This window comes from Wolbachia endosymbiont (group A) of Therophilus tumidulus (assembly GCF_964277345.1).
Classification (GTDB): Bacteria; Pseudomonadota; Alphaproteobacteria; order Rickettsiales; family Anaplasmataceae; genus Wolbachia; species Wolbachia pipientis.
This window is the reverse complement of the sequence record NZ_OZ195515.1, coordinates 1268776-1326446: the sequence shown is the minus strand read 5'-3', so window position 1 is coordinate 1326446 and position 57671 is coordinate 1268776. Positions and strand designations below refer to the sequence as shown.

General features: G+C 35.5%; 56 protein-coding genes, 5 tRNA genes and 2 pseudogenes (1 of these 63 running past the window's edge). 22 read left to right on the top strand and 41 right to left on the bottom strand.

All coding sequences use genetic code 11. The annotated features are described in order from the left end of the window. On the top strand, positions 1 to 577 hold the 3' portion of the coding sequence (locus ACICQD_RS07035; RefSeq protein WP_395461789.1) for a uroporphyrinogen-III synthase. Its footprint begins 131 nt before the window's first position; the window shows 577 of its 708 coding nt (coding positions 132-708); its start codon lies beyond the left edge, outside the window; it ends in the stop codon at positions 575 to 577. Then, a complete protein-coding gene (locus ACICQD_RS07030) occupies positions 577 to 1356 on the top strand; it encodes an exodeoxyribonuclease III (RefSeq protein WP_264373726.1) in 780 nt (259 codons plus the stop codon). The genes ACICQD_RS07035 and ACICQD_RS07030 overlap by 1 nt, the downstream gene beginning before the upstream one ends. A gap of 35 nt (positions 1357 to 1391) precedes the next feature. Here the strand turns inward: ACICQD_RS07030 and ACICQD_RS07025 are convergent, their stop codons facing one another. The 12 genes and pseudogenes from ACICQD_RS07025 to ACICQD_RS06970 form a co-directional block, all read right to left on the bottom strand. Next, a complete protein-coding gene (locus tag ACICQD_RS07025) occupies positions 1392 to 2549 on the bottom strand; it encodes a hypothetical protein (RefSeq protein ID WP_395461788.1) in 1158 nt (385 codons plus the stop codon). 49 nt (positions 2550 to 2598) lie between these two features. Continuing rightward, positions 2599 to 5175: a DNA polymerase I gene (gene polA / locus ACICQD_RS07020; protein ID WP_395461787.1), complete on the bottom strand. Its 2577-nt coding sequence runs from the start codon at positions 5173 to 5175 to the stop codon at positions 2599 to 2601. A gap of 214 nt (positions 5176 to 5389) precedes the next feature. Further along, positions 5390 to 5554 carry an IS3 family transposase gene (locus tag ACICQD_RS07015; protein WP_395461786.1) on the bottom strand — a complete coding sequence of 55 codons (165 nt, stop codon included), beginning with the start codon at positions 5552 to 5554 and terminating at the stop codon, positions 5390 to 5392. Beyond that, positions 5547 to 5708: a hypothetical protein gene (locus tag ACICQD_RS07010; protein ID WP_264373729.1), complete on the bottom strand. Its 162-nt coding sequence runs from the start codon at positions 5706 to 5708 to the stop codon at positions 5547 to 5549. Before ACICQD_RS07010 ends, ACICQD_RS07015 begins: the two co-directional genes overlap by 8 nt. A gap of 3 nt (positions 5709 to 5711) precedes the next feature. Then, entirely contained in the window at positions 5712 to 6059 is a 348-nt protein-coding gene (locus tag ACICQD_RS07005; protein ID WP_082246251.1) for an IS3 family transposase, read from the bottom strand. Positions 6060 to 6087: 28 nt separating this feature from the next. Then, the gene (locus tag ACICQD_RS07000; protein WP_264373730.1) at positions 6088 to 6432 is read right to left on the bottom strand and encodes a transposase; all 345 of its coding nucleotides are present in this window, start codon (positions 6430 to 6432) and stop codon (positions 6088 to 6090) included. A gap of 232 nt (positions 6433 to 6664) precedes the next feature. Beyond that, positions 6665 to 7471, bottom strand: coding sequence for an SDR family oxidoreductase (locus tag ACICQD_RS06995; protein WP_209472450.1), 807 nt, complete (start codon positions 7469 to 7471; stop codon positions 6665 to 6667). Positions 7472 to 7476: 5 nt separating this feature from the next. Beyond that, on the bottom strand, positions 7477 to 8121 hold the full coding sequence (locus ACICQD_RS06990; protein WP_015589325.1) for an alpha/beta hydrolase: 645 nt from the start codon (positions 8119 to 8121) through the stop codon (positions 7477 to 7479). Between the two features lie 337 nt (positions 8122 to 8458). Beyond that, positions 8459 to 8824: a hypothetical protein gene (locus tag ACICQD_RS06985; protein WP_264373731.1), complete on the bottom strand. Its 366-nt coding sequence runs from the start codon at positions 8822 to 8824 to the stop codon at positions 8459 to 8461. Positions 8825 to 8945: 121 nt separating this feature from the next. Next, positions 8946 to 10614, bottom strand: a pseudogene (locus tag ACICQD_RS06980) (M24 family metallopeptidase). An 8-nt stretch (positions 10615 to 10622) separates the two neighbouring features. Beyond that, positions 10623 to 12545, bottom strand: coding sequence for a tRNA uridine-5-carboxymethylaminomethyl(34) synthesis enzyme MnmG (gene mnmG / locus ACICQD_RS06975; RefSeq protein WP_395461785.1), 1923 nt, complete (start codon positions 12543 to 12545; stop codon positions 10623 to 10625). Between the two features lie 187 nt (positions 12546 to 12732). After that, positions 12733 to 12808 (bottom strand) — tRNA-His (locus ACICQD_RS06970). Positions 12809 to 12958: 150 nt separating this feature from the next. Between ACICQD_RS06970 and murJ the strand changes: the two genes are divergently transcribed. Both murJ and ACICQD_RS06960 read left to right on the top strand, forming a co-directional pair. Then, positions 12959 to 14446, top strand: coding sequence for a murein biosynthesis integral membrane protein MurJ (gene murJ, locus ACICQD_RS06965; RefSeq protein WP_010962984.1), 1488 nt, complete (start codon positions 12959 to 12961; stop codon positions 14444 to 14446). Positions 14447 to 14449: 3 nt separating this feature from the next. Beyond that, complete coding sequence (locus ACICQD_RS06960; protein WP_395461784.1) at positions 14450 to 16993, top strand: AsmA-like C-terminal region-containing protein; 2544 nt, start codon at positions 14450 to 14452, stop codon at positions 16991 to 16993. Between the two features lie 130 nt (positions 16994 to 17123). Here ACICQD_RS06960 and ACICQD_RS06955 read toward each other — a convergent pair. From ACICQD_RS06955 to ACICQD_RS06945, 3 genes are all read right to left on the bottom strand, one after another. Further along, a protein-coding gene (locus ACICQD_RS06955) for an IS5 family transposase (RefSeq protein ID WP_395461446.1) occupies positions 17124 to 17950 on the bottom strand; the annotation gives its coding sequence in 2 pieces (ribosomal slippage) (positions 17124 to 17563 and positions 17563 to 17950; 828 coding nt in all). Between the two features lie 216 nt (positions 17951 to 18166). Then, positions 18167 to 18664, bottom strand: coding sequence for a hypothetical protein (locus ACICQD_RS06950; RefSeq protein WP_010962975.1), 498 nt, complete (start codon positions 18662 to 18664; stop codon positions 18167 to 18169). 70 nt (positions 18665 to 18734) lie between these two features. Next, positions 18735 to 18819: transfer RNA gene (locus ACICQD_RS06945), tRNA-Leu, on the bottom strand. A 62-nt stretch (positions 18820 to 18881) separates the two neighbouring features. On the opposite strand from ACICQD_RS06945, the gene tldD reads away from it, so the two are divergent. From tldD to ACICQD_RS06930, 3 genes are all read left to right on the top strand, one after another. Next, complete coding sequence (gene tldD, locus ACICQD_RS06940) at positions 18882 to 20300, top strand: metalloprotease TldD (protein ID WP_010962974.1); 1419 nt, start codon at positions 18882 to 18884, stop codon at positions 20298 to 20300. Positions 20301 to 20355: 55 nt separating this feature from the next. Then, the gene (locus tag ACICQD_RS06935; protein WP_153296798.1) at positions 20356 to 20496 is read left to right on the top strand and encodes a hypothetical protein; all 141 of its coding nucleotides are present in this window, start codon (positions 20356 to 20358) and stop codon (positions 20494 to 20496) included. A gap of 90 nt (positions 20497 to 20586) precedes the next feature. Further along, complete coding sequence (locus tag ACICQD_RS06930) at positions 20587 to 21834, top strand: IscS subfamily cysteine desulfurase (RefSeq protein ID WP_010081919.1); 1248 nt, start codon at positions 20587 to 20589, stop codon at positions 21832 to 21834. Positions 21835 to 21868: 34 nt separating this feature from the next. On the opposite strand, the gene ACICQD_RS06925 is transcribed toward ACICQD_RS06930, so the two are convergent. The 5 genes from ACICQD_RS06925 to ACICQD_RS06905 all read right to left on the bottom strand — a co-directional run bounded on the left by ACICQD_RS06925 (position 21869) and on the right by ACICQD_RS06905 (position 26622). Next, positions 21869 to 22804 carry an Rpn family recombination-promoting nuclease/putative transposase gene (locus ACICQD_RS06925; protein ID WP_213863185.1) on the bottom strand — a complete coding sequence of 312 codons (936 nt, stop codon included), beginning with the start codon at positions 22802 to 22804 and terminating at the stop codon, positions 21869 to 21871. 287 nt (positions 22805 to 23091) lie between these two features. After that, positions 23092 to 24255, bottom strand: coding sequence for a 1-deoxy-D-xylulose-5-phosphate reductoisomerase (gene dxr / locus ACICQD_RS06920; RefSeq protein WP_395461783.1), 1164 nt, complete (start codon positions 24253 to 24255; stop codon positions 23092 to 23094). A 72-nt stretch (positions 24256 to 24327) separates the two neighbouring features. Further along, positions 24328 to 24825 carry a hypothetical protein gene (locus ACICQD_RS06915; protein ID WP_182367341.1) on the bottom strand — a complete coding sequence of 166 codons (498 nt, stop codon included), beginning with the start codon at positions 24823 to 24825 and terminating at the stop codon, positions 24328 to 24330. A 320-nt stretch (positions 24826 to 25145) separates the two neighbouring features. Next, the gene (locus ACICQD_RS06910; protein ID WP_006279859.1) at positions 25146 to 25847 is read right to left on the bottom strand and encodes an ABC transporter ATP-binding protein; all 702 of its coding nucleotides are present in this window, start codon (positions 25845 to 25847) and stop codon (positions 25146 to 25148) included. Beyond that, positions 25840 to 26622 carry an MlaE family ABC transporter permease gene (locus ACICQD_RS06905; RefSeq protein ID WP_395461782.1) on the bottom strand — a complete coding sequence of 261 codons (783 nt, stop codon included), beginning with the start codon at positions 26620 to 26622 and terminating at the stop codon, positions 25840 to 25842. The genes ACICQD_RS06910 and ACICQD_RS06905 overlap by 8 nt, the downstream gene beginning before the upstream one ends. Positions 26623 to 27197: 575 nt before the next feature. Between ACICQD_RS06905 and rpmF the strand changes: the two genes are divergently transcribed. The 3 genes from rpmF to ACICQD_RS06890 are packed head-to-tail and all read left to right on the top strand — an operon-like array spanning position 27198 to position 29377. Next, complete coding sequence (gene rpmF, locus ACICQD_RS06900; RefSeq protein WP_010962967.1) at positions 27198 to 27380, top strand: 50S ribosomal protein L32; 183 nt, start codon at positions 27198 to 27200, stop codon at positions 27378 to 27380. Positions 27381 to 27390: 10 nt separating this feature from the next. Next, positions 27391 to 28428 (top strand): phosphate acyltransferase PlsX, encoded by a 1038-nt coding sequence (plsX, locus tag ACICQD_RS06895; protein WP_395461834.1) that lies wholly within the window; start codon positions 27391 to 27393, stop codon positions 28426 to 28428. After that, positions 28421 to 29377 (top strand): beta-ketoacyl-ACP synthase III, encoded by a 957-nt coding sequence (locus ACICQD_RS06890; protein ID WP_353282031.1) that lies wholly within the window; start codon positions 28421 to 28423, stop codon positions 29375 to 29377. The genes plsX and ACICQD_RS06890 overlap by 8 nt, the downstream gene beginning before the upstream one ends. Here the strand turns inward: ACICQD_RS06890 and ACICQD_RS06885 are convergent. From ACICQD_RS06885 to mnmE, 4 genes are all read right to left on the bottom strand, one after another. Continuing rightward, positions 29345 to 29521, bottom strand: a complete 177-nt coding sequence (locus tag ACICQD_RS06885) for a hypothetical protein (protein WP_341821894.1) — start codon at positions 29519 to 29521, stop codon at positions 29345 to 29347. The genes ACICQD_RS06890 and ACICQD_RS06885 overlap by 33 nt on opposite strands. Before the next feature lie 613 nt (positions 29522 to 30134). Beyond that, positions 30135 to 31151, bottom strand: coding sequence for an NAD(P)/FAD-dependent oxidoreductase (locus ACICQD_RS06880; RefSeq protein ID WP_395461781.1), 1017 nt, complete (start codon positions 31149 to 31151; stop codon positions 30135 to 30137). 177 nt (positions 31152 to 31328) lie between these two features. After that, a tRNA-Ser gene (locus tag ACICQD_RS06875) sits at positions 31329 to 31416 on the bottom strand. A 47-nt stretch (positions 31417 to 31463) separates the two neighbouring features. Then, positions 31464 to 32990 (bottom strand): tRNA uridine-5-carboxymethylaminomethyl(34) synthesis GTPase MnmE, encoded by a 1527-nt coding sequence (gene mnmE, locus ACICQD_RS06870; protein WP_395461780.1) that lies wholly within the window; start codon positions 32988 to 32990, stop codon positions 31464 to 31466. Between the two features lie 131 nt (positions 32991 to 33121). Between mnmE and nuoI the strand changes: the two genes are divergently transcribed. The 5 genes from nuoI to infC are packed head-to-tail and all read left to right on the top strand — an operon-like array spanning position 33122 to position 36364. After that, positions 33122 to 33604 (top strand): NADH-quinone oxidoreductase subunit NuoI, encoded by a 483-nt coding sequence (gene nuoI / locus ACICQD_RS06865; RefSeq protein WP_038199316.1) that lies wholly within the window; start codon positions 33122 to 33124, stop codon positions 33602 to 33604. Further along, a complete protein-coding gene (locus ACICQD_RS06860; RefSeq protein ID WP_264374069.1) occupies positions 33604 to 33726 on the top strand; it encodes a hypothetical protein in 123 nt (40 codons plus the stop codon). The genes nuoI and ACICQD_RS06860 overlap by 1 nt, the downstream gene beginning before the upstream one ends. After that, positions 33720 to 33935, top strand: a complete 216-nt coding sequence (locus ACICQD_RS06855) for a hypothetical protein (protein WP_155969049.1) — start codon at positions 33720 to 33722, stop codon at positions 33933 to 33935. Before ACICQD_RS06860 ends, ACICQD_RS06855 begins: the two co-directional genes overlap by 7 nt. Continuing rightward, entirely contained in the window at positions 33932 to 35833 is a 1902-nt protein-coding gene (gene thrS / locus ACICQD_RS06850) for a threonine--tRNA ligase (RefSeq protein WP_264374070.1), read from the top strand. Before ACICQD_RS06855 ends, thrS begins: the two co-directional genes overlap by 4 nt. Before the next feature lie 12 nt (positions 35834 to 35845). Beyond that, positions 35846 to 36364, top strand: coding sequence for a translation initiation factor IF-3 (infC, locus tag ACICQD_RS06845; RefSeq protein WP_006279610.1), 519 nt, complete (start codon positions 35846 to 35848; stop codon positions 36362 to 36364). Between the two features lie 28 nt (positions 36365 to 36392). On the opposite strand, the gene nuoF is transcribed toward infC, so the two are convergent. Together nuoF and ACICQD_RS06835 are read right to left on the bottom strand one after the other, a co-directional pair. Continuing rightward, positions 36393 to 37646 carry an NADH-quinone oxidoreductase subunit NuoF gene (nuoF, locus tag ACICQD_RS06840; protein ID WP_010962959.1) on the bottom strand — a complete coding sequence of 418 codons (1254 nt, stop codon included), beginning with the start codon at positions 37644 to 37646 and terminating at the stop codon, positions 36393 to 36395. Between the two features lie 19 nt (positions 37647 to 37665). Beyond that, positions 37666 to 37738, bottom strand: a tRNA-Lys gene (locus tag ACICQD_RS06835). A 341-nt stretch (positions 37739 to 38079) separates the two neighbouring features. Between ACICQD_RS06835 and ACICQD_RS06830 the strand changes: the two genes are divergently transcribed. From ACICQD_RS06830 to ACICQD_RS06815, 4 genes are all read left to right on the top strand, one after another. Continuing rightward, positions 38080 to 38155: transfer RNA gene (locus ACICQD_RS06830), tRNA-Ala, on the top strand. A gap of 212 nt (positions 38156 to 38367) precedes the next feature. Further along, positions 38368 to 39894, top strand: coding sequence for a magnesium transporter MgtE N-terminal domain-containing protein (locus ACICQD_RS06825; protein WP_395461779.1), 1527 nt, complete (start codon positions 38368 to 38370; stop codon positions 39892 to 39894). Positions 39895 to 39956: 62 nt separating this feature from the next. After that, a complete protein-coding gene (locus ACICQD_RS06820) occupies positions 39957 to 40271 on the top strand; it encodes a hypothetical protein (RefSeq protein WP_065094379.1) in 315 nt (104 codons plus the stop codon). Between the two features lie 123 nt (positions 40272 to 40394). Then, entirely contained in the window at positions 40395 to 40829 is a 435-nt protein-coding gene (locus ACICQD_RS06815) for a hypothetical protein (protein WP_209472434.1), read from the top strand. Between the two features lie 70 nt (positions 40830 to 40899). On the opposite strand, the gene ccmE is transcribed toward ACICQD_RS06815, so the two are convergent. The 8 genes from ccmE to ACICQD_RS06775 are packed head-to-tail and all read right to left on the bottom strand — an operon-like array spanning position 40900 to position 47853. Beyond that, positions 40900 to 41292, bottom strand: coding sequence for a cytochrome c maturation protein CcmE (ccmE, locus tag ACICQD_RS06810; RefSeq protein WP_174515681.1), 393 nt, complete (start codon positions 41290 to 41292; stop codon positions 40900 to 40902). Further along, positions 41276 to 41413: a hypothetical protein gene (locus tag ACICQD_RS06805; protein WP_209472432.1), complete on the bottom strand. Its 138-nt coding sequence runs from the start codon at positions 41411 to 41413 to the stop codon at positions 41276 to 41278. Before ACICQD_RS06805 ends, ccmE begins: the two co-directional genes overlap by 17 nt. Continuing rightward, positions 41410 to 42282 (bottom strand): biotin--[acetyl-CoA-carboxylase] ligase, encoded by an 873-nt coding sequence (locus tag ACICQD_RS06800; RefSeq protein ID WP_209472430.1) that lies wholly within the window; start codon positions 42280 to 42282, stop codon positions 41410 to 41412. The genes ACICQD_RS06805 and ACICQD_RS06800 overlap by 4 nt, the downstream gene beginning before the upstream one ends. Positions 42283 to 42286: 4 nt before the next feature. Next, a complete protein-coding gene (locus tag ACICQD_RS06795; protein WP_209472428.1) occupies positions 42287 to 43672 on the bottom strand; it encodes an NADH-quinone oxidoreductase subunit N in 1386 nt (461 codons plus the stop codon). Further along, positions 43669 to 45111 (bottom strand): NuoM family protein, encoded by a 1443-nt coding sequence (locus ACICQD_RS06790; RefSeq protein ID WP_010962955.1) that lies wholly within the window; start codon positions 45109 to 45111, stop codon positions 43669 to 43671. Before ACICQD_RS06790 ends, ACICQD_RS06795 begins: the two co-directional genes overlap by 4 nt. A 3-nt stretch (positions 45112 to 45114) precedes the next feature. Then, complete coding sequence (gene nuoL / locus ACICQD_RS06785) at positions 45115 to 46962, bottom strand: NADH-quinone oxidoreductase subunit L (protein ID WP_022626390.1); 1848 nt, start codon at positions 46960 to 46962, stop codon at positions 45115 to 45117. A 4-nt stretch (positions 46963 to 46966) separates the two neighbouring features. Further along, a complete protein-coding gene (gene nuoK / locus ACICQD_RS06780) occupies positions 46967 to 47275 on the bottom strand; it encodes an NADH-quinone oxidoreductase subunit NuoK (RefSeq protein ID WP_010962953.1) in 309 nt (102 codons plus the stop codon). Continuing rightward, a complete protein-coding gene (locus ACICQD_RS06775; protein ID WP_010962952.1) occupies positions 47266 to 47853 on the bottom strand; it encodes an NADH-quinone oxidoreductase subunit J in 588 nt (195 codons plus the stop codon). The genes nuoK and ACICQD_RS06775 overlap by 10 nt, the downstream gene beginning before the upstream one ends. Positions 47854 to 48065: 212 nt before the next feature. Here ACICQD_RS06775 and ACICQD_RS06770 point away from each other — a divergent pair, with 212 nt between their 5' ends. Both ACICQD_RS06770 and ACICQD_RS06765 read left to right on the top strand, forming a co-directional pair. Continuing rightward, positions 48066 to 48494 carry a hypothetical protein gene (locus ACICQD_RS06770; RefSeq protein WP_010082321.1) on the top strand — a complete coding sequence of 143 codons (429 nt, stop codon included), beginning with the start codon at positions 48066 to 48068 and terminating at the stop codon, positions 48492 to 48494. Between the two features lie 127 nt (positions 48495 to 48621). Then, positions 48622 to 50538, top strand: coding sequence for an ATP-dependent helicase (locus ACICQD_RS06765; protein ID WP_264338041.1), 1917 nt, complete (start codon positions 48622 to 48624; stop codon positions 50536 to 50538). Between the two features lie 154 nt (positions 50539 to 50692). On the opposite strand, the gene ACICQD_RS06760 is transcribed toward ACICQD_RS06765, so the two are convergent. The 5 genes from ACICQD_RS06760 to ACICQD_RS06740 form a co-directional block, all read right to left on the bottom strand. Then, positions 50693 to 50905: a hypothetical protein gene (locus ACICQD_RS06760; RefSeq protein WP_065094389.1), complete on the bottom strand. Its 213-nt coding sequence runs from the start codon at positions 50903 to 50905 to the stop codon at positions 50693 to 50695. Between the two features lie 162 nt (positions 50906 to 51067). Further along, positions 51068 to 51289: a hypothetical protein gene (locus ACICQD_RS06755; protein ID WP_022626388.1), complete on the bottom strand. Its 222-nt coding sequence runs from the start codon at positions 51287 to 51289 to the stop codon at positions 51068 to 51070. A gap of 193 nt (positions 51290 to 51482) precedes the next feature. Next, on the bottom strand, positions 51483 to 51686 hold the full coding sequence (locus ACICQD_RS06750) for an IS5 family transposase (protein ID WP_007549940.1): 204 nt from the start codon (positions 51684 to 51686) through the stop codon (positions 51483 to 51485). A gap of 91 nt (positions 51687 to 51777) precedes the next feature. Further along, on the bottom strand, positions 51778 to 52944 hold the full coding sequence (locus tag ACICQD_RS06745) for an aspartate kinase (protein WP_155969028.1): 1167 nt from the start codon (positions 52942 to 52944) through the stop codon (positions 51778 to 51780). A gap of 404 nt (positions 52945 to 53348) precedes the next feature. Further along, complete coding sequence (locus tag ACICQD_RS06740; RefSeq protein ID WP_395461778.1) at positions 53349 to 54794, bottom strand: hypothetical protein; 1446 nt, start codon at positions 54792 to 54794, stop codon at positions 53349 to 53351. A 135-nt stretch (positions 54795 to 54929) separates the two neighbouring features. On the opposite strand from ACICQD_RS06740, the gene ACICQD_RS06735 reads away from it, so the two are divergent. Beyond that, positions 54930 to 56204: an APC family permease gene (locus tag ACICQD_RS06735; protein WP_010082345.1), complete on the top strand. Its 1275-nt coding sequence runs from the start codon at positions 54930 to 54932 to the stop codon at positions 56202 to 56204. Between the two features lie 213 nt (positions 56205 to 56417). Here ACICQD_RS06735 and ACICQD_RS06730 read toward each other — a convergent pair whose 3' ends face one another. Together ACICQD_RS06730 and ACICQD_RS06725 are read right to left on the bottom strand one after the other, a co-directional pair. Then, positions 56418 to 56807, bottom strand: coding sequence for a transposase (locus ACICQD_RS06730; RefSeq protein WP_305037058.1), 390 nt, complete (start codon positions 56805 to 56807; stop codon positions 56418 to 56420). A 186-nt stretch (positions 56808 to 56993) separates the two neighbouring features. After that, positions 56994 to 57378, bottom strand: a pseudogene (locus tag ACICQD_RS06725) (IS110 family transposase); the annotation flags it as partial. Between the last annotated feature and the right edge of the window lie 293 nt (positions 57379 to 57671).

Below are 57671 nucleotides of genomic sequence, written 5' to 3'. Positions count from 1 at the left end.
GTACGAATTTGACGTTGTGATATCTACAAGTAAAAACAGTGTAAAGGCTCTTAGTCAAATATGCAAAGAGGATGACTTTCCGATTATTACAGTTGGTAATTCAACCATGCAGGCTGCAAAAAATTTGGGATTTTCTGATATAATCTCAGCAGACAGCAACGTTGATGGTCTGATATCATTCATAAAAGCTCACTATTCAAGTGCAATAAAGTTCTTATATATAAGAGGACAAGAAGTATCATGTGACCTAAAAAAGAGATTATCTGAAGAAGATTTTAACGTAAGAGAAGTTGTACTCTATAAAACAATCATTAAAAGGAGTCTAACTAATAGGTGTAAAAATTTACTGTTGGATGGTAAAATTGGTAGTGTTGCTTTTTTTTCCTCACAGACAGCAAGGGTATTTTGTTCATTAGTTCTAAAAAGTGGGTTATCTCATGTGATGAATAATGCAGTTGCATATACCATGAGTAAAAACATTGCTGATAGTTTAAAGTTAATCAAATGGAAAAAAATTATAACATCGAGGTTGCCTACTGGGGAGAGTTTAATTGATATAATTAATAAGGATTGTTGATGCTAAAGATTGCAACTTGGAATGTAAACTCCATACGTAAAAGAGTTAACCAACTTTGTAGTTTTATAGTTGATAGTCAGATAGATATAATTTTGCTGCAAGAGATAAAATGTATGGAAGAGCAATTTCCTTATGCAGAGATAGAGAAGCTGGGATATGAATGTGCTGTCTATGGACAAGTTGCAAGAAATGGCGTTTGTGTTTTATCTAAATATCCGATACTGGAGAAGTTTAAGATTGATATCGTAGAAGGTTATCAAGAAGCGCGTTATATAGAGTGCATAATAAAGCACAATAATCAGAAGGTAAGGGTGGGAAGTGTATACGTTCCAAACGGTCAAAGCCCGGACTCTCAAGCATTTGAATATAAACTCAAGTTTTTTGATAATCTATACGAAAGGATGAGCACTTTGTTAAAGAATGAAGAGTTAACTATTATAGCTGGCGATTATAATGTTGCACCGGATGAAATTGATGTCTTTGATTCAAACTTATTGAATGGCCAAGTGTGCTTTCATATAAGAGAACGTGAGAAGTTAAGAGCGATCTTGAATCTTGGGTTTAAAGATGCGTTTAGAATATCTCACCCAAATTTGCAACAATTCACTTGGTGGCATTATCAAGGCAATTCACTCAGAAATAATCAAGGAATGCGCATAGATTATATGCTGTTATCACCACAAGCTGTAGATAAATTGGAAACATGCTACATAGATGATAGATTGCGTAAGCTAGAAAATCCGTCTGACCATACTCCTGTTGTATATGCTATAGAATAATAGTAGACCTCTTACACAACTCACTTTTGGCAAACCTAGGTAATCCCTGCTTGTTTGTTGCTTGTGTTTTCTTCCTTTCGTTCGTTTTCCTTTCTTGTCCAAGGTTGATCTTGCTGTTTGCTTTCTTCGTTTCCCCTGTTGTTTTCCTGGGAAATTTGCTCAGGAACAGGTTGTTTTTCACTCTTTTCTTTTCCTTGGGAAATTTGTTCAGAAACAGAGGTACCTTTCTCAACTTCTGTAACTGGGGTTTTTAAAATATCATCAATGCCCTCGAGAATTTTTCCATTCAGTTTTGCTCTCTTTTCTGTATCATCTTTATCTTGTGAGCTAGGGTCATACAAAGTACCTTTTTTGTTATTTGAAAAAAGACTTTTGATTGTACTTACTTCAGTCCATACAAGGAGACCACCACTAACTGCTAATGCAATTGGGCCAGTGCCAAATATTAATGCTGAAAAAGCAAAAAGAGTAATAGGAAATAAAGATTTACGTAAGAACGTTTTTACCATCTCTTCATCACTAAGTGGTGGTTCATCTTCCTCTTTTTTGTCTTTACCTAAGAATGGTATTTTTTCTTTCACCCCATCCATAAAGGAGCCAGAAATATTTTTCGGGTCTATTTTGATCCCTCCAATTAGCAGCAGCGGCATTTCCAATACGAACTTTATGGATGAATCTTTAGCTTCTGTACCCCTTATATCAGCTACACACTTGGTTATTATTTGTCGTATTTTATCATCATTTAATTTCTCTTCTCTAGCTAAGCCTTGCTCCCTAATTTCTTTAAACACAGAAAGTAAAAACTGAGAAAAATTCTCTTCACTGAGTGGTTCTACATCTTCTAGCTTGACATTGTTGAATATCTTTCCACTATTCTCAAATACAAAAGTAAAAATTTTCTTTTCATTTTCATCCTGTAATCGAGGTAACCGTTCCTTTAATGACTTCAGATCACTCTGTAATTTTTGTTTTTCTTTCAATTTCTGTTTCTTCTTTTCTATTTCCTGTTCCTTCTTTTCTATTTCCTGTTTCGTTTGCTCTTCTAGTTTTTCTGGATTTTTAAAAATATCTAGGAAAGTACGATAGATTAACTGATGTTTCTCTTTTTCAAATTTAAAAACTTTCTCATCTTTGTTAGTTACCTGAGTAGGTAACTTTGGAGGTTTTGAACTTTTTACTTGTGGGCCTATCATGGCTGACCTATTTGCATTTGCTATGTTCTATTCTAACATATTTTTCGTATTAGTTCAAATGATTTATACTCCTAGAATTCACGATGTTTAAGTCATAATTAAGGGAATTTAGACCCCAGTTGTCGCCAACTTTTATTTCTACTTCAAGTGGTACAGAAATTTCTATTGCATTTTCCATTATATCTTTCATAAGTTTTGCTGTTTCTTGTACCTTTTCGTCTTCTACTTCAACCAGTAGTTCATCGTGAACCTGGAGGATTATTTTACCTACTTTTAATTGGTCAAAAAGCTGAATTGTCGCACGTTTTATTATATCAGCAGCGGTTCCTTGCAGTGGTGCGTTTATTGCTGCCCTTTCTGCAAATTGTCTTATATAAGGAATTGTATTGTTTATGTCTCTTACAAAGCATCTCCTGCCAAACAAAGTTTCTACATAACCATGCAATCTTGCGATAGACACTGTTTTTTCCATATAGGCCTTTATTTCTGGGTAACAGGAAAAATAGTAATTAATGTATTCAGCAGCTTCCGCAATGGTAATTCCAAGCCGCTTTGCAAGACCAAATGGGCTAATGCCATATATAATTCCAAAATTGATGGATTTTGCTTTGCGTCTTAATTGCTCATCTATTTCTTGCACTCCAAAAACTTGCCTTGCGGTGATCTCATGAATATCTTGTCCGTTTGCAAAAGCTTCTTTAAATGCTGCAACGTTTGCAACGTGTGCCAGGAGTCTTAATTCTATTTGCGAATAGTCAGCAGAAATTATCTTATGCCCTTTTGGCGCAATAAATGCTTGTCTGATAAGATTTCCCTCTTCGCTTCTGATAGGAATATTCTGTAAATTAGGATTGCTGGAGCTCAGCCTTCCAGTTGCAGTTGCAGTCGTTGAAAAGCTTGTGTGTATTCTACCATCAAGTGGATCAACTTGCTTTATTAATGCATCAGTGTAGGTGCCTTTTAATTTACTTAAATGTCGCCAATTTAGAATTTTACTTGCGATTTCTACCCCTTCTTCTTCGAGTGCCTCTAGAACTTCATAATTGGTGCTATACGATCCAGATTTTTTTGACTTTTTCTTTTTATTAAGCCCCATTTTGTTGAATAAAACATCACTTAATTGTTTTGGCGAAGCAATATTAAATCTTTCTCCTGCCAAATTATATATCTCATCTTCAAGCACGGCAATTACCTGCTGAAATTTATCGGACAGCTCCTGTAATTTTTGTATGTTCAGTAATATCCCATTTTTCTCCATATCAAATATTACTTTCATAAGTGGCTTATCGAAGCGCTCGTAAATTGTGAGCAATTTTTCCTGAAATAACCTTTGCTTTAGCTTTTCATGAATTGCTATTAAAGTTTTTGCCGAGAAAATTTCTGCATTTTCACTCAAATTATGCGCAACTATGTTTGGAATACTGTGATCATGCTTTCCTGTATCCAAGCTATACGACATTATCATCAAATCATCAACTGAATCTAACATCTTCTCTATTGCAGGGAAGATTTTCCTGATTTCTTTAATGTTATGTATTATTTTAAGCACTCCATTTGAGAGCAAAGTTAAGTTAATTATAATGAGTGCATCTTGTATGCTGTCTTGCTCTATATAAAAAATATTACTTTCGCTATAAGATAGACTTAATACATTGTTTTCAAGGTGGTAATGAATTGCAATTTTGCCTTCATATCTACAATGCTCCAAAAATTTCTCTAACTCTTCACTACTATATTCTATTTTCTCTTTTGTGCTAGACCCATTATAGGAAAAAAGCTTTTCCACTTTCCCTATTAAGGAATTGAATTCATACTTCTTTAAAAAGGATAATAGTTTTTCCATATTTGGAGAATGGACTTCATATTTTGCAATATCATGTTGAAGGTCTACTTTTTCGCATAGTGATAAAAGTTCTCTTGAAATTAGAGCTTTTTCCTTATGTTCGGTGAGAATATTACGAATCCTCGTTTGCTCGATATTATCAATGTTCTCTATAATATTATTCAATGAATCAAATTCATCCAGTAATTTAGCTGCAGTCTTCGGACCTATTCCCGGAACGCCTGGAATGTTGTCAGATGCATCACCAGTTAGAGAAAATAAATCAAGAAGCTTGTTTGAATTTACACCAAATTTTTCTACTATTTGTTTTTCATCTATGTATATATTTTTAATAGGATCAAATATTAGAATATTGTAATTCAAAAGCTGGAACAAATCTTTATCTGATGAAACGACTACCACTTTAAAGTCTTGGTGGTTGGCGTATTTTGCAGCTAGTGTTGCAATTATATCATCTGCTTCATAACCTTCAATCTCTTCATAGCTGAGGTTAAAAGCTTCTACCGCTTCCCTCAGTATGGTGAACTGTGGAGTTAGATCCTCAGGAGGCGTTACTCTGTTCGCTTTGTACTCAGGATATAAATTGTGCCTAAAATTCTTTTTCCCTGCATCAAGTGCTATAGTTAAGTAGTCCGAATGGGCAATGTACTTAAGAACCATATTCAGAAAGCCATATACACCACCTATTGGCATTCCTGTTGTGGTAATTAAGTGAGGTAGTACATAGTAAGCTCTGAAAAGAAAACCATAGCCATCGATGATTGTGAAAGTTTTTTCTTTCATTGTAGATATTTATGCGTGCTTTTGATGGTCCACTATTTAGCTGAGAAAATCAAGTTTTTGTTTTTCTGCTTTTGAGCGTTGTAAGAGATTTTACCGAAAATAGCATTCATGATGGGGATGTACACATATGACCTTACCCAGAAAAAGTGGAGAGAAAGTGTGGAATGTTTTTTACAAAAAGAATGATGCATCAAATTGTTCTGGAATGCAATAGTTAATAGTGACGTTGTTTGTTATAAAAAATTTCTATGTATTTAAATATTGCAGTTCTAGTTTGTTGAGCAGAGTGTTGTGAAGTATCAATAAGTATTTCTCTTTTCAATGAGCTAAAGAAGCTTTCTGCAACAGAATTGTCGTAACAACAGCCTTTATTACTCATCTATATTCTTTACAGCTAAGAGATATTGATAACCTTGCAAAGTATATTGTGAACCTTGGTCACTGTGCAGCAGTAGATTTTTAACAGGTTTACGCCTATTAATGGCCATTAATAAAGAGTTCATAACCAATTGTTTATTTATTGCACTACTCATTAACTACCATACGTGAGAATTATTGCTGCCAAATATAGCCATCCCTCCTTGGTTTTGATGTAAGTAATCCCATACTTTATTTGGTTGATCAACAATAAAGTTTTGATCTAGTATATTGGGAGCTACAGCTCTATTATCTGTTTGTTGTTTTTTAATTTTAAACTTTCTTCTCAGTATAGCCCTGATGTCATTTTTCTGCATAATACTTTGCACCGTTTTCAAATTGCAACTTTTACCCAAAGCCTTTAATTCAGCATGAATTTTAGGAGCTCCATATCTACATTTAGAAACTTGATATATTTTTTGAATAGCTTCGAGTAGCTCTTTATTTGCTGATTCTCTACTGCTTATTTTTCTTGTGGTCCACTTATAGTAGCCACTAGCAGAAAATCCTACATAATTCCTGTACTTTATAGTGTTTACTATGCTCTTTTATGAAAAAATATTTTACTCTTTTTGACTGGCCAGGGCTTTTTTTTAAATGTCTCTTTCCCTTGTTACTCTTGCTTTGTAAATCAAACCTCTCTTTGTCATAAGGTGCTACATCTGGAAATGCATTTGCCGCCGACTTTTTTTCGTTGTGTTTCTTTATCCATTTTCCTAATAAACCACCCTTTATTCCTAAATCTCTTGCTATTTTTGTAATTGTTTGACCTGCCTTTCTTTGTTCATTTGCCAGTTTAACAGCTTCCAATTTGAATTCTGCCGTATATTCTCTTACCATTTCTAATCCTCCAAAATTTTATTTTACCCGAAAAAACTCTTTTCTTTCTCTCCACTTTTTCTGGGTAAGGTCACTATTTCTTAAGTAATTTACACTTCAGAGTTTATCTGCTTTAAAGTTTACTCTATTCTGTTTCAGCATTTGTCATAAATCCTTAATTATTTCTGACTTTTTAGTTCAGTTTTTAACCATTCTTTCCTTAACTTAATGGCAGTGACAATAAGCCTATCTATCATTCTGATGTGATTTCAGTTTTTTTTACATGCAAACTCTCTAATCCCACCTTGTAGTTAGGATAAATTAGAGAGACATTAAGATCTTTTTTAATTTTAACATTACTTACTCTTTTTGATCCTAAATAAAAACTCTGTGCATAATCTGGTAACTCAATTGGCTCTGGAGGGCTAACATTGAGAAGTTTGGCTGCATACATTATCACTTCAGATTGTGTAGTGGGTAAATCGTCTGCACAATTGTATATTTCACCAGGTTTTATGTTTTGCATGGAAGAAAATAAAATATTCGATATATCTTCAACGTGAATACGAGAAAAAAAATGCCCTTCTTTTTTCACATTTCTTGCTTTGCTAAGCTGCAAGTCAATTAACACGTTCCTACCAGGACCGTATATTCCAGCTAAACGAAAAATATGTACAGGCAATCTGCTATTCAGCCACTTCCTTTCAGATCTAAGGCGCTTTTCTCCTCTGATTTCTATAGGTTTTGTTTCAGATTCCTCATTCACCCAATTACCAGAGTGATCACCATAGACGCTAGTTGCAGACAAATAACCAAACCATTTAACATTTTGCAGGCAATCACCGTATCTCTCCACAACATCATCACCATCTGGAGGAATAGAAATTAAAACGTGCGTTGCGCTTTTAAGCAGATCTTGGCTAACCTTCTCATAATTAAAGAGGATTACATTTTGTATATCTTTACTTCTTGATGTGCCACTGACTTTCCAACCTAAGTTCAGTAATTTTTTCGATAAAAATTTAGCTACATATCCATAACCAAAGCAAAACAAGTGCATGAAAATTAATTTTTAAAATTCTTCTTGATAAATTCTACTCCTAATTTTATTCCCTCTTCATTAATAATATGCCCTAATGCATGAATTGGGTGTCCTTCAACATTTACTCCATTTTCTTTCAGAGCTTTAACCGCTAAGTCGAGGGACGAAAAAGGTACCACGTCGTCAGCATCACCATGGATAACACATATGTTAGGTTTTGACTTGATCTCTGGTGCAGTTTTTGAAGGTGAAAGAAATCTACCAGAGTATGCAACAACTGATGCACAGGATTGAGAGCGGGTGAGAGCTGTATGTATTGCAAGCATTGCTCCTTGAGAAAATCCAACTAAAGAAAGTTGCGTATCTTTTAAATTAAGCTCCTTTAATTTTGTATCAATGAAATGATTTACAATTGATGTAGCATTTTTTACTCCATTATATAGCGCTTCCTCACTACGATCTTCCAAGCTGAACCACTGATAACCATCACCTATTTCTCTTTCAAACGGAGCATTGGGTACTGCAAAATATGAACCCAGTAAAAACTTGCTCATAACTTTAGCAAGGTGAATGAAATTATCGCCACTTGAGCCCCAACCATGTAAAAAAATAATCAAATTTTTCTTATTTCCGCCTGCACAAATTTCTGGGCCTTTAAGTTCAATCATTTCTTTTCCTTTTGCATTTATATTTTTATTTAACACTAATTTTCAAATTTGTAAAAACCCATGTGCAATTATGTACACTAGCTCATAACTGTATGAACATTGCAATTTGCAGGCAATTCGCGTGGCAGATGAAAGTAGCTGACACTGGAATCCAGTTCTTATTACCTGGTGTAAAGTTAAGTTTCCTGGATTCCAGTGTCAAGCACTGGGATGACACCTCTGGGCACTGCCGTCATAAAGGAACCAGTGTCAGCTACTTTCATGGCATCAATAATTGACCTCGACTTACCGTCCAACTAGAAAGTTGTATATAGAATGACAGAAATCCAGATGTTATTTACTTACTTTCGATCTTTTCTATCAATTTTTTAACTAAGCCTCTTAGCTTTTTACTGGATTCATCAAGCTCTTGAATCTGCGAGCTGTGCTCTTTCATTAGTTCCTTATAGTTACCTCTTATGTAGTCAATCATTTCCTTCATCTGAGCAATCATCTTGTTAACATCCATACTGCCCAAATCAGGTATCATGCCAGGCATAGCCCCTTCTAACATACCACCAGCCATAAGCTGCTGAGACATTTGCATAAGTGGTTTTAAAGTCTGATTAAGCAATTCAGGATCCTTGGCTAATTTTTCTATTTGCTCTTTGCAAGTATCCATATACTGCTTCATAAATTCATCTTCTTGCCCTTTGTCTATCATAATTATAACCTACCTAAAAATACGTGTTCTTTATTATATATTATTTTAAAATTAAAAACAATACAAAATACCTGTCACAATTGCATTAATACTTTTTAAATAATAAAAAATGCTCCTTTGCTTATAAAGGGTCACATACCTTCTTTAACCATTCCTTATCTTTTACGCTATTTTCTAAGTTTTTATAGACAAATTGATGGTAGCCATTTATCCATTCAATTTCATCCTTAGTAAGCATTTGCACATTTATTAGTCTTCTATCATATGGAATAGAGGTCAGTTGTTTAAAGTTTAAGAAGCCGTTTTCTTGCCTGTCAACATATATCAGATTTTCAATTCTTATTCCATACTCTCCCGGAATGTAATAGCCAGGTTCGTTGGAAAGTATCATCCCTGGCGTGAGTTTCACTTTATTACTTTTTGATATTGCTTGTGGTCCTTCGTGTACTGATAGGTAACTTCCTACTCCATGCCCTGTACCATGCATATAGTCCATTCCAAATTTCCATAAATGCGTACGTGCTAATATATCCAATTCTCCACCAGTAGTGCCAGGAGGAAAGATGACACTTGCTATAGCAATGTGAGCTTTGAGTACTATTGTATAGTGGGTTATTTGTTCATCAGTTGGATTGCCAATTGCTACAGTTCTTGTCACATCAGTTGTGCCGTCAAGGTACTGGCCACCAGAGTCAATCAAATACAGTCCATCTTTCTGAATTACTTTATTCGTCTTACTGCTTGCACGATAGTGAATTATTGCCCCATTCTCATTAAATGCTGAAATTATTGGAAAACTTAGTTGCTTAAACAAATTCTGCTCTTTTCTGTATTCTAAAATCTTTTCTTCAGCTTCAAGTTCTGTACCAACATTATTTTCAAGCCAATATAGAAAATTTGTAACTGCCACTCCATCTCTGATATGCGCATTTATAGCCCCAGCTATTTCAGTTTGGTTTTTTGCTGCTTTATAAATTAGACAAGGATCTTCTCTCTCAGCTACCTGTTTATCTTTTATTACAGCCATGATACTCATTGGAGTTGTGCTTGGATCCATGACTATTGAATTTAGCTTGTGCAGCGAATTTTCTAGCTCACTAATATCAAAAATATTTATATGATTGCCTAAATTTGCTTCTATAGTTGAATGTTCTTTATCTTGAATAAACAAACCAACATTACCGCTTTTATACAATATAGCACGGCCCAATATACATGGAGTATATTTAGCATTTTCATTTCTTAAATTTAATAACCACGAAATTGAATTTGGATCAGTTAAAAGCACTGCTTCAGCTTCTTTATCTATACTTTTAGCGACTTTTTCACATTTGTCCTTACTACTTTCACCAGCATATTCAATAGAATGTAAAACCACTGCTTGTTTTCGACAGTCACTTTTTTTTTCCAGCTAAACAGGGTATTAATTTACAGATATTCTCATACTTTCTTATATCTTCTATGGTAAAATATTGCAAATAATAACCTAGTGAGGCAGTCGATGTTAAGTTTGCTTTTATCCATTCGCGTGGATCCTCTTCTTGTATATTATATACTTGAAAATTGCCCCGATCGAGCTGATTGCGAGCTTGTGTGATATAGCGTCCATCCGTAAAAAATGGGCACTTGTTGTCTTTTGTAACGATAAGTAGCCCATTTGTTCCTGTAAAGCCACACAGCTTTGTTAGCTCCTCTGAATACTCATTTAAATATTCATCTTTAGTATGCAACATAAATGCATCAACGTTTATCTCGTGCATAAAAGAACGAAATTCTTCGATTTTTGACATAGAACACCTCATACAAAATTAGCAGCCACTTTCGTTTTCCTGTTTCTCAAATACACTAATATGCTCACTATCGCTGCAGGAGTGATGCCTTGTATTTGCTTTGCAATGCCAATCGTCGCTGGTTTTATCGTCTGCAACTTTTCTATTACTTCACTTGACAGGCCTTTAACTTGTGAATAGTTAAAATCAATTGGAATTTGAGTGTTAATTTCCTCTCGTAAAAACTTCATATCCGCTTCTTGTCTTATTAGATAAGGTTTGTATTTTGCTTCAATTTCAACCGCTTCGCATATTTCATTCTTAGTTATGCTACCCATTGCGGTGCCATCCCAGCGCGTGATGCTGCTTAACTCCGGCCATATTTCTTGTAATTTATTCCAGTCGATGTTTGGATAGCTAAGTAAATCTAGTGCCGTTTTTCTTATCCCATCATAAGATATTTTGATACCATAAGACCTAAGCTGCTCAGGAGTAATCGTCAGACTCCCTAACTTCTCTTCAAGCTGCTTAATGGATTCAAGTTTATTCTGTAAAACAGAGTATCTCTCATGCGAAACAAGGGAAATATCATAACCTTTTTGTGTTAATCTTCTATCTGCATTGTCTGACCTGATAGCTAGCCTATATTCTGCACGTGAGGTAAATAATCTATAAGGTTCGATCACCCCTTTGGTGACTAGATCATCTATCATTACGCCGATATATGAGTCTGTGCGATGAAGAACAAAGCTTTCTTTTTTTTCAGATGCAGAGAGTGCTGCATTAATTCCGGCAATAATTCCTTGCCCTGCTGCTTCTTCATATCCAGTAGTGCCATTAATTTGGCCAGCAAAATATAGGCCTTTAATTTTCTTAGTTTCAAGAGTATGGCTTAGTTCTCGTGGATCAATATAGTCATACTCAACTGCATATCCAGGTCTTAGTATTTCTGCATTTTCAAGTCCCTTGATACTCTTTATCATTTCACACTGCACTTCAATAGGCAATGAATTTGAAATTCCGTTCGGGTATATAGTATCATCATTCAAGCCCTCTGGTTCTAAAAATATTTGATGACTACTTTTTTCTGCGAATTTTTTAACCTTAGTTTCAATGGATGGGCAGTATCTTGGTGCAACAATGTCATCTAAATATGAAGAAGCTGATCTGTGAAGATTTTCTCTGATTATTTTATGCGTGTTTTCATTAGTATGGGTAATAAAGCATGATACCTGAGGTTGGTTAATTTTTTCTGTGAGATAAGAAAATGGCACAGGTGGATTATCACCCACTTGTTCTTGCAATATTGACCAGTTTATAGTGCCACGATCAAGCCTCGGTGGAGTTCCAGTACGCAATCTACCTAATTTAAAATTATATTTCTTCAACGTATTTGCAAGTTCTACGGCAGGCTTATCTCCCATTCTCCCTGAAGGAGTTACCTGCTCTCCTATATGAATCACACCCCGCAGAAAAGTCCCTGTAGTTAGAACGACTTTACTTGTCAGTATATGCTCCCCTGAGCTTGTTATTACAGCTTTAATGCACAATTCTCCATTGTTATTACTCTCTATAAGAAAATCGTCAACCGACTCTTCTTTTACCGTCAAATTATTATAATTTAGAATAATTTCCTGTATTGCTTGCTTGTATAATTTTCGGTCTGCCTGTGCACGCGGGCCCCATACTGCTGCACCTCTGCTGCTATTTAAAATGACTGAGTGTATACTTGCTTGATCGATTGCTCTTCCCATTATTCCATCAAGAGCGTCAACTTCCCTGACTACAACGCCCTTTGCAACTCCTCCGATTGCTGGATTGCAGGACATTTCCCCTATAGTTGAAATTTTATGAGTTATAAGCAGCGTGTTTGCACCAAGGCGAGCAGCAGCAGCAGCAGCTTCGCACCCTGCATGACCACCACCTACTACTACTACATCATATTTATGCATGCCTTCTTGAGTAATTCTTACTCTACTAATATTCTAACTATTAGCGGTTAATGTCAAATTTTACAGTAATTAACTATTTCAATCATCAGTGGCCAATGTATAGCTAACTCACGTCATACCGTCACGGTATCTCTAGATCCCGCTAACAAGCAGCGGGATGACGGTTTTTCAAATTATCGGGTTTTAGTGGGGCGAGCGACCAGGATCGAACTGGCGACATTCAGTACCACAAACTGACGCTCTACCAACTGAGCTACGCCCGCCAAGATATAAAATTTCTAACATAAGAGCGCAAATAGTCAATTGATTATTTAACTCTCTTTTTGCAGAGGGTTTTAAGTTTAGCCAATAAATATTTTCATTGATACTTTTACCATTATAGTTAATTGTATTGACACTAATGAAATAGTGGTATGTTTAAAAGTATTTTCACATTTAGTTTTTTTACGGCTATTTCAAGGATCTCAGGGTTAATAAGAGATGTATTGATTGCTACGGTTATTGGTGCGAACTCTCTTGCAGACATATTTTTTTCTTCGTTTCGTTTTGCCAATCTATTTCGAGCATTTTTTGCAGAAGGAGCGTTCACTACCTCATTCATACCATTATATTCGACAGAATCATATGATAATAAAAAGGCATTTAATTTTGCAAGTAGTGTAATATCCATTACGTTTATTATCTTAGTAATTTTTTGCCTTATCATGCAAACTTTCTCCCCTTATATGATTCAAATTTTTGCTCCTGGATTTGACCAAAGTAAGTTTACCCTTACTGTTACTTTATCAAGAATTATGATGCCCTACATAATCTTTGTTTCAATTGCATCACTTATTGGTGGAATGCTGCAAGTAAAGCAGCATTTTGCTTCAACAGCTATTGCACCAATCGTTTTGAATCTCTGTTTAATCATCAGTTTGTTTGTGCCTTACGTAAAAACTCCAGCGCACAACCTTTCTATAGCTGTCCTTATAGGAGGAATTTTCCAGCTACTTTTGATACTATTTAGTGCATACAAGTTAAAGGCAGCTTTTTCTTTTAGCCTTGAATTAAGCAATGAAGTAAGGTTATTTTTTAAGCGTGTGATACCTGCAATTATCAACAATTGTGTAACTCAAATAAGCTTATGGATTGATACAATCATGGCGAGTTTTATACCAAATGCGGTGTCCTATATATATTATGCCGATAGACTAAATCAACTACCGCAGGGAATAATCGGTACTGCAATTGGTACAGTGCTTCTTCCTTTAATTTCAAAACAGGTGGATAATACTGAAAATATAGTCAAAATACAGAACAAGGCTCTCAACATAGGATTAATGTTAATTATGCCAACAACTGCTGCCTTTATCATTATTCCCGACATAATTTTACTTACGCTTTTTTCTTACGGCCGGTTTGATCATTATGCAGTGCAGCAAACTGTTCCCACTTTAATAGCATTTTCTCTTTCTTTACCTGCATTTATTATAAATAAAGTATTGCTACCTACATTTTTTGCTAAAGGCAATCTGAAAATACCAACCATATTTTCGCTAATGTGTCTTGGAATTAATGTAGTGCTAAACCTTTTGTTAATGAACGAGTATCAGCATACGGGGATTGCTATTGCTACTTCCGTTTCCACTTGGATAAACTCTATTCTATTAATTAGTTATTTAACAATAAATAAAATGTATAAGGTTAGCCAAGCGTTATTGTTAAATGTCATGAAAATTTTTGTAGCAACGGCAGTCATGTCAATAGCCCTTTATATTTTTAATTCTTTGTTGGCAGGATTATTTTTTGATAAAATGTTGGCTCGTATTGTTTATTTAACGACTTTAATAGCTTTGAGTGTTATTGTTTATTTTGGTATTCTCTATTTAATATTTAAGGGAAACTTTAAGCATGTGTAAATTATGAGACTTTCTTTATATGCTATATTATCAATCTCACTGCTATTAATTCTCATGCATGTTGCTGCAACTTTTAAGGATTGGAGTGGCTACAGGAAATATATCATAAAAGAGTTAGAGAAGACGTATGATGCTAAAGTGCATATTGGGGGAAAAATTAAAGTTTCGTTGATTACCCCAAAGCTCACTATTTATAATGTATACGTACAATACAACGAAAATAAAGAGCAAAAGTTGTCAGATTTAATTAGTGTAAGAAAAATTGAAATAAGGCCATCGTTCCTATCGTTGTTTTTATTTTCGTTGCAACCAAAGTCAATCACATTGTTTGGCATGAAAAGCAACAAAGAAAATTTACTTAATATTATAAATACAAACGCCAGTGGTAACACAGTCGATATAGTAATAAAAGACAGCCAAGTAAGTTTCAAGAATGATTTCGCTGATATTGTTAACATAAAGGAAGTTGCTGTAAAAAAAAATAAGCAGTTTTTTGGTAAAGTAAAGGTAGGTGATAATAATTACGATTTTTCAGGAAAGGTTAATATCACAAAAAGGAATGTACACATTAGTGTTGAATCAAATTTTGTAAATTTGCTATTTACAGGTAATAGAAATCAAGAAGAACTCCAGGGTAATTTAACATTAACAATTAATAACAGTTCCGGTTCTGTGAGTGATTTAGCAAAAATCATTAATCTTAGCTTTCTCTCTTGTGTTATTCCTAGCGAAAATATCAAGATATCATCCAATATAAGTCTTAATGAAAGTGAGTTTACGGCAACTGACTTAAAAATTGATTCCAAAAGCATGCAAGCCAGCGGTACAATACAAAATGATAGAAAAGGCAATCACACTAATTTCAATATTAGCTTCAGTAAAGTTGATTTAGATTCCATACAAAATGATTCACAAAGAACAATGAATATGAAGGATCTTCTGGAATGTTTTAGAGCAGTTGTGCCAAAGAACTTGAGCTTAAATTTTAATATGGAAGCTTCTAACATTCAATATCAAAACAAAATATTGGACAATTTCCGTGCTGTACTAAAATCCACTGATGGCAAAGTAAAAGTTAATACGCTTCTTAAATTTCCTGGAATCAATAATATATCTTACTTATCAGGAGAGATCTCAAACAATAATGTCCTATCTGAATTCAACGGTGATTTATTAGTCGAAGGAAATGATTTTGAGTCATTCATTTCATGTTTTTTCCCTTCTATAAAGATGAAAGAAAACCAGAAAAATCAATTTACACTAAGTTCTAAACTGCACCTTGCACCAAGAATATTATCTATCTCAGACATTAGACTGCTAAATAATAAGGAATCCTTGCAAGGGTCAATTAGAGTAAGCCACACAAAAAAACACAATGCGATCAATGGTGAATTTAGCATGCATAATCTTGATGCAGATAAATATGATCATTCATTATTTAGCAGTTTACCTAAAATGCAATGGCTGAAAATTTTTCAGTATGATGCAAATATAAAGGCCAGTGTTAATAACCTTACATTGAATGATACGAAAATTAAAAATTTGGATTTTTTGCTAAAAATGGAAAAAGGTAAGCTAGTTGCAGATAAAATAAAACTATCTGGAGAAGATTTCGATATTACCGGTAATGCAAAAATATTAGCAGATCAAAAATACGCCAAACCTTTATTAGATGTTAACCTTACGGGCAGTAAATTTAATGGAAATATCTTTAAATTACCGAATTTAGTAGAAGTGAAAAGAAGTTCAAGAAATGAGATAGATCAAATTCAATGGTCAACAAAGCAGCTTGATTTTTTGGATGATAAAGAAGGCTTTGATGCAAATGTGCAAATCAATACTGCAGAATTTAAAACCGAGCAGAATGTTTTAAAAGATTTTAATTTGGATGCGGTAATGAGAAACAACACTATCACTATCAGGCAGGCAAGTTACGTATTAGAACACGGGCAAGTGTTTTTTCAGGGTTATTTAAGATCAGACTCAATAAATACAAGGTTTTCTATTGTAAATTTGGACACTAAAAAGATTGGTAAGGTTATAGGAATTGACAATGTAAATGGTCAGGTAAGCTTAAATGGTGAAATCAAAACTCAAGGAAAAAGTTTTCATGATTGGGCTAGTAACTTATCAGGAGATGTAAACTTACAAGCGCAAGGAATAGAAGTTACTAATGTAGATTTCAATTCATTTATCACTAATTTGTTAAGCAGTAAGAATAAATCTGAAATTTCCACACTTGCTTATGTTGATATATATAACGGTAAAACATTTTTTGAAAATATTAGCGGAAAAGCAAGTATTAAGAGTGGTATATGTTCAACTAGTTTACAGTTCGGGATTGATCAAGCATCAGGGTCGATCTCTTCTAATTTAACCTTATCTAACTTCGCTTTAGCTTCTATATTCAGGTTCTTTTTCATTCCACCAGGCTATAGTAATCCAATCTATATCGATATGCATTTGGATGGCCCTATTTGGCGTCCTAAGATGAGTTTTGATGTAGACCAAATCTTCACCGCTTTAGTCAGCAAGAGAAATGGTTGATTTACTTAGGCGTACGGTTTAGGGGACAATGAACTCATCTGAACGGATACAAACTTAACCTAACTCATCACCACCCGGCAGCGGTGGCAAGCCAAAAGCTTCTCTTTTTTCATTAGACCTCTTTCGAAACTCATATAGACAGCTCAAAATTGTGAATTCCTGCTATTAAATTGAATCTCAAGCCAAAACGTTTTCTCCGATTGCGGTATCTGTCTGCAATAATTTTGAATCTTTTTAACAGACCAATTACATTCTCAACTACTACTCTTTTGCTTGCTAGCTCCCGATTTTCTACCTTTTTTTCCTTAATTAAGGGACTCTTTTTCATCCTTCTGTGTGGCAACTCGACATTTTTGTGAATTTTCTGAAAACCTCTATAGCCAGCATCGGCTAAAACTTTTATACCTTCTGATACATGCACTTTTGACTCCTTGAAAAGCCGAAAGTCATGCTTTCTCCCGTTTGAAAATGACGTACAAATAATTTTCTTGCTCTTCTTTTCTGCAATTATTTGTGTTTTTAGCGTATGTTTTTTCTTCTTTCCTGAATAAAATCTTTTCTGCTTTTTTTTGGTCTCTCTACAGGTGTTTCCGTTGCATCAATCACCAAAATCTCATATTTCACGTCGCTTTTTAGGAGTTCTTTTCGTCCTGGCAATGCGAAATCTTGGTGTTGTATTAGAGTATCCTCTACCCATTTTACAGTTTTATATGCCGTACTTTCACTTACTCCATAACTTTGACTTATGTGAAAATATGTACGGTATTCTCGTAAGTATTCTAATACCATGAGCAGCATATTCTCCTCGTTTAGCTTATTTTTCCTTCCTCCTTTGGCTTTCTTTTTTTTATTTTCTTCACATAAAATCCCTACCATTTTGTTAAATGTTGATCTCTTTACTCCTGTTAGTCGACGAAACTCCCCTTTATCGAGCTCTTTCACTATTTCATACTTCATTTCTCCTTACCTCAAAATTACTATTTTTACTGCTTTATCCTAGTTTCGAAAGAAGTCTATTGATGTGGAAGTAGGAGTACTAAGCGCTCCTACCCCAATAAGCCCACAATTTCTGCTTACACTTTTTTGACGCTAATTACATAGAACTCTTTTGAATGGCTTCCTTCAGTGGAATTATATAGCTAATATTCCTGTATAAGTTAAATAAGTTAATACTTAAGCTTGTACTCTTGCAGTATTTGAAGAGAGATTCTCAAGGACGTTTTTTGTCTGTGGTTCACTAATCATAGTTTGAACGATATTAGCTGCCATAATAACACAGCCTAGAATAAAAAAAGGCGTAGAAACAAAATAAATAACAGAAGACTCAAAAAGCGACATAGATGCAATACCTCCTATTAGAAATGAAGCACTGGATGCTATATCAAGATAGATCTTTGTTAACTTTTTTTGTCCTGGAGTGTTTTTTATGCCAGATTTCTTATTAAGATTCTGTTGTCGGGAATGATCATTTAGTGACCATATATTTAAAGCAAACGAAAGTGCACTGAATATAGTGCCGGCAATACTAAAATACAGACTTAAGACAGGAATATTCAAGACCAATGCCGCTATGTATCCAATGAAAGAGATAGTAGATAGTGTAGTAACTAAGCGTTTCGAGTAAGTTCGTACCTTCTTTCTGTAGGCTAACTTATCTTTTTCACCATACATAGCATAAATATTACCTAATATGTTATATTATAACATTAATTAATTCAATAAGCAATATGGAAGCTAAGAGTGCCCGAGAGAAGACTTGAACTTCCACAACTTAAAAAGTTACTAGCACCTGAAGCTAGCGCGTCTACCAATTCCGCCACCCGGGCTTTTTATAGTTTACTATGTTAAAGTTAAATAATATACTTAAACAATTTTTAGTTCAAAGGTAATGCCAAATCTAGATCAAATATTTTTTGCTCAAAACAATGTTAATATTAATAACGTATATAAAATAGTCAATAACGCTTTGAGCAATAGCGATGGTGGTGAGCTGTTTCTAGAATTTTGCCAGTCGGAGTCCCTGGTTTTTGAGGATAACATATTAAAACACATGGACTTGAATACTAGAAGGGGATTTGGTTTAAGGTCTTTTTGTGAAGATAGTACATCTTTCGTTTGTTCTTCTGAGATCAGCGAAAAAGAAATTAGTAATGCTGCTTCTATGGTAAAAAGCTCAGTGTCTTTAAACAAGACAAATTCAATAAATTTAAACGAAGAGACAAAAAGCCTATATTCGAGGATTAACCCTATAAATGAAATGGATCTGAATTCAAAGATTAAGCTACTCAATGAGGTTAATGAGTATGTAAGGTCCAAAAATAACTGCGTGAAGCAAGTAAAAATAACTCTAAGTGGAGAATGGCAAGTTGTACAAATAATAAAGGGTGATCACAGATTAAGCGATATCAGGCCTCTGGTACGTTTTAATGTGCTAGTCATTGTAGAAAAAGATGGCCGTACCGAAAGAGGTTCTGCAGGGCATGGTGGAAGGGACTCTTATAGTAAGTTTATTTCTGAGAAAAAGTGGAAAGAAGTTGCAAACCAAGCGTTAGAACAAGCACTGGTAAATCTTGAAGCAATTCCAACTCCAGCCGGAGAAATGACAGTCGTTTTAGGTCCAGGCTGGCCAGGAATATTGTTACACGAAGCCGTGGGTCATGGACTTGAGGGCGACTTCAATCGCAAAAAAGTCTCAGCATTTTCAAATTCTGTGGGTAAACAAGTAGCAGCTAGTGACATCACAGTAGTTGATGACGGAACTCTGCCCAATTTGCGCGGCTCTATCAGCGTAGACGATGAAGGCACTCCACCCAGTTATAATATATTGATAGAGGATGGGATCCTAAAAGGATACATGCAGGATCATATGAACGCTAAACTCATGGGTGTAAGCCCAACTGGTAATGGTAGAAGAGAAAGTTATAAAGAAGTTATTATGCCGCGCATGACAAACACCTATATGTTGCCCGGAAAGTATACACCGAAGGAAATAATATCTAGCGTAAAGAAAGGTCTATATGCAGTAAATTTCGGTGGTGGGCAGGTTGATATAACGTCAGGAAAATTTGTTTTTTCATCTTCGGAAGCTTACCTAATAGAAAATGGCAAAATTACACAGCCAGTAAAAGGAGCAACACTAATTGGTGACGGTCCAACAGTGTTGAAAAAAGTATCTATGGTTGGTAATGACTTAAAGTTAGATCCTGGTGTTGGCACATGCTCGAAAGATGGACAAAATGTGCCCGTTGGAGTTGGTCAGCCGACACTCAAAGTCGACGCAATAACTGTTGGTGGAACTGAGATATAGATAAGGGCTAAAACGGATTCCAGCGCACGGCGCACAGCTGTACAAACATTATGATTTGGAAGCAATTGCCACCAATAGGGTGTCATCCCAGTGTCTGGGCACTGCCTTTGTGTTTGAGGCAAAACTGGCTATAACATTTAACACACTGCTTTCGCAAATAAATGTTCGTACAGTTATGTGTCAGCTACTTGGATGACACTTTTGTACTTGATGCAAGATTATATCTTGAAAAAATTAAGTTTTAATGCTATAAAATAATTGTAAATTTTGTCTCCGTGGTAGCTTTATGAATGTTGAAAGTAAAAAAATACACGATGCTAAAATAAAATTACCAATATTTCTTGATTATCAATCTACTACTAAAGTAGATCCCCGTGTTTTAGAGGTGATGATACCTTACTTTGGTGAGTTCAGCAATGCACACTCTCGCAGCCATTCATTTGGTTGGACTGCTGAAGAAGCAGTGGAAAAAGCAAGGAAACACATCGCTGATCTGGTGAACGCAGATAGCAAAGAAATTATCTTTACCTCAGGTGCAACTGAGTCAAATAATACGGCAATCAAGGGCGTTGCTCACTTTTATAAAAATAAAGGAAATCATATAATCACTGTCTGCACGGAGCATAAGTGTGTTCTGGATTCTTGTCGGCATCTGGAAAATGAAGGCTTTAAAGTTACATATTTGCCTGTTAAGCAAAACGGAATTATAGATTTATCAAAGCTTGAGGAAGCAATTACTGATAAAACAATTTTGATTTCAGTAATGATGGTAAATAATGAAATCGGAGTAATTCAGCCTGTAAAGGAGATTGGTAAAATATGCAGAAAGCATAATATATTTTTCCATACAGATGCAGCTCAAAGCTTTGGAAAAGTTCCAATTGATGTTAATGAGATGTGCATTGATCTTATGAGTCTCTCTAGCCACAAAATTTATGGACCTATGGGAATAGGCGCATTATATGTACGTAGAAAGAATCCTCGTGTTAGGCTGATACCACTAATTAGTGGTGGTGGACAGGAAAGAGGCATGCGTTCTGGAACAGTTCCAACACCTCTTGCAGTTGGTTTTGGTGAAGCGGCACGTATTGCTAGAGAAGAAATGAAAAAAGAAACAACTAGAGTGGAAGAATTAAGGGATATTTTGTATAACAAGATAAAAGAAGCGTTTCCTGATATCGTTTTAAATGGTGATTATGAAAATAGAATTCCTGGCAACCTAAACTTGAGCTTTCCCTATGTTGAGGGTGAGTCTCTCATCATGGCAATCAAGGATTTAGCAGTAAGTTCTGGTTCTGCGTGCACGTCTGCGTCTCTTGAGCCTTCCTATGTAGTACGGTCGCTAAATAATGGCCATGACCTTGAGCATTCATCAATTAGATTTGGCCTAGGCCGATTTACAACTAGAGAAGAAGTTTTGTATGCAGCAGATCTTGTTGCTAAAAATGTTGGCCGACTGAGAGAAATGAGCCCACTTTGGGAGATGGTACAAGAAGGAGTAGATTTGAACACCGTGAAATGGGACTCTCATTAAATGTATCCGTTCCAACTGCAAATGCACTTTGAAATTACTCTGTACCGTTCACACTTAATTCTTCAATCTCACTAATAGAAAGGCCAGTAAATTTGACAATAGTGTTGACATCAACATTGTTAGCCAGCATTGCTTTTGCGACTTCGATTTTTCCTTCGATTTTTCCTTCAATTTTCCCTTCCTCTTTACCGATTTTGATGCCTCTTTCTTCGCCAATTTGGATGCCTTTTTCAGTAGCAAGGTCAAGTCTGTATTCAAGAATGGCTTCTTCTTTCCGTAGATCCATTATTCTTTCTTCATAAGCTACTAAATCTTTTTCATTCCAGCTAAACCTGTCTAATTCATCGTAGGCTAACTTTATTATTGGTGCTTTTTCTGCTATTTTCCTTAAGTCTTCTTCCGTAGTTTCATCTGCATATTTGAAGAAAAATAACCAACGATCCACTATGCTTTCTAGCTGTTCTTCCTTATTCTTAGGAAATTTAGGTAGTTCAATAAATACAAATTGAAAATCTTTTAAGTCATGCTCATTGGTTTTCTCATCTCTTATAGTGTGGCTGGATATATAATCAAGCTTATCAGGAAATAAATTACAATTAGAGATAGCAATAAAGAAAACCTTCTTTAAATCAATGTACTTACCAGATTTATCAGCTTGCCTTGAGTAAGCCTTAGCAGCATATAGTTGAGCTCGTTTTTCGAAGCCTTTATCGCGAGTGAGCTGCATTTCAATCACATACCTAGCCCCACTAGAGTCCCTGCAAAGAACATCAACTATACTTTGCTTATCAGAGGCAATTTCAGGATCCATTATAGTACTGAGGAATTCCACTTCTTGTATAGTATTTATCTCGGTAAACCCTAAAATATCATTCAAAAAATGTATGAGAATATTCTTATTTTTTTCAGTGCCAAATATTTTTTTGAAGGTTAAATCCAGCTTAGGGTCGAGAAACTTAGATAAAGCCATAGCCAAAGTGCTTAAAAATATTAATAATTATACACTATTATTAACAATTATTCAACCATATTTTTGAAGATAGCTATGCCGCCGCGAACCGTCATACCGCCGCGGTATCTCTAGATCCCGCTAACAAGCAGCGGGATGACGAATTACTTAACCGTCATACCACCGCGAACCGTCATACCGCGATTCATTCGCGGTATCTCGGCATAGATTCCGCTAACTAGTAGCGGAATGACGATTGTGTATCGTGTTTTGCTAAAAATCACAGAATGCAGTCTGGTTACATTACTCTAGCTATACGCAACAACTTTACTTTCAACAATTTTGTGAGCAATAATACGACTTTCATAATCAATATTTATTATATCAGATAGTGAATTAATATCAGTATAACTACCAAAACTTTCCATTGTTGATTCCACTACCTCTACTATTTTTAAAAAGCCGATTCGTGACTTCAAAAATTCATTAACAGCTATTTCATTTGCAGCATTGAGCACAATACTGTTTGTTTGTGGAGCAGAAGAGTTTAACACTGCCATGCTAAGCTTTAGCGCAGGAAAACGCTTATGGTCTGGTTCTTGAAAGGTCAATTTTCCTTGCTTTGTTAAATCTAATTTACGATTTAAAGCTGATCTTTCCGGCCAAGATAGAGCATATGAAATAGGAATTGCCATGTCAGTTTCTGCAAGCACAGCAAAGTTGAACCCATCCTTATAAGTTACAATTCCATGTACTATTGACTCAGGATGCACTACTGCTTCAATTTTATCCGGGCTGATATTAAACAAGTTATGTGCTTCTATTATCTCTAGTGCCTTATTCATCATTGTTGCGCTATCAACCGAGATTTTCTTTCCCATATTCCAAGTGGGGTGACTAAGCGCCTTATCTACCATAACATTTCTTAATTGCTCAAGGCTATAATTTAAGAATGGTCCACCAGAAGCAGTAAGTATGATCTTTTCTACGCATTTGTCGTCATTTTGCAAAATTTGAAAAATTGCATTGTGCTCAGAGTCAATAGGGATTATTTGTACATTTTTTTCTTTAGCTTTTTTGAGTAATAACTTTCCACCGCAAACAATGCTTTCTTTGTTTGCCAATGCAATGACTTTGGTACCGCTTTCTATAACTTCCATAACTGGCCCAAGGCCTGCAATGCCAACTATTGCAACAACTGAGAGATCAACAGGTATAGCAGCAACATTTGTAGCACCAATTGCTATTTTTACATCTGTACCAAGTAAACTTTCTTTCAAATCTTTGTAAAGCCTTTCATCGGAGATAGCAACATATTTTGCATTTAGCAGTTTTGCTTGGTGTGCCAGTAGAGCAAAGTTCGAATGGGCACTTAGTGCTTCCACTTGGTATTCTTCTTTTCTCTTTGAGAGCAAATCTACAGTCTTTTTTCCAACACTTCCTGTTGATCCTAAAACTGAAACCTTTTTCACTAAGACAAACTCATAACAACAGCAACTTTTCTTATTAGGCCTTCTTCCAACTATTCAATAGTTTTTAAGTGTTTAACCAAGTTCATGTCCGTGGTCATCGCCAACAGATGGTGAAGGACCAGGTGAAAAAGATTGACCATGGTGATCACCTGCATCATGCATGTCTTGCAAACCATCAGCATTATGAGCCATTTCATTATTGGCATGAGGGTAATCATCTGAGTGAGGTCCCTCATCACCATGAGCCATATCCATTCCTTCTGATGGCATATCTTCCCCACCTCCACCTGAAAAATATTCTGCAAGGCCTTCAAGAAATTTTATGCCAAACATATTACCTGACTTTCCAAACAATGTTACTAGACTACTGCCACTCACCAAACCTTCAAACACGTTACTATAAGCAGCAATTGCTCCTTCATGAAAGTTGAACAACCATTTCATTCCATCGACAACTGTTGAAACAGAGTCACTATGACCAAGACCAAAACCACTTTTCTCACCAGCAGCCTCTTGGTGTTGCTGCTGCGCTTGCCATTCTGCAATGTTTGGACCTTGAGCTTCACTCATAAATTTTTACTCTCAACCTTAAGCTATTATTTTATCACAAATATTGCAAAATATCAATAGAGCTTTTGAATATAGCTAATACAAACAATTTCTGTCATCCTATATATAGCTAAACTGACTTACGACAATTTGAAAAACGACAAATTCGTCATTCCGCTACTAGTTAGCGGAATCTATGCCGAGATACCGCGAATGAATCGCGGTATGACGTGTTAGCTATAGGATCCAGTTTGAAAAAAATCTGAATTCCAATGTTCACTACCTTTTACAAAGTTAAAACTTAAAAATATGACTGTTAGCAATAGTGTATATATCTTTAGCTATATATAATGAATGAATTTTTTTATATATTCGTTATTAGTATTTTGTATTTCCTGAACAGTTCCATGGGAAATGATCTCCCCTTCATATAATACTGCTATTTTATCAGCTATTTTAAATGCGCTATGAATATCATGTGTAATCGTGATAATTGTAGGGTTAAGATCTCTAGATAATTTTATTATTATCTCGTTTACTATATCTGACATAATTGGGTCCAATCCTGAAGTTGGTTCATCCAAAATAATGATTTCTGGATTGTGTGCAATCGCCCTTGCAAGTGCCACTCTTTTTTTCATTCCACCTGATAGCTCTATTGGAAACATATCTGCTATGCTTTCCTCCAGTCCAACATCATTTAACTTCTCGATTGCTAGCTGTTTTGCCTCTTTTTTGCTGATATTAAAGCGCTTTTTATAATTAAAAGATATATTTTCCCACACTGTAACGTAGTCAAATAAAGCGGAATTTTGAAATAAAACCCCAAATTTATTTTTGCTTTTACTATTTATTTTAACAGACCCTGAGTCTGGAGCAAGCAAGCCGATAATTGTTTTTGTTAATACAGATTTGCCGCTTCCTGAGCCACCAAGTATGACTAATGATTCCCCTTTTAATATATCAAAATTTAGATCTTTTAGTACTGTCCTATCATCAAAAGATAAGCTTAAGTTCAATATTGATATTATGGGGTTACGCATGTATCAAAGTAATCATGTAGTTTGCTAAAATGATCAGTATGGACGATAAAACAACAGTTGATGTTGTAGCAACACCTACTCCTCGTGCACCTTCTTTGCAATGGTAACCGTAATAGCAGCTTGAGACAGAAATTATGGCGCCAAATACAGTTGCTTTTATTAGCCCAGTTATAAAATCATACGTATTAAAGAACTGAGCTGTGTGTTTAATGTATATATTTAAATTGTGGTTAAATTCGAAGACTGCAGTGATACATCCTCCAAATATTCCTATTAAATCTGCACATACTGTAAGTATGGGAAATACTATGATTGACGCTAAAATCCTTGGTGCAATTAAATATTTAAAAGGGTTGATGTTCAAGGTTGTAAGTGCATCTATTTGCTCGGTGATGCGCATTGTACCAATTTCTGCTGCAACTGATGATCCAACCTTTCCTACCATTATTAAGCTGATCAAAACTGGTCCTAACTCTTTAATGATAGTGATCGTAACAAGTTTGGGTATTATCTGTTCTTGGTTAATTAATGGGTCACTCAAGCTACTTTGTAAAACTATTGCCGCTCCTATAAAAACTCCAGTGAGCCCAACAATTGGCAGAGAGAAAAAGCCTATCTCTGTAATTTGTCTTGCTATGTTGCTAAAATAATATGGTGGCACAAGGCAGTGGTATAGAGATTGAATAAAAAATATGAATGCACTACCAAGCCTTAACAAAAAATTGATAAAGTACCTACCAATTATTCTAACACTATTTATATCAAAAAAGCTCACTTTGTATTCATTTTAGCTAGAGGTTAGTCTTACTGATTTTATTAAAATTTTTATTAACTTTATCGCAAAGTATAGCTGAGATATGTTTTAAGTTCAACATACTTGATGTTTTAATTTAAAGCTCATATAGCTAACCCAAGAAAGGTTTCCCTACGTCATACCGCCACGGTATCCACAACTGTACGAACGTTGTAGTTTGGGAGCAATTCCCACCAGTGGGCCAGTGCCCAGACACTGGGATCCAGCTTCTATGCAACTTAATTAAAAACGTTTGTTTTAGCGTAAGACAACTACCTTTAGCTCATCAGCTCAGTTATAAGCAAAATTTCTGGATTCCAGACTGGAATGACATCATCTGTTGTGCAATTTACCTTCAAAAATGAATGTTCGTACAGCTATGCGCGGTATAGATTCCGCTAACGAGTAGCGGAATGACGGTTTTTCAAATTGTAGAGCCACTTTAGCTATAGAACTCAATTACATAAGCAAACCTTACTTATTTTACTATCCCTGTTTACTTCTTGTAAAAAACATGTTACTAATGTATTGTATTTTGTAGTAGAATGGAGGAAATTTTGGCAGTTCCAAAAAGAAAAAAGTCAAAGTCAAGGCGTAATATGCATCGTTCTCATCATGCTATTGAGCCTAAGAATGTTGTGGTATGTTCAACAACTGGGGAATTCATGTTGCCTCATAACGTAGCAGTTGATGGCAGTTACAAAGGAAAACGGGTTTTCATCAAGCAACAGGCAGAGTGACTATTATGATATGTTACCTACGGTCAATAATAATATAGTTATTGCACTTGACGCTATGGGGGGCGATTTTGCGCCTCTTTCCGTAATTCAGGGTGCTGGTTTTTTTTTAGACAACCTTGTTGACCCAGGCATTAAAGTTTTTTTTCATATTTATGGAGATAAGGAAGAAGTATCTCCTTTGCTTTCAAAATACAAAAAAGTAAGTAACAATTCTGAGTTTACTCATTGTTCTGACAATGTCCTTGCAAATGATAAGCCATCTTTTGCACTGAGACATCGTAAAGACTCAAGTATGAAAGCTGCAATTGTTGCAGTGAAAGAAGGTAAAGCTTTCGGAGTGGTATCTTCAGGCAACACCGGAGCATTGATGGCAATTTCCAGATTTATTTTAGGAACATTACCAAATATTTATCGTCCTGCTATTGCCTCTATCTGTCCAACTAAGACAAAAAGCTTTGCTTTGCTTGACCTTGGTGCAAATGTTGATTGTAATGCCGACTCATTATTTCAATTTGCGTTAATGGGTAGTATATTTGCAAAAATAGCATTAAAAATTGACAATCCTGAAGTTGCTTTGCTAAATATCGGCACAGAAGAAGTTAAAGGTAATGACTCAGTGCGCGGCGCTTTTGAGTTGCTTAAAAACGCTCCAGGCATTAATTTCAAAGGGTATATAGAGGCAAGTGAATTTTTAGAGGGTAATATAGATGTGATTGTTGCTGATGGTTTTGTTGGCAATGTAATGCTCAAAACGGCTGAGGCAACCGCTAGTACCTTTATCAATCTAATAAAGCAGGAAGTATTCAACTCGTGGATAGCGAAAATGCTTGTTGGTATATTGTTAAAATCCAAACTAAATAAAGCATTAACGCGTTTTAATCCCCAAATTAGAAGTGGAGCTATGTTTTTAGGGCTGAATGGTATCATCATTAAAAGTCATGGAAATTCTGATGCTATTTCTTTTGCCCATGCCATAAAATTTGCAGTAAATGCAATTAGTGAAAATTTAAATCAAAAGATAATTAACGGGGTAAGTCATATTGAATAAAAGTTTCATATTAAGCACTGGATCTTACCTACCAAGAAAAATGTTGAGTAACAACGAAATTGCATCGATAGTTGAGACGAGCGATGAATGGATAAGGCAGAGAACAGGAATAGTTCAAAGGCATATAGCAGATGAAGGAGAGTTAACATCAGACTTAGCTGTAAATGCAGCAAGAAATGCTATAGAAAAAGCTAAAATTTCAGTAGATGAAATTGATTTAATCATAGTTGCCACAACAACGCCTGATAAAACTTTTCCTAGCTGTGCAACGATTGTACAAAGTAAGTTAAAATGTAAAAACGCATTTGCTTTTGATGTACAAGCAGCATGCTCTGGTTTTATATATGCAGTTACAGTTGCTGATTCGCTCATAAAATCTAACAATAGAATTAAATATGCGCTCGTTATTGGTGCTGAAATAATGTCTAGGATTGTTGACTGGGAAGATAGGTCAACTTGTGTACTCTTTGGTGATGGTGCTGGTGCAGTGATAATAAAATCAGAAATGGGTAGCAGCGGCATCATATCAACAAACTTATACTCTGACGGCAATGTGGACATACTATGTACGAACGGAGGGATATCCTCAACTGGTGATTCTGGAAAAATATACATGAATGGAAGAGAAGTGTTTAAACATGCAGTGGATAAGTTAACAGCCTTAATAGAGGAAACTCTGAAATGCAATAATTTGAAAATTACTGATATTGACTGGCTAATTCCCCATCAAGCAAACATTCGTATTATTGAAGCAGTAGTAAAGAAGTTAGATTTCCCTATAGAGAAAGTGATTAATACCGTTGATCAACATGCAAATACTTCAGCGGCATCAATCCCACTAGCACTTGATTATGCAATACAAAAATCAAAAATAAAATTAGGAAACCTGGCACTGCTGATTTCAATAGGTGCAGGCCTAACCTGGGGTTCTGTGTTGCTGCGTTATTAGACTTCCTGCATTACCTCCTGTCACCCAAGTACCCTCTCTTGTCATTCCAGTACCTCTTTCTCCTGTCATCCCAGTGCCCCCTTTTGTCATCCCAGTAGCCCCTTCGGTGTCATTCCAGTCTGGAATCCAGTTCTTATTGTACATTCACCTGGTGTAAAGTTAAGTTTCCTGGATCCCAGTGTCAGCTACTCGGATGACAAAAAAAGGAGCACTGGAATGACAGCAGTCCTACGTCATACCGCGATTCATTCGCGGTATCTCTAGATCCCGCTAACAAGCAGCGGGATGACGGTTGTCGTTTAGCCACAAATATTTAAGAAATTTACCAAATGAAAAAAAAGGCAAAAGAAGCCCTGGGGTTATTATCCGCTTTAAAATATTGGCGTTTTTTATGTTTTAAACGCTTGACAAGCGAGATTAAGCTGCTTTTAATTGCAACTAACTTACGCTGCAAACGTTTAAGAAATTTACTAAGCAGAAAAAAAGACAAAGAATCCCCGAGTTAGCTAGTCTTTTACTATCTCTGTCGAGTATTGGCATTTTTTGATGTCTTGTAACGCTTTGTAAGCGCGTTCAGCTTATTTAGATAAAAATCTAGATGTAGATGAAGTTTTGTAAAGACATACAGTATCTATATACTGCAAAAAATTGAACATAAGACGCCGATACATTAAGTAATCCTTACCTTTTAATCTGCAGATTGGCGAAAGCAAATACAATAGCTTCAGTTTCATGATAAGGGAGCTGGCGAGGTTTGTCAAGGAAGTTTTTCTTTCCCGTGAATTCCCTTTGAAGTTGAATATTGAAAATTGACTGGAGAGTTGTGGATTACTTTGTATATGTCATAACAAGCCATGGCGCTCTCAGCAAAACCATTTAGTATTAATTTTAGTTTGCCTGAATAAATAGCTATATCTCCGATTGCATATATCCTATCTCTACTGGTTTTAAGTGTAGCTGGGTCGACAACTATGCGGCTATGTTCTAACTGTATACCCCAATTGTTTATTGGACCAAGATTCATTGACAATCCAAAAAATGGCAGCAAAAAATCAGCGGATATTTCTTTTTCTTCCTTAGAGGCAATGTTTTTTACTATCACTGCGCTCAACTGCCCATTACTTCCTGCTAGTTCGTGTAATTGATATGGCACTACCAGTTCTATTTTTCCATCAATTTCAAGTGATTCTAATTTATTTCTAGTTTCAGGAGTGCAGCGAAATTCCTTTCTCCTATGTATCACATAAATTTTCTTTGCAACTTTAGAAAGTTCTACAGTCCAATCAGCCGCAGAATCACCCCCCCCTGCAATGACTATAGTTTTATCCTGAAAATCAGAAATTTTATTTACACTGTAAAATACAGATTTATTTTCATATTCTAATATACCACTTAAGGGTGGACGGTTAGGTTCAAACATTCCATTACCTGCAGCAACAATAACAGCCTTACATTTTACCTCTGTACCTATGCTCGTTATGATAGTAAAGTTTTCACCTTCGTTATTTGAAATCTTTTCTACTTTTTGACTTAAATGGTAAATAGGCTTAAATGGCGAAGCTTGCTCCATTAGCTGCTCAATTAATTTTTGGGCAGTAATTACAGGATAACCAGGTATATCGTATATTGGCTTTTCTGGGTAAAGAGCTGTGCATTGTCCTCCTGCTTGATCCAAAACATCTATTATATGACATCTCATATCAAGCATTCCCGCTTGAAAAGCAGTGAATATTCCAACAGGTCCTGCACCTATTATTACTATATCGGTTTTCATATTCAGATGGTGATCTATTTATAGATATTAGCTTTCTTTGCTAACAAGGTCAATTTACAAAGGGATGTATTTTTAAAAGATGTGGCTAGATTAGACAAGATTTCCAGCGTTACGAACCACATAGTCCAAATAAGCTCTAAAAATCAGCTAACATAGTGGGATGCTAAAAGTAGCGTGCGGACGGAATGGGATTCGAACCCATGGTACGCTCATCACGTACGTCAGTTTTCAAGACTGGTGCCTTAAACCGCTCGGCCATCCGTCCATTTCTTTTCTATCACAACATTTGATTTTAAGCAATCTATAAAAGCTTTACTTGCCCACGCAAAAGTTGCTAAACACACTACTCAATATTTCCTCAACATCAATAATTCCAATCACCGCACCAAGTTCAAATGCAGCAAGCCTCAAATCTTCAGATATCAACTCAATTGGATTATCGATATTAAAACGTTGTAAATGTTCCAGTGCTTTCTTCATGTGATTCCTATGTCTTTGCCGAGTGATTACAGGAGTGTCTCTATCATGCCCAAATTTTTCCTCTGCCTTCTCTTTTATGAGAGAGATCAATTTGTTTGTACCTATTTCCTTTAGAATAGAAATGGGTAAAAGATCTATGCCATTAATTTTTATATTGTGATTATTGATAACATCGTCAGCTTTGCTCAATACATAAATGGTGTCATTTTGGTCTGATGTCATGCAAGTAGCTGACACTGGAATCCAGCTATGAATATTGTTTTCAGCACATGTTTCTAGAATCCATTGTCTATTGCATAATTTGCAAGTATTTTTATATCTGGATCCCAGTGTCAAGCACTGGGATGACACCGTTTGTTGATTACAATATTTGCATAGTTGTGTGTCAACGACAGATGGTATATTGCCTGTGGCTTGATAATTGACATCGTGTCGTTGTTCAAAAGGAAATAGCTCTATTCTTAAATCAGCTTCAAAAGACCTCTTTTTCGCTCGACTTATACCTTCTAATTCTATTGGATCTGAACTTTCACGAATTCCAGCAGTATCAGAGAGAATGATTGGGTATCCGCCAATGTCAATATGAGCTTCAAGTATATCTCTTGTTGTGCCTGCATATTCAGAAACAATAGCAATATCACGCTTGGCTAAGAAATTAAACAGAGTTGATTTACCGACATTTGGTTCACCAGTTATTACAATATGTAAACCCTCACGCAACCTTTCGCCCCGTCTATTATCATTTAAATGCTCTTGTATCAATCGCACGAGAGATTGCACTTCATTATTAATTTTTTCCAATTCACTTTTTTCTGCCCAAATGTCCTCTGGAAAGTCTATATATGCTTCGATTTTGGATTGTATCGTTATTAATCTTTGCCTCCAATTGCTGTATAGTCTCTCCAATTCTCCTGATATCTGCTTAATCGCTTGTTTAGCTTGCATTTTCGTCTCAGCATCAATTAAGTCTGCAATCCCTTCTATTTGCGTTAAGTCAAATTTACCATTTAGAAAAGCCCTAAGTGAGAATTCTCCAGGCCTGGCCATAACGAAAATTTTTGATAATTCCTCCAAGATGATTTTTATGACGGCCTTGCTTCCATGCACTTGTAGCTCTATAACATCCTCGCCAGTGAAACTGTTTGGAGCAGGGAAATAGATGATTATTCCATTATCTATCAATTGACTGGAATCATCATATAGATCAACTAAAGTAGCAAATCTTGGTTTAATTTCTTTCTTAATATGAAAATGATTTAAAGCTTTAAGCGCGTAGTTGCCTGAAATTCTGATTACTGCAACTCCTGACTTACCAAATACGGTCGATAAAGCGAAAATAGTTTCATTTGTGTTTGTCATTATTTATATAAACTACTTAGCAATATTACACTTAAGAAACCAAAATACCTAAAAAGTCACCCAGGTGAAAATATTTATTTTGAAAACTGATAATATGATTTATAATGACTGACACAAGTTTTAAATATTTTATGCTCAAGAAATTAGCTTGGTACTGGTCTTTTGTAGAGTTAATTAAAGGGTTTGTTATTACATTAAAATATATGTTTAAGCCAAAGGTTACTTTGAGGTATCCTATGGAGAAGGGCCCTTTAAGTCCAAGGTTTCGTGGTGAGCATGCGTTGCGTAGGTATCCAAACGGTGAAGAACGATGCATAGCTTGTAAATTATGTGAAGTTATCTGCCCTGCTCAAGCAATAGTTATTGAAGCAGAGGAAAGAGAAGACGGTAGTCGCCGCACCACGCGCTATGATATTGATATGACAAAATGCATATACTGCGGACTTTGCCAAGAGGCATGTCCAGTTGATGCAATTGTTGAAGGTCCTAACTTTGAATTTGCTACTGAAACAAGAGAGGAGCTAATGTACAATAAAGAAAAGTTATTGCGTAATGGTGAAGTTTGGGAAGACGCAATTGCACTCAGGTTAAAAAAGAATAGGCCTTATTATTAATGTTCAGAGCTTATAACCCTGTTATCCATTATGATTTAGGGGCAGTGCCCACTAGGGGTGGTGTCATCCCAGTAGCTGATACACAACTGTACAAACATTTGTTTGCGAGGGCAGTATGTTAAATGTTATAGCCTGTTTTGCCTCAAACACAAAGGTGTCATCCCAGTGCTTGACACTGGGGTCCAGGTATAAAAATATTTGCAAATTGTGCAATGGACAACAGATTTTAGGAGCATACGTTAAACTAATTTCCATTATAAAAATAAGATGGATCCCAGTGTCACGCACTGGGATGACAAAGAGAGGGTTAGACAAAAGGGTCGATAAATGATTAGGATTACTTTTTCAGCCGAACAAAAAGTAAAAGAATACAGTGGTAAAGTTACTGGCTTTGATATATTACAACCGGATGTTTTGAAAGAAGCAATTGCCTTTAAGGTAAATGGTGAGTTGCATGATCTCTCACGTGAAATTGAAGCTGATGCAGAGATAGAGGTGATACAACTGAGTGACGAAGCGGGTTTAGATATAATAAGGCATGATGCTGCTCACATAATGGCACAGGCAGTGAAAGAGCTATTTCCTAATACTCAGATTACTATCGGCCCAACAATTCAGGACGGTTTTTACTATGATTTTGCTACAGGTCGTACCTTCACTACGGACGATCTTACCGCAATAGAAAAGAAAATGAAAGAGATTGTAAAAAGTAACCACAGATTTGTTCGAGAAGTTTGGACTCGCAAGCAGTCAGTTGATTTCTTTAGTGGTATAGGCGAAAAATATAAGGTTGATATTATCTCATCCATACCAGAGGGTGAAAACCTAACTGTTTATAGGCAAGGTGATTTTGTTGACCTATGCCGTGGTCCGCACTCACCATCAACCGGTAGAGTTAAAGCGTTTAAACTTATGAAAGTAGCGGGTGCATACTGGCGAGGTGATGCAAAGGGCCCAATGTTGCAGCGAATATATGGCACAGCATGGAGAAATAAGGATGAATTAAACGCTTATCTTGAGTGTCTCAAAGAAGCAGAGAAACGTGATCACCGCAAAATTGCCAAGGATATGGATTTATTTCACATCCAAGAGGAAGCTGTTGGGCAGGTTTTTTGGCATGAACAAGGATATATTCTATATAATGTTCTTGAGTCTTACATCAGAAAGAAGCTAATAAATAATGGCTATTTTGAGGTAAAAACTCCTATTTTAGTAAGTAAAGAGCTGTGGGAAAGATCTGGACATTGGGATAAGTTTCGTGAAAATATGTTTATTGTTGACGAATCTGAGAATAAAAAGTTAGCAATAAAACCCATGAATTGTCCTTGTCATGTGCAGATTTTTAATTCTCACACCAGGAGCTACCGTGATTTACCAATACGTATGGCAGAGTTTGGCACATGCCATAGAAATGAAAGCTCAGGCTCATTGCACGGACTGATGCGAGTGCGTGGTTTTACGCAAGACGATGCACACATTTTTTGTATGGAAGAACAAGTGAATTCTGAGACTATAAAGTTTTGTGACCTTTTAAAAGAAGTATATTCAGAGCTTGGATTTAATGAAATTTCTGTGAAATTTTCAGACCGTCCAGATATTAGAGCAGGTAATGATGAAGTGTGGGATAGAGCTGAAAAAGCGCTGCTTGAAGCCGTTAAAGAAGCGGGCTTGAGTTATAAACTTAACCCTGGTGAAGGTGCATTTTATGGTCCAAAGTTAGAGTTCGTTTTGAAAGACGCAATAGGCAGAAATTGGCAATGTGGAACATTACAAGTTGATTTCATTTTACCAGAACGTCTGGGAGCTTTTTATATAGGGGCAGATGGGCACAAGCATCACCCTGTCATGTTACATAGGGCAATTCTTGGGACTTTTGAGCGTTTTATCGGAATTTTGATAGAAAATTATGCAGGAAAATTTCCAGTTTGGCTTGCTCCAACGCAACTTGCTATTCTGACCATTACAAATGAAGCTGACGGTTACGCCACAGAAATTAGCAATATTTTAAAAGAACAAGGTGTGAGAGTCAAGACTGATTTGACCAATGAAAAAATTAGTTATAAGATACGTTTGCATAGTTCAAACAAGGTTCCTATATTGTGGATTGTAGGCAAAAATGAAGTTACAAGTAAAACTGTGTCAGTAAGAAATTTAGGATCGGAAAGACAGGAGTCTTTTTCTTTGGAAAAGGCTAATGAATCGCTGTTAAAAAGTATTAATTTGAATTAAGGGAGTTAAAGTTTGCAAGTTAAAAAGAACAATAAAAACAGAATTAATGGATTTATCACAGCTAAGGAGGTACGCTTAGTTGATCATAGTGGTGAAATGGTCGGAATCGTGCCAATAGAACGAGCTTTGGAATTTGCACAGGGTGTTGGTTTAGACTTGGTGGAAATTGCACCTGATTCAACCCCTCCAGTATGTAAAATTCTGGATTATAGCAAGCAAAAGTATGATATAAAAAAGAAAGCAAGTGAAGCAAAAAAGAAACAAAAAACATTAACTATAAAAGAAATTAAACTGGGTCCCAATATTGGTGATCACGATTACGGAACAAAATTGCGTCAAGCAAGAGACTTACTTGCCCACGGACATAAAATTAAAGTCACAATGAGATTTAGAGGGAGAGAGCTTATAAACACTGAAGTTGGACTGGAAAAATTAGAACGGCTAATTCGAGACACTGAAGATATCGCAAAGGTAGAATTGGCACCTAAAAGAGAAGGGAATCAATATTTTTTAGCTCTGGTTGCTAAGTAGCAAAACGGCTTAAGAAGTATAAGTAAAGTTAAATTATCGCTCTCTCTTTGATAACATGGCGAAAATGTCTTATTAATCCTTGAATCGGCCAAGCTGCAGCATCGCCAAGTGCGCAAATTGTATGTCCTTCTATTTGAGTTGTAAGGTCAAGCAGCTTATCTATTTCATCAGGCTTAATATCTCCTGCCACCATCCTCTTCATAATCCTCCACATCCATCCAGTACCTTCACGGCATGGTGTGCATTGTCCACAGGACTCATGCATATAAAAGTGTGATAACCTCTCTATTGCAGCTATTATATCAGTTGATTTATTCATCACTATTACAGCAGCAGTACCAAGCCCTGATTGTGCAGTTCTTAATGAATCAAAATCCATTTCAATAGTATCACATATAGATTTTGGAATTAATGGCACTGAAGACCCACCAGGTATTACAGCAAGTAAATTATCCCAACCTCCTCGCACTCCACCTGCGTATTTTTCAATTAATTCACGTAATGGAATTCCGAGCTCTTCTTCAACATTACACGGGTTGTTTACGTGCCCTGAAATACAAAAGACCTTGGTACCAGTATTATTTGGTTTACCAAGAGATGCAAACCATTCTCCTCCGCGATTCAGAATATCTGGAACCATGGCTATAGTTTCAACGTTGTTTATTGTGGTTGGGCAGCCAAAAAGTCCAACACCTGCGGGAAATGGAGGCTTCATGCGAGGAAAGCCCTTTTTTCCTTCAATTGATTCGAGTTGAGCTGTTTCTTCCCCACATATGTAAGCTCCTGCGCCCCTATGGATAAACACATCAAGATCATAACCTGATTTGCAGGCATTTTTTCCAATTAAACCTTCTTTATAGGCTTCCTCAAGTGCTTTTTTTAGAACTAAATATTCATTATAAAATTCACCCCTGATATAAATATATGCAACTGATGCGCTGATCGCTTTGCCGGCCAGGAGAATTCCCTCAAGTAACTTATGTGGCTCATATCGCAATATATCTCTATCTTTACATGTACCAGGTTCTGACTCATCTGCATTGACTACTAAATATGCTTTTGGGAGATTTTTGGGCATAAAGCTCCACTTAAGGCCGGTGGAAAATCCTGCACCCCCTCGACCTCTCAAACCAGATTTCTTTACTTCATCAATGATCTTTTCTGATCCTAAATCCAGTAATTCCTTTGTTTTTTGCCAGCTACCACGTTTTTTTGCACCCTCAAGTAGTGGAGTTCCTTTACCATTTAGGTTGGTGAATATTTTGTCTTGTTCTTTTAGCATGTTTTTCAAAATTTGTGAGTGATCCCGACGCGATTCGAACGCGTGACCCACTGATTAAAAGTCAGTTGCTCTACCGGCTGAGCTACGGGATCATTTCATTTTTCAGCTATACTAAACATCAATACAGTTTTTATCCGTTTTAATCAAACTAAAATTTTCATGTGTGGTTAAATAAATTATATAATATACTGCGTTAGTGATAATTTAGTTAAAAAATCTATGAATAATTTAAAAAAATTTCCAAAGGAAAACTTCTTGTTAATTTTCAGTTCACAGATTTATTTGGATGGTGTGACGTATAACGCTAAGGAGACAAAAAAATAGAGAAGTGTGTACACCCTGCAGAATTTGTACACTATTTAGCAATAGCCTAATAGATAAATATTTCTTGCATTTCAGCCTGAGTGATTTATGCTTTAAGCAAGAATTACCTGGGGGTATAGCTCAGCTGGTAGAGCATCTGTTTTGCACGCAGAAGGTCAGCGGTTCGATCCCGCTTGCCTCCACCAGTCTATACAGCTCTAGCCGCCACAAAACCTGTCAAAGCAGCTTATTTTAATCTATGAGGATTTTATACTATTTCCCTGAAAATCTCTATTTCTTTTCGTAACTTTTCTCTACACAAGTAATGTTGGTTATTACAATTGTAATATATACTAACTTAACAATAAATTAATCAATAAATGTTAGAATACTAACAATTAATTTATTGGTAACGCCTATGAGTGGAAAAAAGCATGTTTTTAAGATGATACCTGGAAAAGAGGTGTTTAGAAAAACCCCGACTACAAGGATAAAGTGGCCTGAAGGTAATGATCCTACAATGCCTATTAAAAAAGTTGAGCTTGTATCGCTGGATGATAAAAACGATGTAGTACTAGGCTTATTGCCTATAAAACTTTGCAGCAGTTCTTGCCTAGACAGTTACATATGTCTGGAGGAAGAAAATGAAGGAAATCTGGTAGCCAAAGATTATAAAAGTGATTCTAACTTAGATTATGTAAAAAGTAACCATACATTTGTATATTACGGTAATGAGTTGGCTAAGTTATCATATACAAGAGAGCTTGTGCAGCCTTTCAAAACTATGTGTAGCAGTTCTATTAAATCAAAAAAATTGGAATACAAATATGTAACATGGGAAGATTCAGATACTGGCAACAATAAATATTATTTTTCAGACGAGGCAGGAAATATAATCGATTCACCTGACAATGAGGTATTACAAGACATTATGTTATACTACGGTGAGAGACATATAAGAGATGTGCTACTGTTGCTATCAAACGCGTTTACTAAAGTTTTTATTCAGGGCCTAACAGACGACCAACTAAAAACTCTTGCCAATACTCTTAGTAACGAGCAACTGCAAAAAATAATTCCTGAACTGAGCTCAAGCCAGTTGCAGGCCTTAGCAGAGAACTTAACAGATGAACAACTCCAAGCTTTAGTGGATTATCTAACCAATCACCAGCTAAAAACCCTCGCTCAGGAACTAAATCCAGAAAAGTTACAAATAATTGTTCCTATTTTAAATGATACTCAGCTTGAAGCTCTAGTGAGAAAATTAAATTCAGAGCAAGTAAAAGAAATTTTACCTCACTTAAAAGTGGATCAGTTCAAAGCACTTATTAAAACTTTAAATGACGAGCAATTTACAGTGCTTGCAAAAGACTTGGCTGAGCACCACTTGACAATACTCTCCAAAGAATTAGAAGGTGATCAGTTGAAAGCTTTAGTAAATAGTCTGCAAGAAGACCAACTGAAAGACTTAGTTAATAAGCTTGATCATGATAAACTTGGCATAATTGCTCAGGATTTAACTGATTCTAATAGGATTCAGATTATCATTAAGTCTTTAGCTGACAACCCAGAAAAACTTCAAGCTTTTGCTCGCAATATGTCTAATGAGCAGTTTAAAGAACTTTTGGATAACGTAGGTGCAGAAGAGCTTAAAGACATCATTCACAAACTGCCTTATGAGAAAGTGACAGCTGTGATTGGTGATCTCAGCAATCAAGATCAGTCTAAAGCTATTATTGATGCATTAAAAGAGAAGTTTGATGAACAAAACAAGAAACAAGAGGAAATGAAAGAAAAACTTGAAGAACTTAAGGAATTGCTGGAAGGTGATGATATAGTTAACCCCAATCAATTTAGATATCAACATTCTTCTGTAGTAAATGAAGAGTATTACCTTAACAGTAATGATGCTTATACTGTTCAGGATTACTCCATATCTGTTTAGCAGATTACAGAAGATAATGAATAACATTATTTTTAATATTATTATTTAAGGAGTTAATAGATATGAGTAATTTAACAGAAGATAAAAAATTTAATGTGGAGTTAATTGAGACACCATTAAAAGAGATATCAGGAACTAAAGGGATGGTACAAACTTCGACATTTGTAGGATCAGTCAATTCCATAATAAAACATATCAATAATGTAGTAAGCCAAACCACACAGCACTTATCTACAATAAAGAAGGAAATTGGTGATAAAGATTCAGGTTTAATTGAGAAAATCGATAAATTGAGAGATGAAGTAGATTCATTCACGGATTCTGACATAACAAATCCCAACACCTTTTTTTCTCCAGAGTTAAATCCACTAGGATAGAAAATAGCTAATAATTAGCAAAAATAAGAAAAAGTAATAGCCCACTGGGCTATTACTTTTTTCACATACCATTTCAATGTAGCTGAATTAATTTTAAAATTATAATTTTTTATAGGAGTTAATATGAGTAATTACAGTGTAAAAGAAAGCGAAAGCAACTTTGAATTAATAAGCGAAATAGGCGGAGATAACCCTAGAGTAATAGACGACATAGAGGTCAAAATTAAGCCTAAATCTTTTGAGAGCGATAAAGAAAAGAATGCATCGGTCAATTACGTTCACAAAATTCTAGATAAACTAATCGCAGATTTAAACGACACATTTGTTCCTAAATTGAATAATGAGCTGAAGGATCGTCAAGATGAAGTGGATCTATTGTATAAAGATTTAGATAGGCTTGAGATGATAGCTATAGAGGCTGAGAAGGATTATAAAATTTTGGAAGGAAACCTTAACAACCTAAAAGAAGAGGTTGAAAAATTAAAAACAGGAACAATTGGTGGTGATAATATGATGAATGGGAAGCACCAACTCACTCTGATATATTGTAGTAGTTAGGAAAGTCACAGCTTGCTAGCAGGCTGTTACTCTCTCTACATACTATTTCAATATAGCCAGATTAAGGAATCTATTTTAAAACTTTCGGCATATAGTTCTCATCATGTTTTGCAAACACCGTATCTGCAAGAAAGGTATTATTATCAGACATTTTACCTTGCACAACAACACCACTTTTTTCTGAAAACATCGGTGGAAGTATTCCCTGGTATTTTACCACAACGCTTTTGTTAAAATCTGTCATTTGAAAAACTACTTCACTTTCGCTCCGTATCACACTATCTTCAACAACCATTCCACCAACACGGATTGGCTTTTGACTATTTGGTAAAACTATTGCCTCACTTACTGTATAGAAAAATGAGATATTTTCTTTGAGCGTTGTTAAAATAAAAAAGACTATGCAGCTTAAAAAGCAGAAAATTCCTGAAGTTATAAGTAATCGCTTATGTTTCTTCTTCATTATTATCTTTCAGGCTTTCTAGAATTTTTTTACTTTTAGTATAGCAAGAAATGGTAAAAATTAGCTCTCCAACAATCAGCGTGAAACTAATAAGGTAAGCAAAAATTACATATGTATTCATAATGCACTGCCAATAAATAACTCACCTGCATCAAAATAAATTAAGCTTCCATCCTTTTGCTGCAACACCAATTTACCACTTTTATCTATATCAGCAAAAATTCCTTCATACAATTTGTCAGCTAACTTTACACTGATTTGCTCATTCATTTTGAATGCTTTTTTTAACCACATTTCTCTTATAGCATAAAACCCATCAAATAGCCATTGCTTTCTTAGCTTATTAAAATTTATTATTAATTCCTTTAACAGATCTATGTTAGACACAGACTCACCGTAATTGCTAATGCACGTTGTTCCTGGAAGTGGTGCATGACTGACATTAATTCCAATTCCTATAATGAGCCAATTCGAATTGGATCTTTTTTCAAGCAATATTCCACTTATTTTCTTGCCATCAATAAGGGCATCATTTGGCCACTTATACTGGAGATTTAGACCATTTATAAATGACAGTATAGTATTTCCAACAGCAAGAGCAGTAACAAAAGTCAATTCTGTTAATTTGCTAACATCCGCAATTTTATTCACCAAACCCTTCTCTGTCATCCCAATGCCCTCTGATGTCATCCCAGTGCTTGACACTGGGATCCATTCTTCTTTTTTTCTAGATTCCAGCGTCACGCGCTGGAATGACACCGAAAGCTGGCTTTCATTCAGATAATCGTTAAAGAGGTTTATCACCAAACTCGCATAAAAATTACCCTCTGGAGAAACCCAACTTTTTCCGGTGCGCCCCCTGCCTTCTGTTTGTTTATCGGCAATAATAACGGTTTCATTTGATATTCCTTTATCAATTAAATCCAACGCTTCTTTATTAGTGCTTGAAACTTCTTTGTAATGATGAATATGAAAGCCCTCAGGGATCACCTTGTCAGCCCTTTAGTTCAATGAGTGAGTAAAGATCTTCTACATACAAGAAAAGAACGAGGTTGATCAGTGAAGCCACTGAAGTGATAATGAATAGACCCTTAGAATAAGCAACCTTATTACCACTAGCTTTATCAAAATACATAACTTTCATGATATTTAAATAATAGTAGCATGATATCACACTCGCTATTACAAGGATCAAGGACAGGCTGATAAAGCCAGAATTTATTAAACTTTTGAATATAAAAAATTTAGCGAAAAACCCAGCAAGTGGAGGTATTCCCGACATTGAGAGTAACAGCACAGAAAGATGAAATGCTACAATTGGGCGTTTCTTCCCTATACCAGATAAATTTGCAATATCACAATCGTCATCGTCAATTTGTACGAGATATGAGAATAGCCCTATGCTTGTGATGATATATATCACCAGATACATTAAGGCACTATCTGTTCCTGCTTGTGTAAAAATAGAAAGTGAAGCAAATATAAAACCAATGTGACCAATTGAACTGTAAGCAAGCAGCCTTTTTAAGTTTTGCTGACGTAAGGCCCCAAAAGCTGAGATAAGCACAGACAATGCTGAAACGTATAAGAAAATAGGCTGAACATAACTTTTTACATTTACTAACTCTTCATTCATCAATCGAATTAAAAATGTTACAAGTGCAGCTTTTGGGGCCGTAGAAAAAAACGCAGTTACTATGGTAGGTGCACCTTGATAGACATCTGGAGCCCACATATGAAAAGGAGCAATAGCAAGCTTGAAACACAAACCAATTAGGACAAAGACTAACCCAAAAACTATTCCATAAGTTATCTGATGGTTTTGCAAGAATGAACCGAGCTCAGAGAAATTGACTTGTCCTGTATATCCATAAAGCAGCGACATTCCATATAGCATAATGCAGGAAGATAATGCACTGAGTGTAAAATATTTCACTCCTGCTTCACATGAATAAATCGAATCTTTATTAAAGCTCGCAAGAACATACAAAGATATACTCATCAACTCAAAAGCTAAATAAAAAGAAATCAGACTATTTGCTGAAACCAAAGTTATCATGCCAAATAGCGCAAAAAGAATCAGCATTGAAAATTCATACTTATAGTCATATTTTGATAAATTCAGCATCAAAAGTATTAAAATTCCTGTGCTGAGAATTAACCCTTGGGCTGACCTGATGTATAAATTGAGTTTTAACAACGAATTAAAGAGAAAAATTTCATTGTTTTCTGCCGAAAGAATTAAAATAATCAAAGTTACCACTGTGCAGCCAAGTGCTAATAAGTTGATAGTTCTGCGGTTAAATATAATCCCAAGCAGCAGCAACACTAACGAGGAGATAATAGAGAACGTTTCCGGCAATATCTGTATATAATTCATAGCGCATTATATTTGACTAACAAATTTGCCATACATGGCTTCAAATAATTCAGTGCAAGGGTTGGGTAAAATCCAAGCAAAATAACAAACACTGCAAGCAGAATTAAGACAGAAAATTCTATGCTATCCAAACGGTTATTTAATAATTTAGAATAGCTAACCCCCCATATTATTTGCTTACATAAATTCAGCATATAAACTGCGCTTAAAATAGTGCCAAGTGCGATAAATCCTGTAAAAAACCCTATGCTCTTAAACATTCCAACCATAGCCAAAAACTCACCTGCGAACCCAGATGTTCCAGGTAGCCCTATTGAAGCCATTGAAAATAAAATGAACATAAAACCAAATTTTGGCATTGTGTTTACTATGCCAAAATATTTTGCAATCTCCAAAGTTCCAGTTCGAGTATATAGCATTCCAACACATAAAAATAAAGCAGCAGAAATAAGGCCATGACTAATCATTTGAAATATGCTACCCAGTACTCCTTCCTCACAAAATGAAAAGAGGCCAGCAGTAACGATCCCCATATGTGCTATTGAAGAATAAGCTATTAACTTCTTTATATCATCTTGAGCAAACGCAACTAGAGAAGCATATATCACCGCAATAATGCTCAGCACAACAACGAAATTTGAAAAATACAAACTTGCCTGAGGAAGCATTGGAATAGAAAACCTTAAAAATCCATATCCCCCCATTTTAATAAGCAAGCCAGCTAAAATCACAGATCCAGAAGTTGGTGATTGCACATGTGCATCAGGAAGCCAAGTGTGAAATGGAAACATCGGTACTTTTATTGCAAAAGAAATAAAAAATGCAATCCACAGCAATGACTGCACTTCAAGATCAAGGCTTGGCACTAATGTAGCTAATTTTTGTATATTAAACGTTCCAAAAATGTTATAGATGTAAACCAATCCAAGTAGAAATAATAATGAGCCAGTTAATGTATAAAGAAACAACTTAAACGTTGCATATACCCTGTGTTTTCCTCCCCAGATGCCAATAATAAAGAACATTGGTATTAAAACAGCTTCAAAAAACACATAAAAGCTTATAGCATTCAGTGAAACGAAAAAACCGACTACAAAACTCTCAAGCAGTAGAAACAATGCCATATAGGCTTTTAGGGTCGTATAACTCATTTTGCAGTTGTAGAGTATACAAATTACAAACAAGAAAGTTGTAAGCAGAAGGAAAAGCAACGATATACCATCTATCCCTATTCCAACATTTCTAATTGGGTAGCTGACAAACTGAAAGTCCGCATTGTTATAATCAAATTCTATACAAGCTACAATGCTAAGCAAAAATGGAAGTACAGCAAAAAATAGAGCAAGGAATCTTAAGTGTATAGATTGATGATTAATCCTGATTAAGGATAAAATCAACGCTCCTATCAGTGGAAGCAAGAATATACTAAGTAACAACACCTTCTATTTAATTCCAATAATATATAAAGCACCGATTATTAGAGTAACAAACATAATAAATGCATAATCAAATATATAACCAGTTTGTAACTTTATAGAACTTTTTGAACATTCATTAACCAACCTTACAACACCATTTGGTCCAAATGAATCAATAGCCTTAACATCAAACTTCCATAGAAGCCTAGATATAAACCTTATCGGTGCAATTATAACAAACTCATACACCTCATCAAAGTACCATTTATTCTGCAAAAACTTAAGTAAAAATTTACTCTTAATTTGCCTAATTACTTGATATTGGTAAATTAGGTACGCAAGTGCTATTCCACTTAGGCTTGCTAAGGTTGGCAGTAGTTTTATAAAGAAATTATGAACTCCATGCTCATCAATCATCACTAAACTTGATTTCCAAAACGCATTACTAGTTATGTTCAAAATATTTGCTCCCCATATTCCAGAAAATACTGATCCAAAAGCGAGTATCAGTAATGGTATAAGCATAATCTTTGGTGCCTCATGTATATTAATTTTACTTTGTTTTTGGCTGTGGAACACAAGAAGCAATAACCTCCAAGAGTAAAACGCTGTGAAGAATGCAACAACTAAGCTTATTACAAAAGCAAAGCTATCCGTGCTATAAGCATGTTCAATTATCAAATCCTTTGAATAAAAACCTGCAAATGGGAATATCCCAGAAAGCGCAAGAGATCCAATCCACATGAGAGCGTAAGTGCAAGGGATTTTCTTCCAGCAATTTCCCATTTTCTGAATGTTTTGCTCATGATGCATTGCATGAATCACATTGCCAGCACCAAGAAATAGTAGAGCTTTAAAAAAAGCGTGTGTCATTAAATGAAAAATAGCAACATTGTAAGCAGAAAGCCCACATGCCATGAACATATAACCAAGTTGACTGCAGGTTGAATAAGCAATTATTTTCTTTATATCGTTCTGAGTAATTGCAACGGTGGCTGCAAAAAAAGCAGTGAGTGCTCCAACGATAACTATTAATTCTCGTGCCACATTTGATAACTCAAACAATGGAGAACACTTTGCTACTAAAAATATACCTGCTGTTACCATCGTTGCTGCGTGAATAAGTGCAGAAACAGGAGTTGGCCCTTCCATTGCATCTGGCAACCAAACATGTAAACCAAGCTGTGCAGATTTACCCATACAGCCAATAAAAAGTAATATGCATATTATATGAGTTACTTTGAATTCACAGCAGAATGCCCTAATGTTCTGCGTGCCAAGAAGATCAGTTGTGTCAAAAACTTCAGTAAAATTCAAAGAGTGAAATGTATAATAAATAAGAAAGATTCCAATCAATAGTGCAAAGTCTCCTACCCTATTCACAACAAATGCTTTAATTGCTGCATTATTTGCAGAATATTTTTGGAACCAAAATCCTATGAGTAAATAAGAACATAGGCCAACCCCTTCCCAGCCAAAAAAAAGCTGCACGAAATTATCGCTTACAACCAGCACAATCATGCAAAACGTAAATAGCGATAGGTAAGAAAAAAACCTCGACTTCCCCTTATCATGCTCCATATAACCGATAGAGTAGAGATGTACTACCAGTGAAACGGTGGTAATAACAATAAGCATTAAGGATGAGAGAGCATCCACACTAATTGCCCAATTTACTTTTAAGATGCTCAATGAAAACAAAGGAAATAAACTCAAGTGATAATTTTCAGAGAAGGTGAGAAAAACATACCAAGATAAAACTGCAGATATTCCAATCCCTGCCGTTGTAACTAACTGACTTTTTCTAAAAAGTGCTGCAAATAGCGAACCAAAAAGTGGCAAAAATACTATTAATTTCAGTATATCCATCATACTTTCATTCTTTCATTAAATTTGCTTGTTCAACATCTATATTGCCACGGCTTCTATAATATACAACCAATATTGCAAGCCCAACTCCTGACTCTGCTGCCGCAACAGTCAACACAAACATCACAAAAATTTGCCCAACTATATCATTCATAAAGGCAGAAAAAGCAACTAGATTGATGTTAATCGCCAACAATAATATTTCTATTGATAACAATATATTGATTATGCTCTTACGGTTGATGAAAATACCGCACACCCCAACAGTGAACAAAATAGCAGCAACTATCAAAAAATGATTTAATCCTATTTCCATTCCACTCCTTTTCCAAATTTAGCCTTAACCAATTTTACAGATGAAGATTGCGTCAATTGCTTTAATACATTCTGTTTTTTAACTCCTTTTTTCTTGTCCTGCAAAGTAAGAGCAATTGCACCGACAATTGCAACAAGTAGCAAAATTCCAGAAAGATGAAAAGCGTACATGTAGTCAGTGTAGAGCAAATTACCGATAGCTTTCACGTTATTGGCATTATAGTTTATAACATTACTTATATTCAGCGTTGAGCTGCGGATTACAAAACTGATAATCAAAAAAAACACACCACACAATATAGCACCAAGAGTGAAATGCTTCGCAAAACCCTGGCGCAATCTTATGTAGTCAATATCGAGCATCATAACTACAAAGAGGAACAACACTGCAACTGCACCGATGTATACTATCAGTACCATCATAGCGATGAATTCAGCTCCAAGGAGAATGAAAAGCACTGCAGAGTTAACGAAGGTGAAAATTAAAAATAATACTGCATGCACAGGATTTCTTACACTAATTACGCATACAGCAGATAAAATGCTAAGAATTGCAAAAAAATAAAAGAAAAAAGGCATTGATACTTTAACTGCAACAATAGTTACTAATTTAAAGTGACTATCGTTGTAAAGTCAATATTATATTAAACGTTTGAAAACATTGTACTACAAAGCTCCAGCTCCATTTTAAATTATTATACAGAGCGCTTTCTAAGTGCTTAATCAATACACTAAGTCCTTAATTTATCAATATATAATATGTGTATGTTAGTAATTAATGGCGGCTCAAAATGTACAACATATTTGGTTATTTTAAAAGCAACAATAGTTCTAACGCACAAAGTAGCAGACTAGATGGAGAAAGTTATCAATACACCACAAGAGACTATATGACAATTTACTTTAATAACACACTAGCAAGTTTCAGTAGATCATTGAGAGAATTTAAAGAAAAAGCGTATGGATTTATGTATGATATCGGAACTTGGTTGAAAGAAACATATGAAAATCTCACTGAACGACCTGCAACGCATAATCGCTATACCCCAAAAGAAAAACCCCTTGTTGAAGTTGAAGAAATAGAAATGAAGGAACTAAACCGTACATATAAGCCATTCCAAACTCCACTTATCCACCCAACAAGCAGAAGTTCTGGTGCCAATACCTCAAATCAAGTTGTTGTTACTCGACATACACCTGAAACTACTAAAACAAAATAGATGTAAAACCTACGTTTAAATATGTAGTACTTGAGTGAAGCATTCTTTAACTGTTCTATTCAATAAAACCTTTACAATATTTCAATCATAGGTTTAACTTTACGAAGTTATAATCTATAGGGCTACGATGAACGATTATCTCTCACTGCTAAATCCAGAACAACAATCAGCTGTAACTAACATAGATGGACCAGTTTTGATACTGGCAGGAGCCGGGACGGGAAAAACAAGAACGATTACTTCAAGAATAGCACACATAATTAGAAACGGTCACGCTTATTCTGATGAGATATTAGCAGTTACATTTACAAATAAAGCAGCAAATGAGATGGTATCAAGGGTACTTGAGCTAACGGGCACAAACATACCATGGCTTGGCACTTTCCATGCAATTGCAGCAAAAATCTTGCGCCTGCACGCAGAAATTGTGGGCTTAAACCCCAATTTTACAATCATTGGTGTGGATGACCAATTACAGGTAATAAAAAATATTATCAATGAAATAAATCCTGATTACCTATCAGAAAAATGTAAGACCATTATGAATATTATTCAGCAATGGAAAGAGAAGTGCTTATTGCCATCTGAAGTGGAAGATATTCAATCATTTAGGCCAGTATATGTAACTGCACTCAAAGTCTATCACCAGTATCAGGAAAGGTTGAAATTCCTTAATTCTGTCGATTTTGGTGACTTATTGCTATATAACATACAGCTCTTTAATCAAAAGACCGAAGTTCTGTCCTACTACCAAAACAAGTTTAAATATGTTATGGTAGATGAATATCAAGATACAAATGCGATACAATATCTTTGGCTAAAATACCTTGCAAAAGAGCACTCAAATATTTGCTGTGTAGGAGATGATGACCAGTCGATATATAGTTGGCGTGGTGCAGAAGTTGAAAATATTTTGAAGTTTTCTGATGATTTTAAAAATGCAAAAACCGTTAAACTAGAGTGTAACTACAGGTCAACATCCCACATACTTGCAACTGCGTCATATGTTATCAATCACAATAAGACTCGCTTAGAAAAAAAATTGTGGACAACAAACATTGAAGGGGAAAAGGTAAATCTAATAAAATTATGGGATGGGAAAGCTGAAGCAAGGTTCATAAGCGAACAGATATTGAAACTCAATAAATACAGATTTAGTGACATTGCAGTGCTGGTAAGGGCCACTTTTCAAACTAGAGTTCTCGAAGAGTATTTTATAAAATATTCAATTCCCTACAAGATTATAAGTGGCGTAAAATTCTACGAACGTCAGGAAGTCAGGGATATAATTGCATATTTAAGACTTGTTACAAACAATAACGATGACTTAGCTTTCGAAAGGATAGTAAATCGGCCAAAAAGAAGCATAGGAGCTACAACTCTAAAGAAAATATACACGACTGCTCAGGATAACAAAATTTCTTTTTTTGAGGCAGCAAAAATATTAGTTAATAGTAATCAGGTAACCGAAAGAATTAAACTCTCACTCAACGATTTTTTAAATAAAATTAAAGCTTGGGAAGAAATAGTAAGCGTAAAACCACTGCATGAATTCGTTAAAATCGTAGCAAACCAATCAGGATATATTGAAATGCTTGAAAATGAGGAGGTAACAGGCTTAGCACGAATAGAAAATGTTAAAGAGCTCATCTCATCTTTAAAAAATTTCGATAATGCCACAACTTTCTTGGAGCATATAAGTCTGGTGATGGAAGTGGATAATATGAATAACGATGACACCGTATATGTTATGACTCTTCATGCAGCCAAAGGACTTGAATTCCCGTGCGTGTTTCTACCTGGTTGGGAAGAGGGATTATTTCCTCATCAAAGATCTTTTGATGACAAAAGTGGTAAAGCTTTAGAAGAAGAAAGGAGACTCGCATATGTTGGCATAACCAGAGCCAAAGAAAGGTTAATCATTTCATGTGCAGATAGGAGGGAAATTAACAACCAGTGGCAACCGATGCGCACTTCTCGGTTCATTAAAGAATTGCCAAGAGAAAATGTTGAGGTAATTAAAAGCAACATTGCCTACTGTTGAAGCTATAATTGCAGATAAACATATCTTACAAATCTGAATTACTTTAACTATATGTTTCTCCTGGCAAAAATTCTGTAACCGTTCACACTTAATTCTTCAATCTCATACCAATTTCTATTACATAACAAACAAATAGACAATAGAAGTGAGAAGGTTATACTAAGGCAGTATAATGATGGAGTTTTGGAATGGCATTGGTATCAGGTTGCAATTTTAGCTTACATTGTGCCAATCTTTCTTCAATTGCTGCTCGCATAAATTCTGCCTGTCTTTTAGTTCTGCAGTGCACTATCGCATCATCCACATATCTTTCAAATGGTACTGTTGGGTGATTTTGTTTCATCCATATATCAAATGCATGGTGCATAAATATGTTTGAAATGATTGGGCTTATTGAACCTCCTTGCGGAACTCCTTTTTTCCCTAACTACCTTACTGCCATCTGCTTGTTGAATAGGGGATTTCATCCACCTTTCAACATACAGTATGACCCATTTGCAGTCTGTGTGCTTCTTGATAGCCTGCAGTGCTAAATTGTGGTCCAGATTGTCGAAAAATCCTGTAACATCAACAGCTTTCTTGGTAATCGTATCCTGTCTCCAATAAACAGCGGTTTTGCTATGTATCCTTGATCAGCAAAAAACTTACGTAAAGTTGGAGCCTTGTATTTAGCTTGAGTGAAAAGATTTAGAGCACCATCACGATCTTGAACACTTGCACTATGAACATCAGCCGCAATAATTAAGCCCACTGTATCTACAACAATATGACGTTTTCTACCCTTTATTTTTTTTCAGCATCATATCCTCTGGATCCCCTTTTTGAGTGGTTTTTACTGATTGACTGTCAATTATTCCTACTGAAGGTGTTTCATTTTTACCAAACATTTTTCTTACCTCTTTTACTAGCATATTATGTATTTTTTCCAATTTGCCATTACTACGTCACCTGAGAAAATAGTCATACACCGTCTTCCATGGAGGAAAATCTTTCGGCAGCATTCTCCATTGACAACCACCTCTCATTATATACCTTATTGCATTAATAATTGTTCTGATATTGTGCTTTCTTGGCCTCCCTATCTTTCCTTGTGCAACATGTGGCTCCAAAATTTCCCATTCCTTATCACTTATATCACTTGGATACAATTTTCCCTCCTATTTTTTACTTACACTATCATATTTTTTTCCTCATTCCTTTTCAAGACATACTCTTAGACAACTGGACGTCAAGCCTATCCTAGTGCTGCATATCAAGCTCATACTCAGTATGTAAATCTTTGACTAAAGCTACAGCGCATTCTTTTTGAACAATTATACTGATTTTGATTTCAGATGTTGTGATAGCAAGTATTTCTATCTTTTTTTCGCTTAAAACCTTGAGTGTGCGGTGCATCACTTCAGTGTTAGACATAACACCAATACCAATTATTGAAATTTTAGCTACATTATCGTTTATAGCATAATTTTCATTCTTATTCAGTAACTTTTCCATTAAATCAATATCAAATTTGGAGATAACAAAACTTGACCCATGTATCATATCAATTTTAACGTTTGCTCCTGCTATATCTCTTAAAGTACGCAAGTTATTTGCAAGGTTAGTGAAAGTTACAAGAGCTTCATTAGTGCTATAAGTTATTCCAGTAATTAAGTATCTCTCTAGTACATCCCTTTTGTGTAGCACTGTGGTGCCTTCTACTTCCTTAAAAGTGGATAGCACTTGCACTTTAATGTTATGTTTCATTGCAAGTTGTACTGAACGATTATGCAGTATTTTAGCACCAGATGACGACATTTCCAACATTTCATCGTAAGAGATAAATTTGAGCTTGCGTGCCTTTGGAACAATTCTCGGGTCTGCTGTATATATTCCATCAATATCAGTAAAAATTTCGCAAATTCTAACACCAAAGGCTACCGCGAAGGCAACTGCTGATATATCAGAGCCTCCTCTTCCAAAAGTAGTGATTCTATCATCATTTATACCCTGAAAACCAGCAATGATCGCAGCAGTATAACCCTCAGCAAAAGATCTTTTCACACGGTCAATCTTTATTGTTTTTATTTTAGACTCAGAATAAAAATCATCAGTTACAATTGGTAACTGCCAGGCAAGCCACGATTTAGCATTAACTCCGATCGATTGGAGAGTGATAGCTAATAGACCGCAAGAGATTTGTTCTCCTGCTGAAAGCATAACGTCATACTCTGATAACTCTTGTCTGCAACTTAAATTTGAGATTTGCCTAGCCTGAAAAGCCATTTGGTCAGTAAATCCTGCAACAGCAGATACAACAACGATTACATTACAACCTTTCTCAATATCGTTTTTTATCAAATTTGCAACTCGGTTTAAATCAGTTAGCGAAGTCCCACCAAATTTTTTTATGATTATTTTGTCCATAGTTACAATATAACTCTCTTCTGAAGAAAAACATAGTTTTTGTAGAGATAGCAGCTTGCAAGCCATTCAGAAAAGGGAAGATAAAACTATAAAAAACCATAGGCGCCAGTTGGTTTTTAGCTAAAGTCAAGTGTCTGGAATTTTAGGCATAGAATCCCCCATATGAACAAGATTCAGAAAAAATGCAACGCACATTGGGCAGAGATTAAGTATGCGTGTGCACCCACATACACTGAAGAAGATACGCCACATTTTTAACTGAAATTTAAATGAAAAGTCTGCAGACGGAGACAAATTTTGAGCTCGAGAAACATCTCTAATTGTCATTATAATGAGGTTTCAAGTATGCGGAAGTAATTTTTTTAGCTAAAGTCAAAATTTTCTACCATGACATGAGCCCACCACTAAGCAGCAGGAGACCTTGCATGACCTCCAAAAAATGCTTTTACTCTTTCAAGATAAGTAGGTGGTTCTGCAGGGATTTCTATATTATACATTGAATAATACACTGCTTCCTTTATACTATCATCTGTAACTAATTCCCTTAATTTTTGCTTTATGGCACCTCTTTGAATACTTTTTCCATACCCTTCGTAAAATTTTATGTAAAGCTCTTTAAAGACAAATTCTCTTATTTCTATTATTGATTGGTTAATGTTGCTCTTCACCTCATCGCTTATATTATTTTTATCCGCATAATCTTCGGAGTAAAAATCTTCAAACTTGTCTACCAAAATTTTTAATTTTTTATAATTGCAATATTCTTTTAAAAATCTTTCAGTAAATTTAGGTGTTAATACGTTCACTGCTCCATTTATTTGAACCAAGAAATTATTTTTCGCTTCAAGACAACTAAGCGAATAAATAATACGATCGAACATTCCCAGAGTACATAAACCAAGTCCATCCTTTAAATTCATTAGTAATAGTGAATTCACATCTGATTTTTGATTCTTAGCAGCAGTTGAAACTAAGTTTGCAGCTTGTGTGAGAGTTAGTCCAGTTTTTGATTCTTGCCAAGCTGCTTCATTGGAACCATTAAAGTTAAGATAAAGTTTTAATTGCTCTTTTTGCTCAGTTGTAAGCTCATCTGAATTATTTATGTAGTCTTCAAACTCTTTATTGAGTACATTTGGTTGAGTTCCAAATTTCTGTTTTAGTTCTTCAGCGCAGTTTATGACACTTTCCTCAAAACTTCTAGTATGAACACTTTGACTACCAGTGCCCACATCACTTACATTAAACAAAAAGCTTAGCTGCTTTACATTCAAACCCAAAGGTGAAAAGAGTTTTACTGATGGATATTTTATTAACTCAAGAAGTGCTACTGGAATTAGCAGTGCATAATTTAACAATAATAAACCAAAATTAAATATAAGAAACCCACGTAGAGCTGATACCTTTGATGCAATATACAAAAATGGAAGCTGTAGGTAATATATCAAGTGTATACTGAAGAATAAGATTTTGTCCTTTAATTTTATTGTTGGATCTTTATAAACCTCAAACAACATGCTATTGCTATCAATATTGTTGTTTTTAAAGGAGGTATAGTTGTTTATGATCTTCTCTTGCAAGGGAAGAAGCATTTTATTCAGGCAAATAAACGCAGCAATAACAATAAAACCTGTAGCCAAAAATGCTAGTGCAGGGCTAGAAGTGCTTGTAGATAAATAGGCATAAAGACCATCAACAATTAAGTTTTTGTATAATCTTTCAAAGGGACGAACTAGAATCGGGTCAAGGATATAGTTAACAAGAAGATTTAAATAATACACGAGAAACAAAAGTGCAATCAAAAATGCAATAATACTACAAACAACCAAAAATGCTTTTAATCTCGGATTCATAACCCCCTCTTAATAATCTGTTAATATAATCTATTTTAGGAATAAATTGAAAAAAATGCAAGTTTTTATGTTAAAAGATCAATTGAAATTTCTGAGTTTAGGGTATATTGTTAATCTATTTAGATAAGAATTATTGTGTCAAATAAAATAGGTTTTTGGGCTATTTTTGCCTTAGTGATTAGCAGCCAAATTGGCTCTGGAATTTTTATGCTTCCAATTAGCCTTGCTCCATATGGCATGTATAGCCTTATAAGCTGGATAATATCAGGGCTTGGTGCTATATCTCTTGCTTTAGTTTTTGCCTCACTCTGCGCAAAATTTCCGGAAACGGGTGGCCCTCACGTCTATGTAAAGCATGCTTTTGGCCCTGCTGCAGCTTTTTTTGTTGGTTGGACGTATTGGGTGATCTCATGGGTTAGCACAACAGCCGTAATAGTTGTGGGTGTTGGTTATCTTACACCATTTTTCCATGAAGATATTCAAAACGTACATCTGTTTTTAGAGATGTTATTACTTACAATTATTACACTAATAAATTTTAGAGGAGTAGCTACTGCTGGACGTGTTGAGTTTTTATTGACGGTGATAAAAATTTCTGTATTGCTTGTAATACCTATAGCAGCATTGTTTTTTTTTGATAGAAATAACTTCATCATAAGTGAAGAAATATCAAATCTTACAACATCGCAGATTCTTGCCCGTTCTACACTTATTACTCTATGGGGTTTTATTGGAGTTGAATTGGCAACAGCACCTGCAGGGTCAGTTGATAATCCAGCTAGAACAATACCAAGAGCTGTGGTACTTGGAACAATCTCTGTTGCTGTTGTGTATTTTATCAACAATCTTGCAATTATGGGATTAATAAATGGCAATGATTTAGCAAGTTCAAGAGCACCATATGTTGACGCAATAAAAATTATGGCCTCTGGCAATTGGCACTTGATTATTTCTATAACTGCGTTCATTTTTTGTGTTGGTACTTTAAACGCTTGGGTACTAGCTAGTGGACAAGTGGCCCTTGGCCTTGCAAAAGATAAACTGATGCCACAGTTTTTTGCTCAAAGAAACAAGCACGGTTCTCCTTTCTGGGGCATAACAACTAGCTCAGTTGGAACTGCAACTTTACTAATCCTCACTTCAAGCAACAATTTTGCTAAGCAGATCACATCAATTATCGACTTTTCTGTAGTTTCATTTTTATTTGTTTACCTTGCATGCAGTCTTGCTTTTCTCAAAGTTATTGTGCAAGAAAAGAGTTGTTACAAATTTTTAATTGGCAGTATAGCAACAACCTTTTGCTGCTGGGTAATATTTGAAACTTCTGTGAATACCTTGCTGATCGCAAGCTTATTCACTGCAAGTGGCGTACCTCTTTATTTATTTTGGTATCGCAGAGTTTCTGTATAGCAAATGTTATGTATCTGTTCAGCAGAGTGGCAAAATAAGGTAGACGAGAAAAGACAACTATAGGAAGAAATGGGTGTCATGCCAGTGCGTGACACTGGCATCCAGTTCTTTCGCGCAGTTCCATCAAAAACGTTGTAAAGGATTAATCGCTTTCGTGTTTACCAACTTAGTGCCCAATCTGGATCCCAGATACTGTCTCTGCTGTCAAACAAATTATCCAACAAAATTACAATTAAATGGTTGATTATTTTTAAGAATACCAAAAAAGACATGCATTAATTTTCGCATTAACGCAAGAACTATGACTTTTGGACATTTGCCTTTACTTGCTAGACGCTGACAAAACTTTTGAAAATGATTATTATGGTTTTTGACTACTATAGCTGGCATATAAAGAGCTTTTCGAATACGCTCAGATCCTATTTTGCATATGCAACTTCTCTTACTTACTGACGATCCCGATTGATAATGTCCTGGATTTAGACCAGCAAAAGCTGTAAATTGTTTAGCATTGTCAAAGTTATCAACTGATGGCATTTCTGCGACAACAGCAACAGCAGTAAGATATCCTATACCTTTTATAGTCTTAAGGTTTTCCACCATATTTTTTAGATGTGGATAGTTATTTATATGCTCATTAATTTCTTTTTCGAGAACAATAATTTGCTCCTCTATTGCCAAAATTACTTTAGATATAGCTTCTTTGCAACTGGAATGCATATTTTTGTTTTCCAAGCGATTTGTCTGTTGCACCTTATCATCTTTTAGCGATTGCATGCAACGGTAAAGCTCCCTCAAATGCCTCATTTCAGGTGCAATGGGCTTCCAAAGAGCAGGTTTGTTGGCGATACAAAATCTAGCTATCATAGCTGCATCTGATTTATCTGTCTTATTTCTGAGCAGCTCACTTTTGCCAAAAGCTTTCTGGGTTTACTATACTGACATTATGTCCTAAATCGTGCATAAAAGTAGCCAAATCTTCTCCATACCAACTAGTTGCTTCAAGACATAAATGAGTAAGATTTGCTCCATGGCCATTGCACCAAACTACAAGTTTTGCAAAACCATCTTGATTATTTTGAAAGACTTTGTGTCGTTTTTTACTGTCCACTAACAAACAAACATCAAATTTCTTTTTTGAAATATCCACACCCAAAATAGCATTTACTTGCATAAAATTGCCTCCAAGACTATAAATAAACTGAGAGTTTAGACTAACCTTGTAATACGGGATATAATTCCAAAAGATACTGTTCAGTCTTTAACTCTATGGGAGGGAAGCAAAATCTGGCTTAATGGCATTAGTGTCGCATCAGCTTCACCCTCCCTGTGAGGTATTTTAGCTCTAATGCCTCACATCATAAAGATACAAGTGTCACGCACTGGGATGACGAGAAAGGAGCACTGGAATTTTTGTTTCAATATTTGTACATGAGCCATGCATCTGAACAGATACAATGTTATAAC

Excerpts from the sequence above, each read along its gene's own strand:
- ACICQD_RS07030 (WP_264373726.1), top strand. The coding sequence starts at position 577 with ATGCTAAAGATTGCAACTTGGAATGTAAACTCCATACGTAAAAGAGTT.
- ACICQD_RS07025 (WP_395461788.1), bottom strand. The coding sequence starts at position 2,549 with ATGATAGGCCCACAAGTAAAAAGTTCAAAACCTCCAAAGTTACCTACT.
- polA (WP_395461787.1), bottom strand. The coding sequence starts at position 5,175 with ATGAAAGAAAAAACTTTCACAATCATCGATGGCTATGGTTTTCTTTTC.
- ACICQD_RS07015 (WP_395461786.1), bottom strand. The coding sequence starts at position 5,554 with ATGAGTAATAAAGGCTGTTGTTACGACAATTCTGTTGCAGAAAGCTTC.
- ACICQD_RS07010 (WP_264373729.1), bottom strand. The coding sequence starts at position 5,708 with ATGAGTAGTGCAATAAATAAACAATTGGTTATGAACTCTTTATTAATG.
- ACICQD_RS07000 (WP_264373730.1), bottom strand. The coding sequence starts at position 6,432 with ATGGTAAGAGAATATACGGCAGAATTCAAATTGGAAGCTGTTAAACTG.
- ACICQD_RS06995 (WP_209472450.1), bottom strand. The coding sequence starts at position 7,471 with ATGCACTTGTTTTGCTTTGGTTATGGATATGTAGCTAAATTTTTATCG.
- ACICQD_RS06990 (WP_015589325.1), bottom strand. The coding sequence starts at position 8,121 with ATGATTGAACTTAAAGGCCCAGAAATTTGTGCAGGCGGAAATAAGAAA.
- ACICQD_RS06985 (WP_264373731.1), bottom strand. The coding sequence starts at position 8,824 with ATGATAGACAAAGGGCAAGAAGATGAATTTATGAAGCAGTATATGGAT.
- mnmG (WP_395461785.1), bottom strand. The coding sequence starts at position 12,545 with ATGCATAAATATGATGTAGTAGTAGTAGGTGGTGGTCATGCAGGGTGC.
- murJ (WP_010962984.1), top strand. The coding sequence starts at position 12,959 with ATGTTTAAAAGTATTTTCACATTTAGTTTTTTTACGGCTATTTCAAGG.
- ACICQD_RS06960 (WP_395461784.1), top strand. The coding sequence starts at position 14,450 with ATGAGACTTTCTTTATATGCTATATTATCAATCTCACTGCTATTAATT.
- ACICQD_RS06950 (WP_010962975.1), bottom strand. The coding sequence starts at position 18,664 with ATGTATGGTGAAAAAGATAAGTTAGCCTACAGAAAGAAGGTACGAACT.
- tldD (WP_010962974.1), top strand. The coding sequence starts at position 18,882 with ATGCCAAATCTAGATCAAATATTTTTTGCTCAAAACAATGTTAATATT.
- ACICQD_RS06930 (WP_010081919.1), top strand. The coding sequence starts at position 20,587 with ATGAATGTTGAAAGTAAAAAAATACACGATGCTAAAATAAAATTACCA.
- ACICQD_RS06925 (WP_213863185.1), bottom strand. The coding sequence starts at position 22,804 with ATGGCTTTATCTAAGTTTCTCGACCCTAAGCTGGATTTAACCTTCAAA.
- ACICQD_RS06915 (WP_182367341.1), bottom strand. The coding sequence starts at position 24,825 with ATGAGTGAAGCTCAAGGTCCAAACATTGCAGAATGGCAAGCGCAGCAG.
- ACICQD_RS06910 (WP_006279859.1), bottom strand. The coding sequence starts at position 25,847 with ATGCGTAACCCCATAATATCAATATTGAACTTAAGCTTATCTTTTGAT.
- plsX (WP_395461834.1), top strand. The coding sequence starts at position 27,391 with ATGTTACCTACGGTCAATAATAATATAGTTATTGCACTTGACGCTATG.
- ACICQD_RS06885 (WP_341821894.1), bottom strand. The coding sequence starts at position 29,521 with ATGTACAATAAGAACTGGATTCCAGACTGGAATGACACCGAAGGGGCT.
- ACICQD_RS06880 (WP_395461781.1), bottom strand. The coding sequence starts at position 31,151 with ATGAAAACCGATATAGTAATAATAGGTGCAGGACCTGTTGGAATATTC.
- mnmE (WP_395461780.1), bottom strand. The coding sequence starts at position 32,990 with ATGACAAACACAAATGAAACTATTTTCGCTTTATCGACCGTATTTGGT.
- nuoI (WP_038199316.1), top strand. The coding sequence starts at position 33,122 with ATGCTCAAGAAATTAGCTTGGTACTGGTCTTTTGTAGAGTTAATTAAA.
- ACICQD_RS06860 (WP_264374069.1), top strand. The coding sequence starts at position 33,604 with ATGTTCAGAGCTTATAACCCTGTTATCCATTATGATTTAGGGGCAGTG.
- ACICQD_RS06855 (WP_155969049.1), top strand. The coding sequence starts at position 33,720 with ATGTTAAATGTTATAGCCTGTTTTGCCTCAAACACAAAGGTGTCATCC.
- thrS (WP_264374070.1), top strand. The coding sequence starts at position 33,932 with ATGATTAGGATTACTTTTTCAGCCGAACAAAAAGTAAAAGAATACAGT.
- nuoF (WP_010962959.1), bottom strand. The coding sequence starts at position 37,646 with ATGCTAAAAGAACAAGACAAAATATTCACCAACCTAAATGGTAAAGGA.
- ACICQD_RS06825 (WP_395461779.1), top strand. The coding sequence starts at position 38,368 with ATGAGTGGAAAAAAGCATGTTTTTAAGATGATACCTGGAAAAGAGGTG.
- ACICQD_RS06820 (WP_065094379.1), top strand. The coding sequence starts at position 39,957 with ATGAGTAATTTAACAGAAGATAAAAAATTTAATGTGGAGTTAATTGAG.
- ACICQD_RS06815 (WP_209472434.1), top strand. The coding sequence starts at position 40,395 with ATGAGTAATTACAGTGTAAAAGAAAGCGAAAGCAACTTTGAATTAATA.
- ccmE (WP_174515681.1), bottom strand. The coding sequence starts at position 41,292 with ATGAAGAAGAAACATAAGCGATTACTTATAACTTCAGGAATTTTCTGC.
- ACICQD_RS06805 (WP_209472432.1), bottom strand. The coding sequence starts at position 41,413 with ATGAATACATATGTAATTTTTGCTTACCTTATTAGTTTCACGCTGATT.
- ACICQD_RS06795 (WP_209472428.1), bottom strand. The coding sequence starts at position 43,672 with ATGAATTATATACAGATATTGCCGGAAACGTTCTCTATTATCTCCTCG.
- nuoL (WP_022626390.1), bottom strand. The coding sequence starts at position 46,962 with ATGATGGATATACTGAAATTAATAGTATTTTTGCCACTTTTTGGTTCG.
- nuoK (WP_010962953.1), bottom strand. The coding sequence starts at position 47,275 with ATGGAAATAGGATTAAATCATTTTTTGATAGTTGCTGCTATTTTGTTC.
- ACICQD_RS06775 (WP_010962952.1), bottom strand. The coding sequence starts at position 47,853 with ATGCCTTTTTTCTTTTATTTTTTTGCAATTCTTAGCATTTTATCTGCT.
- ACICQD_RS06770 (WP_010082321.1), top strand. The coding sequence starts at position 48,066 with ATGTACAACATATTTGGTTATTTTAAAAGCAACAATAGTTCTAACGCA.
- ACICQD_RS06765 (WP_264338041.1), top strand. The coding sequence starts at position 48,622 with ATGAACGATTATCTCTCACTGCTAAATCCAGAACAACAATCAGCTGTA.
- ACICQD_RS06760 (WP_065094389.1), bottom strand. The coding sequence starts at position 50,905 with ATGCACCATGCATTTGATATATGGATGAAACAAAATCACCCAACAGTA.
- ACICQD_RS06745 (WP_155969028.1), bottom strand. The coding sequence starts at position 52,944 with ATGGACAAAATAATCATAAAAAAATTTGGTGGGACTTCGCTAACTGAT.
- ACICQD_RS06740 (WP_395461778.1), bottom strand. The coding sequence starts at position 54,794 with ATGAATCCGAGATTAAAAGCATTTTTGGTTGTTTGTAGTATTATTGCA.
- ACICQD_RS06730 (WP_305037058.1), bottom strand. The coding sequence starts at position 56,807 with ATGGTGGAAAACCTTAAGACTATAAAAGGTATAGGATATCTTACTGCT.